The organism is Dactylosporangium siamense, from assembly GCF_016862795.1.
GTDB lineage: Bacteria > Actinomycetota > Actinomycetes > Mycobacteriales > Micromonosporaceae > Dactylosporangium > Dactylosporangium siamense.
The window spans coordinates 1-56687 of record NZ_BONQ01000122.1 but is presented as its reverse complement, the minus strand read 5'-3'; the positions used below and the strand labels follow the sequence as shown (position 1 = coordinate 56687).

Sequence of the window (56687 nt, the reverse complement as noted above, 5' to 3'; positions counted from 1 at the left end):
GGGCTCGCACGCCCAGCTGGGTCGTCGGCGTCATTGCCCTCGTCCTGGCGATGCTGTTCGGCGCGACCATCGGCGCGCCGACGTCGCATGCCGGCGTCGCCCACCAGCTGCTCGCGCCCGACCATCACGCGTGGTCCGGCGGTGACGGTGGCGAGCGGGCTCCCCTCATGCTGCACGCCGAAGGCGAGCAGGTGGAAACCCCGGATGCCGCGGGCCACGCGCTCGCGCAGCTCCCCGCCGGCGCCGTCGTCCAGCTGATGCCGGCGGCTTCGGCCGAACCGCCCGCGGGTGCCCCCGTGGACCATGCACCCGACCGTTGCGTGCTGCAGGTCTGGCGCACGTAGTTCGATCGCTCACCCCCGTCGTTGTTGTCGGTCAGCTCGACACGGTTGGAGTGATGTCATGTCCGCGATCGCGGACGGTTCCCCCATGCGCTCGGTCTTCGTCACCGGCGCCTCCCGTGGGCTCGGCGCGGCCCTGTTCCACGCGCTGCAATCCGACGGTGCCAGGGTCTTCGGCCTGGCCCGCACCTTCCCCTCCGCCCAGCAGGCGCTCGCCGCGCGGTATCCGGCGTCGGTGCGGCTGCGCTCCACCGACCTCGCCGAACCCGTCAGCCTCCCCACGGAGGCCGAGCTGGCCGCGTTCGTCGGGGACGCCCACCCCGGCGACGAGGTGGTGCTGCTGCACAACGCCGCGACCATCGAGCCGATCGGGCTCGTCGGCGAGCTGGCACCCGAGGAGGTGTTCGGCGCGGTCCAGGTCAACCTGGTCGCACCGATCCTGCTGACGAACGTCTTCCTGGCCGCCTTCGCCAGCGACCCCGCCCCGCGGCTGCGGATCATCTACGTCGCCTCCGCGGCGGCGCACCGCAGCTACCCGGGCTGGGCCACGTACTGCGCGACGAAGGCGGGCGCGGAGGCGTTCATGCGTTGCGTCAGCGAGGCGTCCAGCCGCGCCTGCACGGTGGAGATCGTCGACCCCGGCGCCATCGAGACCTCGATGCAGCGGACCCTCCGCGAGCGAGGCACCGGCCTGCCCGGGCACGCCCGGCTGGTCGAGCGGCACCGTTCCGGCGACATCGGCGACCCCGATACGGTCGCGAAGCAGCTCGTCGCCCGGCACTTCCCGCCGCTGGTGGCCATGGCGGCGTCCTGAGCGGTGGCACCCGTGTGGGTCGGCCGGTGATCGCGGCGGCCGGCCCACCGTGCGTGGTGAACCGGGCGGATGGGTACGGTGTCGCCATGCCGGAGACACCACCAGTGATCGTCGTGATGGGCGTTGCCGGCACCGGCAAGACCACGGTCGGGGAGTTGCTCGCCGGCCGGCTCGGCTGGCACTACGCGGAGGCCGACACCTTTCACTCCGCCGAGAACGTGGCGAAGATGGCGGCCGGTGAGCCGCTCACCGACGAGGACCGCGGCCCCTGGCTCGCCGCCATCGGCCGGTGGATCGACGAGCGCGCCGCCGACGGCACTCCAGGCGTCGTGTCGTGCTCGGGGCTGCGCCGGGTGTACCGCGACCGGCTGCGCGACGGCCGCCCGCAGGTGCGCGTGGTGTTCCTCGAGGGCTCCCGCGACCTGATCATGCGCCGGCTCGCGGCCCGGCACGGTCACTTCATGCGCGCGGAGATGCTCGACAGCCAGTTCGCCGCCCTGGAGCCGCCCCAGCCCGACGAGGACGTCACGGAGGTGTCGATCGACGCCACCCCCGAGCAGATCGTCGAGGAGATCGTGCAGAGGTCGCACCTACCCGCCCGCTGAGCGGGCCCCGGCTCAGGCCCGGATGACCTTGACGCCGGCGTCGGTGAAGACGGCCATCTGCTCGTCCGTCGCCGTGCTGTCGGTGACCAGCGTGTCGACGGCTGAGATCGTGCAGATGCGGGCGAACGCGCGCTGGCCGAGCTTCGAGCTGTCGGCCACGATGATGACGCGGTTGGCCCGGTCGGCCATGATCTGGTTGATCGCCGCCTCGCCGTCGTTGTGCGCGCTGGCACCGTGCTGGTGGTCGATCGCGTCGACGCCGAGCACGGCCACGTCGACCGCGACGGTCTGCAGCATGGCGGCGGCGATCGGGCCGATCAGCTCATACGACTGCGGGCGCGCGGCACCACCGGTCGCGACGACCCGCACGTGCGGGCGCACGACGAGCTCGTTGGCGATGTTGAGGGCGTTGGTCACCACCGTGACGGCCGGGCCGCGCTGGTCGTTGTTGAGGTCGGCGCGCATGGCCAGCGCGCGGGCGACCTCCGTGGTGGTGGTGCCGCCGTTGAGGCAGACGGTCGAGCCGGCCGAGATCATGCCGGCCGCCGCGGTCGCGATGCGCTGCTTCTCCGGTGCGTGGCGGGCCACCTTGAACCGCAACGGCAGGTCGTAGGAGACGCTGTGCGCGGCGGCGCCGCCGCGGGTCCGTTGCACCAGTTGCTGCGCGGCCAGCTCGTCGAAGTCGCGGCGGACGGTGGCGGGGGAGACGCCGAGCTCGGCCGCGGTCTCCTCGATGGTGAGCTGACCGGAGCCGGCCACCATCTCCAGCAGCCGGGTCCACCGCTCGTACCGGTTCAACGGGCGCTCCTGAGTTGCTCAATCCTGTCGTTTTACCCGCCCATCATTGCATCCTGGTGCGAAGTTGAGCGCGGGGTGGGCCGCCGGCCCACCCCGCGCGTGCCGTGCCTTCGGGTCAGGAAAGGGTCAGGACAGCGTGACGTTGTCGACCCACACCGGGGCCGTCTGCTGCCGCCACGCGTGGGTGTAGACGGTGATCGCGCCGCTGGCGGGAGCGACGAACGACGGGACCGTCACCGTCGTGTACGTGCTCGACGTCGTGCCGCGCTCGGTCGCCACGCCGGACACGACGGTGCCCAGGTAGCCGTACGAACCGTCGCTGCGCAGCTGGGCGCTGAGCGTGTACGTCGCGCCGGGGGTCAGGCCGCTGATCGCCTGCTCGCACCGGGCGGTGGTGCTGCCGGTCGGGGTGAGCTTGACGGCCCTGCTGCCGCCGACCCCGGCCCCGGCGGCCGCCGCGGCCGTGCCGGTGCAGCTCCACGGGCTGAGCGAGGCGCCCTCGAAGTCGCCGTTGACGACCTTGTTCGGCCCGCCGCCGGCACCCGGGTCGGTGGTGACGGTGATCTGGTTGCTCGCCGCGGACAGGTTCCCGGCGGCGTCGCGGGCCTTGACCGTCAGCGCGTAGGCGGTCGCGGGGGTGAGACCCGTGAGCTGGGTGCTCGTGCCCGTCCCGGTGGTCGAGGCGAGCAGCGTGGCGCCGTTGCGATAGACGTTGTAGCCGGCGACGCCCACGTTGTCGGTCGAGGCGCCCCACGACAGGTTGACGGTCGTCGCGGTCTTACCGGTCGTGGCGAGGCCGGCCGGCGTGGTCGGCGGCTGGGTGTCCGGACCGCCTCCGCCGCCGAGCGTCGAGATCCGCACCCAGTCGATGTACTGGTACTGCGTCGCGTAGTTGAACGAGCCGGACCAGGCGGCCGGCCAGTTGCCGACCCACAGCTGGGCGGGCGAGACCGGGACCGTGCCGGTGTGGGTGGCCCGCAGGACGTTGTCGACGTAGAACTCGATGCGCTTGGCGCCGTTGGTCCCGTCGTACCAGTCCCACCGGTACACGTGGAAGTTGCCGTCGTTGTTGTTGAGGCCGAGATCCACGTTCTGGTAGGTGGCACCGGCGTCGTTCGGCGCGATGTAGCTGTTGAGGCCGGCCCAGCGCGACCAGTCGGCCCGGTTCGCGGTGCCGTTGGCCGGCATCTCGATGTCGATCTCGGTGTAGTCGCTGGTGCCCGGCTCGTAGTAGTTCCAGATGCAGGAGCAACCGCCGGGCATCGGCAGGTTCTTCATCCGGACCTCGTAGCGTCCCGCGCCGAAGCGCTGCTGGGTCCAGACCAGGCCGCCGGTGAGCTGGCCGGTGCTCTGCCGCGTGTACCGCTGCGGATCACCGATCGGCAGCGCGCCGTTGGTGCTCTTCACGCCCCGGACCGGGCCGGTGTACTGGGTGCCGTTGGCCTGCGCCACGAGCACACCGATGCTCTGGCCGTTGTCGCTGACCGTCTGCACCGAGAGGTTCTCCGGGACGACGCCGTTGTTGGCCCCGCCCCACTGGTGCAGGCCGGGCACCCACTTGGCGGTGTCGATGGTCGTGCCGTTGAAGTCGTCGAAGAGCAGGACCTGGTCGGCCGCCGCGGCCGGCTGGGCGGTGCCGGTGACGAGAGCGGCGACGGTCGTGACCAGGGCGAGCGAGAGGCCGCCGGCCAGCCGTCGGCTGAGCGAGGGGGATCGCACTTGCTGTACCTCCTGTACGGGGTGGGAACGCGCCTGACAGGGGATTGCATGAGCGTGGCCAGTCTGCGCAAAACTGCACTGTTTGGCAAGAGATGTTGCAGAAGATGGCACCGCTCTGCACGCCGAGCTGCTCTGCCCCGAGCTTCGTCGATGCCGAAGTCCGCGATCATGCGTTGGACCACGGTCGGCGATCAATGTTGCAACTTTTGCAAGATGGTGTTGACAGCTGCATTGTGTGGGTCAACTATGAGCGCCATGACGCAGATGGGAATCTCTCGCCGGGGCGTGCTCTCGGCGGCCCTGGCCGTAGCCGTTGCCGGACCGCTCGCCGCTTGCGGCGGTGGCGGGGACGGCGGTGGCGGTGGCGGCACGGCCAGCACGCAACTCGTCTACTGGTCGATGTGGAAGCAGGGCGAGGACCAGCAGAAGGTCCTGCAGGCCGCACTGGACGAGTTCCAGGCCAAGACCGGCATCAAGGTCGAGGTCCAGTGGTCCGGACGCGACGTGATCAAACAGGTCGCGGCCCGGCTCAACGCCGGCAACCCGCCCGACCTGACCGATCAGGACGCCGGCACCATCAAGGGCATCCTCGGCAAGGTCGACGGCGTCAAGAACCTCGACGCGCTGTATGCCACCACCGTCGACGGCGAGACGAAGAAGGTCTCCGAGGTGATCCCGGCCGGCCTCGTCAAGCCCTACCGATCGTCATCCGGCGCGCCGATCGTCGTGCCCTACGAGATCATCGGCTCGACCATGTGGTTCGACGGCGCCGCGCATCCCGACTGGGTCTCCGCGCCGCCCAAGACGTGGTCCGACTTCATGACGCTGCTCGACGCGCGCAAGGCGGCCGGGCGCACGCCGATCGCCCTCGACGGCGACATCAAGTTCTACGACGCGTACTTCACCACCTGGTCGATCGTGCGCCACGGCGGCGTGGGCCTGCTGTCGCGGGCGGCGACCGACAAGACCGGCGCCACGTTCGACGATCCGGCGTTCCTGGCCGCAGCCCGTGACGTCGAGAAGCTCGTCAAGGGCGGCTACGTCGTGAAGGACTTCAACGCCACGAAGTTCCCGGCCCAGCAGAACGCGTGGGCCGCCGGCAAGAGCCCGACCGACCTGCTCCTGATGGGCACCTGGGCGCCGAGCGAGACCGGCCCCCAGGCCGCGTCCGGCTTCACGCACCGCTCGTTCGCGTATCCGACCGTCCCCGGCGGCAAGGGCAACGCCGCGGCGGAGGCGGGCGTGATCGGGTTCGCGATCCCGGCGAAGGCGCGGCACGCCGACGCGGCCGAGAAGTTCATCGCCTTCTTCCTCAACAAGGACCGGCTGGCGAAGATCAGCACCGAGACCAAGAACCTCACCCCGCGCAGCGACATCCCGGCACCGGCCGTGCTCGCCGACTACCAGCAGGAGCTGATCGCGGCCGGGGACAACCTGTTCCTGCCCTACGACGACGCCGGTGCGGTCGCGCCCGAGTGGGTGTCCAACGTGTGGGAGCCGATCAACGGCGACTTCTTCAACGGCAAGCTCGACGCCGCCGGGTTCGTCGCCAAGCTCAAGTCCGAGACCGTCAAGCTGCACAAGAACGCATGACCGCGACAATGACGGCCGCGACGGTGGCGCCGGCGCCGGCGGAGGCCCGGAGCCGGCGGCGCCCCCGGGCCTCCGACGGACCGCTCGGCCGGGGGCGCCGCCGGTGGTACTGGCTGTTCGTCGGGCCGGCGCTCACGGTGTACCTCGCCTTCGTGGCCGGCCCGGCGATCGCCGGGATCTGGATCAGCCTGCACTCGTGGCGGGGCGCCGGGGACCCGATGCGCTGGGTCGGCCTCGCCAACTACCGGCGGCTGTGGGCCGACGACATCTTCCGGACGGCGTTTCTCAACTCGCTGACGATCCTGGCCGTGTGCGGGGTTGCCGTCTTCGCCCTCGCCTTCGTGCTCACGATGGCGCTGCGGGAGATGCGTGCCCGCAGCCTGCTGCGGTCGCTGCTGTTCTTCCCCTACATCGTGTCGCCCATCGCGATCGGCGTCGCGCTCGGCCTGCTGCTCGACCCGCGTGGCCTGGCCAACGCCACCCTGCGCAGCGTCGGGCTGGACAGCCTGGCACAGCCGTGGCTGGCCCCCGACCGGCTGTTCTCCACCATCCTCGTCGGCATCGTCTGGGTGTCCAGCGGCTTCTACGTCGTCATCCTCATGGCCGGCATGGACCGGATCCCGGCCTACTTCTACGAGGACGCCGACCTGGCCGGCGCGACGCCGCTGCAGAAGTTCCGCCACGTCACCCTCCCGCTGTCGTGGGACGTCGTGTCGGTCGCCGCGGTCCTGTGGGTCATCAACTCGCTCAAGATCTTCGAGTTCATCTACGCGTTCACCGGCACCGGCGACTCGCCCGCGCCGGACACGCGCACGGTGCCGATCCATCAGTTCGTCATCACGACGGGTGGGCGGTCCCCGGCCTATCTGCTGGGCTACGGCGCGGCGATGGGCGTGGTCCTGGTCGCGGCGATCGCGATCCTGGTGGTGCTCCTGCGGAGGGTGATGCGTCGTGACGCGGTCCAGTTCTAGGCCGTTGCGGCGCCGGCGCCAGCCGCTGTTCATCCACGCCGCGCGCACGCTGGTGATCGGCTGGGTCGGGTTCAACCTCTTCCTGCTGGTGTGGATCGTCACGACGTCGCTCAAGCGCAGCAAGGACGTGTTCGACGACCCGCTCGCGGTCCCGGCCGATCCACAGTGGACCAACTACGCGCAGGCGTGGAGCGTCTCGGGCTTCTCGGTGGCGTTCCTCAACTCGCTGCTGATCGTCGCGACCGCTTCGCTGCTCACGGTCGCGTTGGCGGCGCCGGCCGCCTACATGCTCGCCCGGGCGAGCACCCGGACCGCCGGCCCGCTGACGACGTTCTTCGCCGTCGGCACGGGTATCCCGCTGCAGGCCATCGTCATCCCGATCTTCGTGCTGATGCAGTCCATCTCCAGCTTCGGCTACGAGAACCTGGGTTGGTGGGACGACCGCATCAGCCTCACCATCATCTACGTGGCCACCTCCCTGCCGTTCGCGATCTTCCTGCTCACCGGCTTCTTCCGGTCGCTGCCACACGAGCTGGAGGAGGCGGCCGCGCTGGACGGCGCGGGCTGGGGGAGACTGTTCGTGCAGGTCATGCTCCCGCTCGCCCAGCCGGGCCTGATCACCGCGCTGGTGCTGACCGTGGTGTCGCTGTGGAACGAGACCCTGCTGGCGCTGGTCCTCGTCGTCGACACCGACCAGCAGACGCTGCCGCAGGCGCTGCTCGGCCTGTACGGCACGATGCAGTACACGTCGAACTGGGGCGGGCTGTTCGCCGGCCTGGCGATCGTGGTCATCCCGATCGTGCTGGTCTACTGGTGGCTGGGCCGGCGCATCATCGAAGGTCTCACCGTGGGGGCGGGCAAGTGAGCACCCTCGAGCTGTCCACGGTCACGGTCCCGGCCGCCTCGATGGGGCCGGCCAACCCGCTGCCGCCGTTGCGCCGGCTGCGCGACTTCCACGCCGGTCTGGAGGCGGGCGTCGCCGACGCGGAGATGGCCGCCAACCTCGAGTACGGGCACGTCACCTCGCTCCTGCCGTACACGCTGCAGGACGGCTACGACCGCGAACGCCTCGACACGCCGTTGCGGGTCGCGGTGCTCGACAACGGGATCCTGCGCGCCGAGGTGCTGCTGGACCTCGGTGGCCGGCTGTACTCCCTGCGTCACCTCCCCAGCGGCCGTGAGCTGCTGCACCGCAACCCGATCCTGCAGCCGGCGAACCTCGGCCTGCGCAACGCCTGGTTCGCCGGTGGCATCGAGTGGAACATCGGCACGATCGGGCACACCCCGCTGGGCTGCACGCCGGTGCACGCCGCCCGGATCGACCGTCCCGACGGCACACCGGTGCTGCGGATGTGGGAGTTCGAGCGGCTGCGCGAGCTGGTGTACAGCGTCGAGCTCTGGCTGCCCGACGGCTCGCCGGTCCTCTACGCCCACGTCCGCGTGGTCAACCCCAACCAGGAGGACGCCCCGCTGTACTGGTGGACCAACATCGCCGTCCCCGAGACCGCGAACACGCGCATCGTCACGCCGGCCGACAGCGCGTATCACTTCACCTACGACAACGTCCTGCACCGCATCCGGGTGCCGGTCGCCGGCGGGATCGACGAGACCTACCCGGGTCGCCGCGGACCGGCCGCCGACTTCTTCTACGACCTCGGCGACCACGGCCGCCCGTACATCGCCGCACTGGACGCGGACGGCGCCGGCTTCGTGCAGACCTCGACGGCCGGGCTGCGCGGGCGCAAGCTGTTCCGCTGGGGCACCTCGATCGGCGGGCGGAACTGGCAGGAGTGGCTGTCCGGGCCGGGCGCCGGCTACCTGGAGGTCCAGGCCAGTCCGGCCCGGACCCAGCTGGAGCACCTGCGCATGCCGGCCGGCGCGACGTGGTCCTGGGTCGAGGCGTTCGGCCTGCTCGCCTGCGATCCGGCGGACGTGCACGGGCGGTGGGCCGGGACCCGCGCCGCCGTCGGCGAAGCGCTCGACGCGCTGGCCCCGGCGGAGGCGCTCGACGCCGCCCTGGCACTGGCCACCGCACAGGCCGACGAGGCACCCGGCCGGCTCCTGCACCGCGGCACCGGCTGGGGCGCGCTCCAGCGGCGCCTGCGCGAGCACCACGGCGATCGCTCGTTGCGGTTCACCGGCACGCCGTTCGGCGACGACACCATCGGCCGCGACCAGCAGTCGTGGGTGCGGCTCATCGACAGCGGGTACCTGCCGACCCCGGCGCCCGAGCTCCCGCCGGCCTCGTACACCGTCGGACCGGCCTGGCGGGAGCTGCTGGAGAAGGCGGCCGCGGGAGCGTCGGGCAACTGGTTCAGCTGGCTGCACGTCGGCGTCAGCCGCTATCACGCGGGCGACACACCGGCGGCCCGCGCGGCCTGGACCCGGTCGCTCGGCGCGCAGGTCAACGCCTGGGCGCTGCGGAACCTCGCGGTCCTGGACCTGCTCGGCGGCGACCTGATGGCCGCCGCCGAGCGGCTGCTGTCCGCCCACCGGATGGCGCCCCGGCTGCGGGCGCTCACGGTGGAGACCCTGGAGGTGCTCATCATCGCCGGCCGGCCCGGCGACGCGTTGTCCACGGTGGACCGGCTCGACCAGGAGCAGCGGTGGCACGGCCGGATCCGGCTGCTGGAGTGCCACGCCGCGCTGGACTTCGGCGACCTGGCCCGGGCCAAGCGCCTGCTCGACGACGGGATCGTCGTCGACGACCTGCGCGAGGGCGAGGACGCGCTGGACACGCTCTGGTGGACCTACCACGAGAAGCGCGCGGCCGCCGGGATCGGCCCGCTCGACCCGGCCGCGCGCGTGCGGATCCGCCGGGAGCATCCGCTGCCCTGCCTCTACGACTACCGGATGCACGAGACCGGCTGACGTTTCTTTCGCTTTTCTGGAGGGATCGATGACCCGGACGGACCGCACGCTCATCCACGACGTGCGCGCCGGCGCACTCGCCGAGCGGCTGACCGTGCACCGGCCCCCACCGCTGCGCCGGGCCGTGCTCGGCGACCTGGCCGGCTGCCACGGCGCGGGGCTGGCAGCCCGGCGAACCCTGCGCCGTCAATGACGGCGGAGGGGTCAGGACAGGACCCCGGCCGCCGTGGCCGCCGCGACCCAGGTGTCCCACTCGTCGGCCATGGCCTCGGCGAACTGCAGGTCCGTGCAGGTCAGCAGGTCGAGTTCCGGGGTTGAGGACTTGGTGTCGACGTTGTCGAGCAGGCGCTTGGTGCCGTCGAGGTCGTCAAGCGTCTGGAAGTAGTCGACCGGCCTGATCGCGAGCAGCTTCAGGAACACCGGGAACCGGGACAGCTCGCACACGACCTTGGTGGTGGCGCGCTTGCTGTCGGGGCCGCCGTCGGCGACGACGATGCAGAAGATCGGCGCGGTGGTCTTCTCCGCCTCGGCGAGGACGAGGGAGAGCGCGTCGGCGAGGTTGGTCGTGCCCATCCAGCCACGGTGGATCTCGCGGTCCACGACGCCGCTGTAGTTGTCGACGGTCACGTCGACGGTCGGCAGAATGGACGTGTCGAACGGGATGACCGGGACGGTGCCGTCGATGTCGATCTGCAGCGCGAAGCCGAGGGCGCGTTCGACGAGGGTCTGCACCGCGCCGGACTTGTAGTCGGCACGCATCGAGCCGGAGTGGTCCAGCACGAGCATCGCCTGGGCCCGGATGCCGCCGAGGCCGCGCCTGCTGAGCGCCAGGCCCGCCTTGTCGGCCCGCTTGGCGAGGTCGACGTGCCCGGACTCGCGGACCTTGGCGAGGTCGACGGCGGGCGCGCCGGAGGGGTCCTTGACGAGGGTCACGGCCCGCGCCGCGGTCAGCTGTGTCCTGCCTGCCATGATGCTGCCTTCCTGGAGACCCGTCGTCCATGACCGTAACCCAGCCGGGCGCCGTCGGATCTGCGGGCTTTCGCCATGGGTACCGCGCTGAACTGCTCAAATGGTAAATATGAGAACCTGGCTCGCGAACCGCTCGGTCCGCACCAAGGTGCTCCTGGTCGTCGCGGTGCTCGGCGCGGTGGCGCTGGGCACGGGCGTGCAGTCGACGGCGCGCATGTCGCAGATGAACCATGAGGCCGAGCTGCTGTACAACGACGGCCTGGTGCCGATCCAGGAGATCAACGACGTGCTGTCGGCGCTGACCGACGTGCGTGTCAACGTGCTCAACCACGGGATCTCCTCGGGCGGCCCCGGCACTGCCCGCTACGAGGAGCTGCTCGACCAGGGCTACGACACGTTCGACCGGCGGCTCGCCGTCTACGAGGAAACCTCGTCGATGCCGCAGCTCGTCGAGCAGCTGCGGAGCCTGTTCGCGCAGTTCCGGACCGTGATAGACGATCAGTTCCTGCCGGCCAGCCGGGCCGGCGACGACGCGGAGGTGACCCGGATCCGCGACGAGGTCGCCGGGCCGCTGGCGACGCGGGCGATCGACGTGGTGACCGAGATCGGCGCCGCCGAGCGGGAGGTGTCCCTCGCCCGGCTGCAGGCCACCCGGCACGAGTACCGCCAGGCGCAGATCTGGACCTGGAGCCTGCTCGCCGTGGGGCTGGTCCTGGCCGTCGCGGTGGCCCAGGCCGTCGCGGGCCAGCTGGTCCGCGCCGTCCGCGCGGTGTCCCACGTCGTCGCGGGCCTCGCCGACGGCGACCTGACCAGGGTCGCGGAGGTGCGGGGCGGCGACGAGCTGGGCACGATGGCGGCCGGGCTCAACACCGCGACCGGGAAGCTGCGCGCCGGAGTGTCCGCCGTCGAGGAGAACAGCGGCGCCCTCGCCAGCGCCGCGCAGGAGCTGTCCGCGGTCAGCAATCAGATCGCCGAGTCGGCCGAGCGCAGCAGTACCCAGGCGGGCACCGTGTCCTCCACCGCCGAGGAGGTCTCGCAAAACGTGCAGACCGTCTCCGCGGGCACGGTGCAGATGGGCGCCGCCATCGCCGAGATCGCCCGCAGTGCCGCCGAGGCCGCCAGGGTCGCCGGGCAGGGCGTGCTCAGCGCGGAGTCGGCGAGCGGCACCATCACGCAGCTCGGGGTGTCCAGCGCGCAGATCGGCACCGTCCTCAAGTCCATCACCGCGATCGCGGAGCAGACGAACCTGCTCGCGCTCAACGCCACCATCGAGGCCGCCCGGGCCGGCGACGCCGGCAAGGGGTTCGCGGTCGTCGCCGGCGAGGTGAAGGACCTGGCGCAGGAGACGGCGAAGGCGACCGAGGACATCTCCCGGCGGGTGGAGGCGATCCAGCGGGACGCCTCGGCCGCGGCGTCCGCGGTCGCCGAGATCGCCGACGTGATCAGCGAGACCAACCAGTACGCGACGACGATCGCCGCCGCGGTCGAACAGCAGAGCGCGACGACGGCCGAGATGAGCCGCAACGTCAGCGAGGCCAGCGGCGGGGCGGAGCGCATCGCCGGCACCGTCGGCGGGCTCGCCGAGGCGGCGGAGATGACCGCGTCCGGCGTCGCCGAGGCCCGCGCCGCCGCGGAGGATCTGGCGCGCATGTCCAGCGAACTGCGCACGGTCGTGGCCCAATTCCAACTGGTGTAAACATTCATACAGCCTCGTCCACCCGTCCGGTGGACTGAATTGAATGTGAGCCCAATTCGACAATGCACTCACAGGAGTGAATTTATAGAGGCAGTTGAGCGCTGCTTACTGCACGTGGGCACGGTCGGCAAGTCCTGTTTCACACCGACACCGCCATTGTTTGCTTCTCCTCGGCAACCGCCGTCCTCAAGGAGGAGCAGTGAAACTCGCGTCATTACTCAGCCTGGTGCTGACCGCCGGGGCGGTGACCGTCTTCGCGACGGGCACCGCCGCACAGGCCGCTCCAGGTGTGACTCCGCCCAACGTCAGTCTGACGCTCGGGCCCGGCCAGTCGGCCGACGTCGCCAAGCACGTCGAGACCGCGCCGGTGCCGCCGAAGCCGGACATCGTGTTCCTCGCCGACACCACCGGCAGCATGTTCGACCCGATCACGGACGTGCGCACCAACGCCGCGTCCGTCATGGGCCAGATCGCGGCGGCACAGCCGAGCGCGCAGTTCGGTGTCGCCGAGTACAAGGACGTCGACGACTTCGCGCCGTTCACCGTCCGCCAGGACATCACCGCGAACCAGGCCGCGGTCCAGGCCGGGATCGACCTGTGGAACGCCGACGGCGGCGGTGACCTGCCCGAGGACAACCTCAACGCGCTGTTCCAGCTCGCCAACGGCGCCGTGCACTTCCGCGACGGCGGCACCCGCATCATCGTCATCTTCGGCGACGCCCCGTCGCACGACCCGAGCCTCGGGCACAGCCTCACCGAGACCATCGCCGCGCTCAACGCCGCGCACATCCGCGTCGTGGCCGTCGACGTCGGCGGCATGAACGCCGGCGGCCAGGCCCAGGCGATCACCTCCGGCACCGGCGGCGTGTACCTGCCGGACGTGCCCGCCGACCAGGTGAGCGCCGCGATCCTCGCCGGCATCCAGGCGATCCAGGTCAAGGTCACCCCGGTGCCCTTCGACTGCAGCGCCAACCTCGCGGTGAGCTTCGCGCCGGCGGAGAAGACCGTCGACAGCGGCGCGACCGCCGACTTCACCGAGCACGTCACCGTTGCGGGGGGTGCCGCGCCCGGCACGTACACGTGCAAGGTCGACTTCAAGGTCGACGGGGTCAGCCAGGGCGCCGCCTTCGTGCAGACGCTGTCGGTCAAGGTCCTGAGCCTGTCCATCAACGACGTCGTCGTCGACGAGAACGCGGGCAACGCCACCTTCACGGTCTCGCTGTCCGGCCCCGCCACGGACCCGGTCAGCGTCAACTTCGCCACCGCCAACGGCAGCGCCACCGCCGGTGCGGACTACACCGCCGGCGCCGGCACGGTGACGTTCACGCCGGGGCAGACCAGCCGGCCCGTCTCGGTGCCGATCATCAACGACGCGGTCGACGAGCTCAACGAGACGTTCACCGTCAACCTGTCCGGCGCCGTCGGCGCCGGGATCACCGACGGCAGCGGTCTCGGCACGATCGTCGACGCCGACCGCAACGGCACGTTCTCCTGCACGGCGCAGGTGCTGCGGGTCGGCCCGCTGTCCTCGCCCGCGGCGAACCCGGCGAACGTCCCCTGCGCCGACGACAGCAAGGTCCTCGCCCAGCTCACCCTCAACTCGGGTCTGATCAAGGTCGAGTCGAAGACCCTGGACGCCAACACCGCGCTGACCCCGGACAACCTCAACACCGCGCCCGCGGCCGGGGACAACGGCACGGCCAAGGCCACGGTCGAGTCGGTGAAGATCACCGTCGGCGGGATCGCCCCGGTGACGATCGAGCTCGGGCTCATCCAGGCCACCGCGTCGGCGACCTGCGCGTCCGGCCCCGGCGGCCTGGCGCCGGTGCTCACCGGTGCGTCCAGCATCGCGTACCTGAAGATCAACGGCCTCTCGGTGGCGGTCGGCAGCGCGCCGCTCACCGTGCCGCTGGTGGTCGGCGCACTCAAGCTCAACGCGACCACCACCACCCCGACCAGCGTCACCCAGCAGGCCGTCGTCCTCGACACGCTGCTGACCGACGTGGTCATCAGTGAGGCGCACGCCGACATCCACGGCACCGCCGTCAACCCGACCGGCAACCCCTGCCGCGTCTGACCTTCCCGCCCCGCGCGGCCCGTCCCGGCCAGGGGCGGGCCGTGGTCTTCGTCACCGCGCGGCCCGTCCCTGCCAGGGGGCGGGCCCGTGGTCCTCGTCACGGGAACATTCGAGGGCCCGCCGCTGTTGACCATGGTTTGTGACCGAGATTCCGCTTTCCGTCCTTGACGTCGCGCCCCGGGCCGCCTACGCGTCCACCGGTGATGCCCTGCGCAACACGACGGAGCTGGCCAGACGCGTCGAGGCACTCGGATACCGCAGGTTCTGGGTCGCCGAGCACCACAACATGCCGGCGATCGCGAGCTCCTCACCCGCGGTGCTGCTGGCGCACCTGGCCGCCGCGACGTCCACGATCCGCGTCGGCTCCGGCGGGGTCATGCTGCCCAACCACGCGCCGCTCGTCGTCGCGGAGCAGTTCGGCACCCTCGAGGCCCTGCACCCGGGCCGCGTCGACCTGGGCATCGGCCGGGCACCCGGCACCGACCAGTACACGGCGCTCGCGCTGCGCCGCACCATGGACGGCCTGTCGGCGGAGAACTTCCCGGAAGAGCTGCAGGACCTCATCGCCTACTTCACCGGCGACGACGAGCAGCAGCGCATCCTCGCCTCACCCGGGCGCGGCGACAAGCCCGACGTGTGGCTGCTCGGCTCGAGCGGCTTCAGCGCGCAGCTGGCCGGCCTGCTCGGGCTGCCGTTCTCCTTCGCGCACCACTTCTCCAGCGCCAACACGCTGCCGGCGCTGAAGCTCTACCGCGACAGCTTCCGGCCGTCGCAGTGGCTGGACGCCCCCTACGCGATGGTCGCCGTCAGCGCGGTCGCCGCCCCGACCGACGAGGAGGCCGAGTTCCTCGCCGGCCCGAGCCAGCTGTCGTTCCTGCGGTTGCGCTCCGGCCGTCCGGAGGCCATGGCCACGCCGGAGGAGGCGGCGGCGTACCCGTACAGCGACCGGGAGCGCGAGTTCATCCTCGATCGTCGCGACGGCCAGGCCCTCGGCTCCCCTTCGACCGTCCGTGAGCAGCTGACCGAGCTGCTGCGGCGCACGGAGGCCGACGAGTTCATGCTGACCTGCATGGTGTACGACGTCGATGCCCGCGCCCGCTCGTTCGAGCTGATCCGGGAGCACGTCGCCCCGCACCTCACCCGGTAGCGGCCATCCGGCGGGTCAGCTCGGCGGCCCGCTTGAGCTGCACGGCACGGGCCTGGCGCAGGACGTACCGCCGCAGCAACGACGGCGACTCGACCGTGATCGACTCGGTGACCTCGGTGCCGTCTCCGGACGGCGTCAACGTCACCGCGGCCCGTAGCCGGACCCGGCCGGGGGAGACGACCGCGCTCACCACCGAGGGCGCCTCCGGGTCGAGGGTCATCGTCACGCGGATCGGGTTGGTGTAGAAGCGGAAGCGTTCCAGCGCCACATAGGTGACCTGGTCGCCGTCGGTCCGCACGTCGCGGACGGCGACGACGAGCGGGGACAGCCCCACGTAGGAACGCGGGTCGGCCAGGTGTGCGTAGACCGTGGCGGGCCGGGCGGCCACGGCGAACGTGTGGGCGAAGGCATCGACGGGCATGGCCCCAGACGGTAGCGTGGCCGATCTACCGGCGGTCGGCCTCTCCCGGCAGATGGCCTTTCCCGGCGGTTGGACGGATGGCGATCGCCGCGATCATCGGCGAGGATGGCGGACGATCTTGCGTGTGGCGCGCAAGCGGCTGGCTGAGCGAGGTGAGGCGAGTTGAACAAGACCTGGGTGCGGCTGCGACCGGTGGTCGAGAGCGATCTGGGGATGTTCCGGAGGTTCGTGACGGAGCCCGGACTGGCCGGACCGGCCTGGTCGGGTTACCGCGAGCCGACCGGCCCGGCCAGGCGGTTCGCGGAGGACGGCTTCCTCGGCGAGCACGACGGCCGGCTCATGGTCGAGGCCGACGAGACCGCCGCCGGCTTCGTCAGCTGGGAGGCCAGCGGCAGCGGGTGGTCGCGGTACTGGAGCATCGGCATCATCCTGCTGCCCGAGTGGCGCGGCCGCGGTGTCGGCTGGCGGGCGCAGACGCTGCTGTGCGACTACCTGTTCGCCAACAGCGCCGCGCCGCGGATCGAGGCCCGGACCCAGCCGGAGAACATCCCCGAGCAGAAGGCCCTGGAGAAGGTCGGGTTCCTCAGCGAGGGCATCCTGCGCTCCGCGGAGTTCCGCGACGGCGCGTGGCGCGATGTCCTGGTCTACGGGAAGCTCCGTGGAGACCGATAAGCGTTCGTTCTTCGTGTACGAGGTGTACGTGGGCTCGGTGCTGCGCCATCTGGTGTCTCCTCTCGAGCCGGACGACGTGGCCGGGCACGGGCTGTCGGCGGAGGCCGTCGTCGGGCTCCTCGCCGTCGGGGTCGACGGCCCGGGCGCGATGCAGCCCGACCACTTCGAGGAGAACCCGACGTTCGTGCGGTTCCTGCACGAGACGATCGCCGACGACATCTTCGTCGTGCACGGCCTGCGCGAGCAGGCCGCGCTCGTCGACGGGCACGGCTGGGTCGACGTGCTCGACGCCCGCACCCCCGACCTCACCGGCGACGTCCCTTCGCACGACGTCATCGGCAGTGTCGAGGTGCGCGACGGGATGCTGGTGCCGATGTCGTACCGGCCGAACGACGCGCACCGGCTGCTCACCGAGGAAGGCTTCTTCCAACTGCCGGAGGAGCTGGAGATGGCGCTGCTGAAGCGGCTACGCTTAGCCAATCGTCACGAGCTGGACACGTAATGTGTGGGTGCTGCTCTTCGCGGGCCTCGCCGTGCTGGCGCTCGCCTGTGAGGGCGGCGGCACCGCCGGACCCGCCCCTTCCGGTGCCGCCATGTCCATGGCGGCCCTGGGCGACTCGGTGACCACCGCCTTCTCCTCCTGCCTCGCGCCGGCCCCCTGCCCACGCAACTCGTGGTCCACCGGCGACGGCACGCGGGTCGACAGTCATTACCGGCGGTTGCGGAAGGCCAACCCGGGCCTTCGCGGCCACAACGCCGCCGAGGACAGGGCCCGCGCGGACGCCCTCGCCGGGCAGGCCCGCACCGCCGTCACCGCGAAGGCCGCCTACGTCACCGTCCTCATCGGCGCCAACGACGCGTGCCGCCCCACCATCGCCGACATGACCCCGGTCGACACGTTCCGCCGCCAGGTCGACGACGCCCTCGCCGTGCTCAAGCAGGGCCTGCCGCAGGCGCGGATCCTCGTGGTGAGCGTCCCGGACATCTACCACCTCTGGGAGATCGGGCGCACCAGGGACGTCGCGGTGAAGGCCTGGTCCTTCGGGATCTGCCAGGCGCTGCTCGCCGCGCCCACCTCCACCGCGCCCGCCGACACCGCCCGCCGCAAGGCGTTCCGGGAGCGCATCGACGCGTACAACACCCAGCTCGTCGCGGCGTGCAAGGCCTACGGCGCGCGGTGCAAGGACGACGGCGGCGCGGCGCACCGGGTCGCGTTCAGCCTCGACATGGTCAGCGCGCAGGACTTCTTCCACCCCAACGCGGCGGGGCAGAACGCGCTCGCCAAAGCCACCTGGCTCGGGACGCCGGACTGGTGAACCGCTGTGTCTTTCCCCCGCGGGCGCTAGGCTCATGTTTTTGGTTTAGGTGGGTGTTGCTTCGATGAGCGCTGACCCCTCTGTCTGGCGGGTGAAGGGGATGCCCCTGGCCCCGGCCACCGGGCACGGACCCCTCGACGGCCTGCGGGTCGCGGTCAAGGACCTCTTCCAGGTCACCGGCTTCGCCGTCGGCGGCGGCAACCCCACCTGGCTCGCGTCCGCCCTGCCCGCCGCGGCCGACGCCCCCGCCGTCGCCCGGCTGCGCGCCGCGGGCGCCACCATCCAGGGCATCGTCCACACCGACGAGCTCGCCTACTCCCTGTCGGGCACGAACGTCCACTATGGTGCCCCGCCCAACCCGGCGGCACCGGACCTGGTCACCGGCGGCTCCTCCAGCGGCCCGGCCTCGGCGGTCGCGACCGGCCACGCCGACATCGGCCTCGGCACCGACACCGGCGGCTCGATCCGGGTCCCCGCCGCCTGCTGCGGCCTCTACGGCCTGCGCCCCACCCACGGCGCGGTGCCGACCGACGGCGTCCTGCCGCTCGCACCGTCGTTCGACACCGTCGGCTGGATCACCGCCTCCGCCGCGACCCTGGCCCTCGTCGGCTCCGTGCTGCTGCCCGACGGCCCAGCCTCGCCGCCGTCCCGGCTGCTGGCCGTCGACGCCGCCGCGCCGGCGGCCGCCCAGTTCGGGCTGCCGGTCGCTCCCGTCACACTGTCCACCTGGGACGACCCGGATCCGTTGCTGCTGGCGTTCCGGCAGGTGCAGGCGGCCGAGGCGTGGCGGGCCCACGGCGAGTGGATCGCCGCCCACCCGCGCGCCCTCGCCGTCGACATCGAGGACCGGTTCCGCTTCGGCGCGAGCATCACCGCCGCCGAGGAGAGCGCGGCCCGGGCCTACCTGGCGGAGCAGCGGGCCGCGCTGCTGGACCTCCTCGCCGACCGCGACGCCTGGCTGGTCCTGCCCGCCGGCGGGCCGGGCCACCCGCGCGAGCTGAGCCCCGTGGCCCGCGACACGTGGCGCCGCGACACGCTGCGGTGCGCGGTGCCCGCCAGTGCGTTCGGGCTGCCGAGCATCTCCGTGCCCTCCTCGGTGGACCCGCCGGCCGGGATCGCCGTCATCGCGCCGCCCGGGCACGATCTGGGGCTGCTCGCGCTCGCCGCCTGACGGGGCGTCCGGAGGAGATCGACTCGTGCATACTGTGCCGCCGACCCTCTGTCCGGAGCACATGATGAGCGACCCCTTCGACGGGCTGGAAGAATGGGCCAAGCAGGCCGAACGACGGGCGAAACGGGCCGATCGCCACCGGCGGCTCCGCCTGCTGTTCCGCTTCCGGCGGCCCCGCCCGGGGTTGCGCCTCCGGCGGCCGCGGGCCGTCGCGTGGGTCGCCGGCATTGTGATCGCCGTGTTCCTGCTGGCGGCCACGGTGCAGGCGTACCTTCCGGGTGCCTCTTCCGCTGGCTCCTCCTCCGCCTATCCGACGCAGGCGGTGCCGTCCGGGGTCTCGGCGACCACTTCGGCGAGCGCGGCGCCCACCGACGCCTTCGAAGGCACCCCGGCCGCGACCTACCCGAAGGGCGAGGCCGGGATCACCCTGCCGCCGGCGACCGCCGTCACCGGGTTCACCGCCGCCCAGGTCGACGCCGCCCTGCAGCAGGTCCGCAAGGCCCTCGTCGCCGGCCGGTTGGACCAGAAGATGCTCGTCGGCCACGACCCGTCGACGTTCCTGGCGTTGCTCGCCCCCAACTCGGCGAAGGACGTCAAGACCTGGTTCGACGGCGCCAGCTTCAGCTCCCTCGCGACCTGGATCGACCCCGCCGTTCACCTCGACCCCGACGAGGAGGTCCGGGTCAGCGGGCGGGTCACCTTCGCGTCCGCCGTCGTCGACGGGATCCAGACCCTGCAGGTCACCACGAACTTCGCCTGGGTCTACGCCTTCACCGGCGACACCCGGAACCCCCTGGCGGTCGCGCACGACCAGATCCGCTGGGACTTCCCGGCGACCGGCCGCCTGCGCGCCGGCGACAAGGGCATGTGGATCGGTGACACCGACGGCTACCGGGCCTGGGTCGACTGCGCCGCGGCCCGCAAGGGTCTGCTGGCCCCGACCCGGCCCGCCACCGCACCCACCCCGAACCCCAGCGACACCGAGGATCCCAACGCCTATCTGCAGGCCGACCACGCCCTGGACATCATCGACGACTGCGGCCCGCCCACACCGTCCCCGACTACCATGGCCTGACATGGACGACATCGAGCTCAGGTCCGTGCGGGACGATGACGTGGAGACGTTCTTCGTCCACCAGCAGGACCCATCGGCGGCCGAGATGGCGGCGATGACCCCACGGGACCACGCCGCGTTCGTCGCCCACTGGACCCGGATCCGCGCCGATCCGTCCAACGTCCTGCGCACCGTCCTCGCCGGCGGCGAGGTGGCCGGCAACGTCGTGAGCTGGGAGCAGTCGGGACAGCGACTGGTCGGCTACTGGATCGGCCGGGAGCACTGGGGCCGCGGCGTCGCCACCGCCGCGCTCGGGCGACTGCTGGAGGTGCTGCCGGACCGCCCGGTGCACGCATACGTGGCCGTCGCCAACGCCGGCTCGATCCGGGTCCTGCGCAAGTGCGGCTTCCACCCGGCCGGCCCACCCGTCACCGGCGACGACGGCATCGCCGAGCTGCTGTTCACCCTCTCGTGATCGCTACCATGCGATCATGGCGCTGTTGCACCGGGCGGACCTGACGCCGTCCAAACTCGAACTGCTGAACGCGTGGCTGCCCACCCGGAGCTGGTACACCGGCCCCGCCGAACCCGACCTGGCGAAGGTCGGTGCGTTCCGTCTGGACGATCCCGCCGGCGCGGTCGGCGTCGAGACGATGCTGGTCCGGGCCGGCGACGGGCCGGTGCTGCAGGTCCCGCTCACCTACCGCGACGCCCCGCTGGCCGGTGCCGAGCGCTGGCTCATCGGCACCACCGAGCACTCGGTCCTCGGCACCCGCTGGGTGTACGACGCCGCCGGCGACCCCGTCTACGCCGCCGCCCTGGCCACCATCATCCTCACCGGGGCCGGTCAGGCCGTCGAGGAGTTCGAGGTCGACGGCGTCCGGCAGGCCCGCGCCAACGAGCTGCAGGCCACCGGCAGCGGCCGCGCCGGCGCCGCGGTCCCCGCCGTCACCGGGGTCCTTCGGGTGGCGGACACCGACCCGACGCTCATCGCAACGGACTCCCTCAACCTGACCGTCATCCGGGTCCTGACGGATGACCCGGCGGTTCCGGACGGCGCGCCCACGCTCACCGCCACCTGGCCGGGCAGCGTCACCGCGCGCCTGCTCGCCTGTGCCGGGTAGGGCCGCCCTGAATGTCGGCCTGCCCGGGTGCGTGTCGCCCTTGCGGCACGCACTCAAGCGCATCGTCTGGACCCTGGCGGCGACCGCCGGCCTGATCGCCGTCACCGCCGCCCCCGGCACCAGCTTCAACCACTCCGAGCCGTTCCTCGACGCGTAGCTCTGCGGCCGGGCGGGCCTGCCTTGCGCTTGGGCGGGCCTGCCTTGCGTTTGGGCGGACCTTCGCCGCGCGGCGGCGGTTGCATCTTGGTGCGGCGGCGGTTGCAGCTGGTGCGGCGGCGGGAGCACGCCGGGTTGAGCCGGGCGCAGGGGGCGCGGAGCCGCGCGTACGCCGCCCGGGCCGGCACCGTCCTGGCCCACGCACTCGGACCTCGGCACCCGTTCACGCTGCGAGCGGGTGCCAGGTGACCCACGGCCGGGCCCGCGTGCGGGATGCTGTCGGGGTGACCGGTCTTCGAGTGCTCCGCGGCGGCTCCGGCGCGCCGACGGTCCTGCTGCTGCACGGCCTCGGCGCGACGGCGGACGTGTGGGACGGCCTGACCGCGCTGCTCGACCGGGCGTGGGTGGCACCCGACCTGCCGGGGCACGGAGGTTCGGCGTGGCTGGACGGATACACGTTCGGCACCGTGGCCGACGCCGTCGCCGGGCTGGTCGACCCGCGCGGCACCGTCGTGGTCGGGCACTCGTTCGGCGGGGTGATCGGGCTGCACCTCGCCCGCGTGCCCGGGGTCCGCGCCGTCGTCGGCCTCGGGATCAAGGTCGCCTGGACCGGCGGGGAACTCGACCGTGCCGCCGCTCTGGCCAGGAAGCCGCCGATCATCCACCCGACCCGGGAGGACGCCGCAACCCGCTTCCAGCGGGTCGCCGGCCTCGTCGGCCTGCAGGATGACGTGCCCGCCGCGGCGCTCACCCGGGACGGCGACGGCTGGCGGACCACCCACGACCCGAGGACGTTCGCGGTCGGCGACCCCGCCGTCGCCCCACTGCTGGCCGCCGCGCCCGTCCAGGTCGTCCTCGCCCGTGGCGAGCACGATCCCATGGTCAGCCGGGACCAGCTCACGGCGCTGGTCCCGGACGCCGTCGACCTCCCTGGCCTCGGCCACAACGCCCACGTCGAGGCCCCCGCCGCGTTGCTGCCCGTCCTCGCCCCTCTCCGCTGACATTCCCGAGCCACGCACCCAGGAGGCAAGGCCGGCTGGGCTGCCGCCCCTTCTCGGCCCTCTCCGCTGACAGCCTCGAGCCACGCACCCAGGAGGCAAGGCCGGCCGGGCTGCTGCCCCTTCTCGGCCCTCTCCGCTGACAGCCTCGAGCCACGCACCCAGGAGGCAAGGCCGGCCGGGCTGCTGCCACGGGCGATGGTGCCGGCGGGCCGTGCGGGTGTTTTCCGGAGCGGTGCCGCAGGCCGCCTGATCTACGATCGTGCCGGTGCGGATCATGTCCTGGAACGTGTGGTGGCGCTTCGGTGACTGGCGTGCCCGGCACGAGGCGATCCTCGCGACGCTGCGGGCCGAGCGCCCGGACGTGTGCGGCCTGCAGGAGGTCTGGGCGGTTCGCGACGGTGAGCACCAGGCTGAACTGTTGGGCCGCGAGCTCGGCATGCACTGGACGTACAGCCCGTCGCCGATGCCTGGCCGCTGGCACTCGCGGATCGGCGACACGGGCGTCGACGTCGGCAACGCGATCCTGAGCCGGTGGCCGATCGGCGCCACCGCGATCGGGGACCTGGGCGGCGAGGGCCGCACCGTGCTGCACGCCCGCGTCGACGCGCCCGACGGCCCGATCCCCGTGTTCACCACCCACCTGGACTCCAGCCCGGCCGGTTCGGCGGGCCGCTGTGCGCAGGTCGAGCGGCTGCTGCCGTTCGTCGCCGCGCACAGTGCCGGCGACCACCCGCCGGTCCTCACCGGCGACTTCAACGCCGAACCCGACTCCGACGAGGTACGCCGCGCCGGCGGGCACCTGACCGCGCCGGTCGTGCCCGGTCTCGTGCTGGTGGACGCATGGCGGTACCACGACGGCACCGAACCCGGTTGGACCTGGGACCGCCGCAATCCGCACGTCGCCGGCCACGGAGCGCCGAACGCCCGGATCGACTACATCATGGTCGAGTTGCGGGGTCCCGGGCGCGGCTGCGTCGACCGGGTCCACCTGGCCGGCACCGGCCCGCACCGGGGCGTCTGGCCGTCAGACCACTTCGCCGTGGTCGCCGACCTGCGCTGAACCCGCGTCGAAGCCCGCGTCGCCGTTCGCGCCGGCCGCGGCGAGCTACTGTCGGGCGCACGGGAGGTCGGCATGGCGACGATCGCGATCATCGGTGACGTGGGCGGCTGTGCGCTGCAACTCGCCACCGCCCTGGAAAGCCTCGACGCCGAGCGTGCCGAGGGCGGCGAGGGCGGCGGGGCCCGTGCGGCCGGCGAGGCCGGCGACACCGTCGTCATCCAGGTCGGCGACCTCGTGGACCGCGGGCCGGACAGCACCGGCGTGCTCGACCTCGTCCAACCCAGGATCGACACGGCGCCCGGCCGTTGGATTCAGCTCGCGGGCAACCACGAGGCGCAGTACATCGGCGGGATGACCTTCTGGCCCGAGCGGCTCGACGACGCCGACGCCCAGCGGCTGCGCGCCTGGTGGCTGCGGGACCGGATGCGGGTCGCGGCCGCGGTGCGCACCGCCGCGGGGGAGGAGCTGCTCGTGACGCACGCCGGGCTCACCGTCGCGGCGTGGCGGGAGCTCGGCGGACCGGTGACCGCCGCGACCGCCGCCGACCTGCTCAACACCAGGCCGGAGCCGCTGCTGTGGGCGGACCGGGGCCCATTGTGGGCGGAGCACGTCGCCGCGTCGTGGCTGGAGGAGCACGAGCCGATGCCGTTCTCGCAGGTCCACGGCCATTCGTCCATCGTGGACCATCAGCGCCGGGTGTGGCGCTGCCCGGAGCGGGTCCGGCAACGGTCCACTGTGGACTGGGTGGCACGACACACGACGACCAGGGTGAGCGGCGCCCGGGTCATCGGCGTCGATCCGAAGCACGGCCGGCTGGGCGCACCGGCCTGGGCACCGTTGCTGCTGCCCGGTGCCGAACTGCTGTGACCGCCGGCGGTCTCCCAGTGGTGGCCGGGCAGGACTCCGACCTTCCCTGCTGGGTTGTGGTCCGTCCCACCCGGCCGCTGACAGACCTTGATCGTGTGATTGCAGGGCTGGTCGGAGTCCTTACCCGACCGCCACGGCGGCCTGCCGCCCGGCGACCGCCACGGCGGCCTCGGCGAAGGCGCGGATGACGACGTGGCACCGGGTCCCGTCGCCGGCCAGCTCCGGCTGGAACAGCGTGCCCAGCAGGAACGGATGCCCGTCCAGTTCGGCGACCCGCATCTCGCCGTCGTCGTCGAAGCCGGTGAACTGCAACCCGTGCCGGGTCAGCTCCGGCAGGTAGTCGCGGTCCAGTCCGTACGCACAGTGGTACCGCTCCACGGACCGTTCGACGCCGAACACCCGCTCGGCCAGCGAGCCGGGAGTCAGGTTGACCGCTCCCTCGTGGCCGACGAGCGAACACGCGAGGGGCACGATGACCTGCCGGTCGGCGTCGGGGTCGGACTCGCCGTGGCTGGCGTCGGCGATGCCGCAGACGTTGCGGGCGAACTCCAGCAGCAGATGCTGGAACCCGCCGCACGTGCCGAGGAACGCGATGCCGCGCTCGCGGGCGATCCGCACGGCGTGCAGGGCGCCCTCCTCGCTGAGGTACGGGCTGCCGGGCAGCAGCCAGATGCCGTCGAACCCGGCCAGGTCGGTCGCCGCCGCGTCGGGCGTCGGCACCCAGTACGCGTCGATGCCGATGCCGTGCTGCGCGCGGAGCACCTCGAACAGCCCCGGGATCCGGGTGTGGGAACGGACATGAGGGGAGCGGTCGCCGACGAGGGCGACGCGGGCCGTGCGGGTCGCTGTCATGCCTTCACTGTCCCGCCGTGGGGTCCATCAGTCCAACAACACATTTGCGTACCGAGATAAGCAATACTGATGTCGTGGACCCGCACCTGCTGCGTACCTTCGTCACCGTCGCCGGCACGAGGTCGTTCTCCGCCGCCGCGCAGGAGCTGGGTTACACGCAGTCCGCGGTGTCGCAACAGATCGCCGCGCTGGAGTCCGACCTGGGTGCCACGCTGTTGCACCGCCGGCCGGTCGCGTTGACGGATGCGGGCGCGCGGCTGCTGGAGCACGCCGGCCCGATCCTGCTGCGGTTGAGCGCCGCCCGGGCCGACGTGGTCCGACTGTCGGGGGAGCCCGCCGCAACGGTCGTGCTCGGCGCCACCCCGTTCGCCGGCAGCACCCGGGTCGCCGCGGTGCTCGCCTCCGTCCAGCGGGCGATGCCCCGCGTGCGGTTCACGCTGCTGCTCACCGGTCGCGACGCGGTGGCCGCGGGCGTCGCCACCGGCACCCTCGACGTCGGGCTGGTCGACGGCGTGACCGCGCCCAGTGACCCGTTGCCACTGCCCGATGCGGGGCAGCTGGCGACGTCGGTGCTGGTGGAGAACACCGCTGTCGTCGCGTTCCCCGCCGGCCACCCGTTCGCCGGTCGCCGCTCACTCGGGCTCGCGGACCTGGCCGACGCGACCTGGATCGACGCGCCCGACGTGGCCACGCCATTGCCGCAGCTCCGGGCCCTCGCGCACAGCGGCGGCTTCCGCGACGGCTTCTGCTACCCCGGCACGGACACCGCCGGCCTGCTCGCCCTCGTCGCGGCCGGCGCCGGCCTGGCGCTGCTGCCCGGCCCGGTGACGCACCCGGGCGTCGTGGGCGTCGCGGTCACGCTGCCGCGGCTCGTCCACCGGGTGGAGCTCGTGCACGGCTCGCTCACCCCGCCGGCCCGCGTCCTCGCCGAGGCGTTCCGGCCGTGACGCGGGACCTGATGTCCCGGGCGAATCCCGACGGTGCCCAGCCGCGCAGGACGCCGCCGTGGGCGATGCCGGGTCCGTATCACTGGTGGAGTACTCGTGTGCGGGCACCGGCGTAATATGGTTCGCCGGTGGATGCCAAAACTGACGAGTTGAGGGCGGCGCACGATGTGCTGGCGGAGTTCTATGCCGACCGGCTGGCCGGAGCCCTGCAGAGCATGCCCGTCGATCGGGCGGTGCTGAGCCTGTTCTGCGAGTTGACCCTTGCCGCGTATCTGGGCAGCAGCGTGGGGGCCGTCGGTTGCGGGACAGGGTTGCTCGCGCCCTATCTGGCGGCCAAGGGTCTGTCTCCCCACGGAGTAGACCTCTCGCCCGAGATGGTCCGCGTGGCGCGGCGTGAGTATCCGGACTTCGCCTTCGACGTCGCCGACTTGCGGGATCTGCCGTTCGAGGATGCCTCGTTGGCAGGGGTGGCCTGTTGGTATTCGCTGATCTTCCTCGCACCTCAGGACAGGGCGGTCGCCTTCAGCGAGCTCGCCCGGGTGGTCAAGCCCGGGGGTTACCTGGTGACCGCGTTCAAGGCCGGTGACGGCAAGGTCCGGCGCGCCGGTCGCAGCACCGGCCTCGGAGTCGAGTTCGATGCGTACTGGCTGTCGCCGGAGGAGATGGAGCAGCGGGTCACGGAGTCCGGCTTCGCGACGGTGTTCTGGGGCGGTCGGCCTGCAGGGGGACAGGAATCCACCCCGCAGGGTTATTTGCTGGCTCGGAGAACGTGAAGCCGGCGTGGAAGCCAGGGCTGCGGAGTTGGTGGCTGCCGAGCAGTAGGTAGGTGGGTGTCGGGGCCGGACAGGTCGTGCAGGACGTCGTTGGTGTGTAGGCGGGAGATCCGGGCGGATCGGTTCGAACCCGAACCTAATCGTCGTTGCCGTCGGTCGTCAGGCGGGGCTCGCCGTCGACGCAGGTGACCTGGGCGCGGACGTCGCCACCGCCACTGCGGGCCTTGAACCGCAACGAGGCGACCGCCGCCGGCCCCCGCTGCACCCGCTCGGCCTCGAACCCGGCATTGGGCGCCCACGAACGCAAGGTCACCAGCCCCGCCTCGCACGCCGCCACGATCGTCCCTCCCGGGGTCGTCAGGGCCCGCACGACCCCGGTCGGGACCGGCGCCGCCGTGGACGCCGAGGCGGTTGGCGGCGTGGGCGGGGGCGGCGTGGGACCTGAGGACGACGCGGCCAGCCGCGCCTCGACGTCGGCCTCGCTGTACGGCGCGTCCGAGGTGCCGAAGATGCCCTGCCGCATCGAGCCGACCGCCCAGGTCGCCACCGCCGTGGCCACCGCGACGGTCAGCAGCCACGCGGCGCCCGCGAGGACCCACCGTCGTATCGTCGCCATGCTGACCACTATCCACCGCCGATGGCTAAGAGATGGTTAACCTCGGCCTATGGCGAAGGTGTTGATCGTGGAGGACGACGGGACGATCCGCACCGGCATCGTGCGGGCGCTGACCGGGCGCGGCCACGTCGTGGTGCCCGCCGCGACCGCGATGGACGGGCTCAAGCTCGCCGTCGCCGAGGCGCCCGACGTGGTCCTGCTCGACCTCGGCCTGCCGGACCTCGACGGCCGGGAGGTGCTGCGGATGCTGCGCGCGGTCAGCCGGGTGCCGATCATCGTGGTCACCGCGAGGCGCACCGAGGGGGAGATGGTCCGCGCGCTGGACGCCGGTGCCGACGACTACGTGGTCAAGCCGTACGGTGCCGAACAGATCGACGCCCGGATCCGGGCCGTGCTGCGCCGCGCCGACGGTGGATCGTCAGGACCCGAACGGGACCCGGCGCTCGACGTCGACGGTGTCCGCATCGACCCGCGGGCCCGGACCGCGACGCTGGACGGCGTGCCGCTGGACCTGACCCCGCGCGAGTTCGACCTGCTCTACCACCTGGTGTCGCGGGCCGGCGAGGTGGTGGGCAAGCGGGAACTGCTGACCGAGGTGTGGCAGCTGCCGTACACCACGGCGGACAAGACCGTCGACGTGCACCTGTCGTGGCTGCGCCGCAAGCTGGGGGAGACCGCCCAGGAACCACGCCGGCTGCACACGGTGCGCAGGGTCGGCGTCAAGTACGGGCTGCAGCCGTGAGGTGGCGCCTGGCGCTGCTCGTGGCAGCCGCGATGTCGCTGGTGCTGCTCGCGTTCCTGGTCCCGCTCGCGCTGCTGCTGCGCGGTGTCGCCGCGGACCGGGCCGTGTCGGCGGCCACGACCCAGGCGCAGTCCCTGGGCGTCCTCGTCGCCACCGCCGACCCGCAGTCGCTGCGCCTCGCCGTCGAACAGGTCAATGTGGACGCCCGGCGGCCCGTCACCGTGTACCTGCCGGACGGCACCGTCGTCGGGCCGGCGGTCGGCCGTACCCCGGCGGTGTCCCTCGCCGCTCGGACCACGACGCTGTCCGTCGAGCACGCCGACGGCCGGGAGGTCCTCGTCGTCGTGCAGGGCCTGCCGGAGGGCACCGCCGTCATCCGGGTCTTCGTGCCACTGGCGGAGCTGCGCAAGGGGGTGGCCCGCGCGTGGCTGGTCCTCGCGCTGCTCGGCGTCGGCCTGCTCGCCGTCGGGGTCGCCGTCGCGGACCGGCTCGCTGTCATGGTGGTGCGCCCGATCCGGACCCTGGCAACGGTTTCCGACGCACTCGCCGGCGGAGACCTGGACCGCCGGGCGCCGGCCGCGGTCGGACCACCGGAGGTGCGGGCGGTCGCCGCGGCCCTCAACCAGCTCGCCGCCCGGATCCGCGACCTCCTGCGGCACGAACGCGAACGCGTCGCGGACCTGTCGCACCGGATGAGGACCCCGATGACCGCACTCCGGCTGGACGCCGAAGGACTGCGCGACCAGGCCGAGGCGGCCCGCATCCTTGCCCATGTCGCCGCCCTCGACAGCGCCGTCACCACCGTCATCGAGGACACCCGCCGCGAGCGTGACCTGCCGTCCTGCGACGCGACCGCCGTCGTCGCCGAGCGGATCCGGTTCTGGACCGTGCTCGCCGAGGACCAGCAGCGGCCGGTCGAGACCGACCTCCCGGCCGGCCCGCTGCCCGTCGCGGTCTCCGCCGCCGACCTGGCCGCGTGCGTGGACGCGTTGCTGGGCAACGTCTTCGCCCACACCGAGGAGGGCGTCGCCGTCGCGGTGACCCTCGACCCGCGCCGGGTCCTCACCGTGCAGGACGCCGGCCCCGGGTTCGACCCGGCCGCCGGCGCGCGCGGGGTCAGCGGTGCCGGCTCCACCGGGCTGGGCCTGGACATCGCGCGGCGCACCGCCGAGGCCGCCGGCGGCACGCTGACCGTGGACCGGGCACCGCTCGGTGGTGCGCGGGTCACGGTCACGTTGAGCGCGTTAACCGAACCTTAGGGTTGCCACAGCACCCCGATATCGCCGGGCGCTGGAACGTGGTTCCTGCAAGAGCAGAACAACCACGGAGGTGTACGGCAATGCGCAAGCTCATCATCATCACCGCAACCGTGACGGCGGCACTGGCCATCGGCGGCACGGCGCTCGCGGCGTCAGGCCCGTCGGGCGACGACCGGCCGGCCCGCGTGTCCACGTCGGACAGCCCGTCGGCGTCGGCGTCGGCGGACGACCACGGCGTGCATCCCTCGGCATCGCCGTCGGCGTCCAGCGACGACGCGACCGCGACCCCGTCGGCATCGGCGTCTCCGTCCGCCGACGACCACGGCGGCAACCGCACCACGGGCTCCGGCAACAGCGGCTCCGGCAACAGCGGCTCCGGCAACAGCGGCTCCGGCAACAGCGGGTCCGGATCCAGTGGCCATGGCGGCGGGGATGACGGCCCGGGCCACGACGTCGGTGACGACCACGGCAGCGGCGGCCACGGCTCGGACGACGGGCCGGGCCACGACGTGGGCGACGACCACGGCGGCGACCGCTGACCAACCCGAATCGGGGGCGGTGGCGGCGGTTGAACCCGAACCGGGGCGGCGGCGGTTGAACCCGAACCGGGGCGGCGGCGGTTGAACCCGAACCGGGGCGGCGGTGACCGCTGGCGAACCCGAACCGGGGCGGCGGTGACCGCTGGCGAACCCGAACCGGGATGGTGGCGGCGACCGCGCGGCGATCGCAGACGGCCTCCGGGCGGATCGCCACCGGGACCGTCCCCGCCCGGCGCGGACGGCGGTCACGGCCCCCGCATCGATCGCCGGCCGTCACTGCGCACCGGTGCCGGCCGGTCGCCGTCCCATTTGGCGGGACTGCCATCCGGGGTGCGGGGACCGGGCGCAGCCAGGGCGGGGTCGATCTCTGCAACGGGGTTCCGGCCGGTACGCCGGACCGTCATCCCGGAGTATGAGAGTCAAGCGGGGGCGAGGGTCCCGGAAGGGCAGCCGGGTGTTGGCTTCCCGTGTCCTGGTTGCGATCATGGTCCGGTGACCCTGCTCGATGACGACACGCTCGCCGGCTCGGCAGTGGTGGCCAACTCCGCGATGAACCGCGAGCGTGCCCTCGCCGGGGTCAACAGCTACGACCGTGAGCTCGGCTTCAACCCGGTCGAGGCGCTCCTGCCGCTGGTCTCCGTGACCGGCGCCCCCGACACCGTCGCGTGGCTCGACCTGTGCTGTGGCACCGGTCGGGCCCTGGTCGAGGCGGCCGAGAGGCTGCACGCCGCCGGGGTCGGCGACCGGGTCTTCGTCCACGGGGTGGACCTCGTCGACGCGTTCGACCCGGCGCCGGACGTGCCGTGGCTGCGGTTGACCACCGCGTCGGTCGCCGACTGGGTGCCGGAGCGGCGGTATGACCTCATCACCATCGTGCACGGCCTGCACTACGTCGGCGACAAGCTCGGCCTCCTCGTCAAGGCGGCGGGCTGGCTGACCGGTGGCGGACGGCTGGTCGCCGACATCGACCTCGACAGCGTCCGGCTCGAGGACGGCAGGCCCGCCGGTCGGCGCCTCGCCGCGCACCTGCGGGACGCGGGCTTCAACTACGACGGCCGGCGCCGCCGGATCGGCCGGGACGACCGCGGTGAGGTCACGCTGCCCTACGAGTATCTGGGCGCGGACGACAAGGCGGGTGCCAACTACACCGGCCAGCCGGCGGTCGACTCCTACTACCGCCGGGTGTCCTGAGCCTGCAAGTGGCTTGCGAGGACCGACAGGTGGGTCGTCCGGGCGGCGGTGTGACGGTGCAGGCCTTCGGCGGTGAGGGTCACGAACACCCCGCGCCGGTCGGCCTCGCACAGGGCCCGTGACACCAGGCCGCTCTTCTCCAGCCGGGCGACCGCCCGCGACAGCGCGCTCTGGCTGAGGTACATGTCCGCGGCGAGATCCTGCATGCGGCGCTTCTCACACTGCTGCGTGACCAGTCGGTCGAGGATCTCGAACTCGCTCATGCTCAGGCCGTGTGCCTCGGACAGCGCGCGCTCCAGATGGCATGCCACCTCGTTGTAGCTGGTCAGCAGCGAGCGCCAGTGCTCGACCAGCGCGGCCTCCGACGTCATGCCGCGCATCCTACCCCCGCACCCCGGCCGAATGCACCTACATTATTTGCGCCCGCATTTTGTGCATGGACATTGGATGCACACGCATCTAGTGTTCCGTCCCGTGACTACGACCCTCCCGGCCTCAAGCACCATCACCACCACGCCGGAGACCCACGCGACGATGACCCCGCGACTATGGGGAGTCCTCGCGGTGCTCTGCGCCGTGCTGTTCCTCGACGGCCTCGACGTGTCGATGGTGGGCGTCGCGCTGCCGTCCATCGGCGCCGAACTCGGCCTGTCGACCACCTCGCTGCAGTGGATCGTCAACGGTTACGTCCTCGGCTACGGCGGCCTGCTCCTGCTCGGCGGGCGCACCGCCGACCTCCTCGGCCGGCGCCGCGTCTTCCTCGCCGCGCTCGGCGTCTTCGCCGTCGCGTCCCTGATCGGCGGCCTCGTCGACGACGGCACGCTGCTCATCGTCACCCGCTTCGTGAAGGGCCTCGCCGCCGCGTTCACCGCGCCGACCGCCCTGTCGATCCTCACCACCACGTTCCGCGAGGGACCCGCCCGGAACCGGGCACTGTCGGTGTTCTCCGTCTTCGGGGCCAGTGGGTACAGCTCCGGGCTGATCCTCGGCGGCCTGCTGACCAGCGTCGGCTGGCGGTGGACGTTCCTCATCCCGGTGCCGCTCGCCATCGCGGCCCTGGTCGCCGGCGTCGCCCTCATCCCCAAGGATGAGCCGGCCGCGGACGGCGGGCACGACCTTGCCGGCGCGGCCACGCTGGTCGGCGGCATGCTCCTGGCGGTCTACACCGTCGTCTCCGCGCCGGACCGCGGCTGGCTCGACCCGGTGACGCTCGCCTCGGCCCTCGTCGCCGCGGTGCTGCTCGTCGGCTTCGTCATCATCGAGCAGCGGGTCGCGCACCCGTTGATCCGCCTCGGCATCCTGCGGGTCGGCTCGATCGTGCGGGCCAACCTCAGCATGGTGGCGTTGTTCGGCTCATACCTGAGCTTCCAGTTCATGATGACGCTGTACCTGCAGGACGTGCTGCACTGGTCGCCGCTGAAGATGGCGCTCGCGCTGCTGCCGGCCGGCCTGCTCGTCGCGTTCGGCTCGCCGTTCGTCGGCCGGCTCAGCAACCGCTACGGCACGCCGCGCCTCATCGTCGCCTCGATGCTGTCGATGAGCCTCGGCTACGGCTGGTTCCTGCTCACCGCCGGCAGCGCACCGCACTACCTGGTCGCCATCCTGCCGACGATGCTGCTGCTGGGCGGCGGGTTCGCGTTCGGGTTCAGCACCATCATGGCCCAGGCCACGGACGGTGTCGCCGACTCGGAGCAGGGCCTCGCCTCCGGTCTGGTGCAGAGTTCCGGCCAGGTCGGGGCGGCGCTCATCCTCGCGGTGGTCACCGCCCTCGTCGCCACCGGCGGCTCGGGATCCGGCGACTTCACCCAGTTCCACCCCGGCGTCAACCTCGTCACCGGGATCGCGCTCGCCGGCCTGGCGCTCAGCCTCGTGCCGGTCCTGACCCGGCCTCGCGGCCGGCACGCGTGATGCGACACTGCACGACGTGGTGAAGGCATACGGCATCGGCCCGGTCGGCGGCGAGTTCGTCCGGGCCGATGCCGGCTGGCCGCCGGCCCTCGCGGCGGCCTGCGGGCACATCTCGGGGAGCGCCTCGTTCCGGCTCGACGGGCCGGCCCTCGCGCACGTCATCGAACATTCGGACCCCGACGACGCGGACGCATTGCGCTGGCTCGCCGCTGACCTCGAGCGTTCGGATCCTGACGCCGCCGCCGCATCGGGCCGGCTCGCCGCTGACCTCGAGCGTTCGGACCCTGACGCCGCCGGCGCATCGGGCCGGCTCGCCGCCGGCCTCGAGCGTTCGGACCCTGACGACGCCGCCGCGCCGCGCCGGCGCGACGACGGCAGTGTGCTGGCCGTCCTCGTCGAGGACCTCGCCGCGCCGGGCGTGGACCCCGACGCGGTCAGGCTCGCCGCCAACCTGCTGGCCGGGCGGGTCGAGCACGCCGACGGCACGACCACGCTCTGGCGCCCCGTCGGGCCGCAGGAGCTGCGACTGGTCGCGGACTCCGGGTGGCGCCGATGGCCGCCGCGCCTGCCCGACCAGCCGATCTTCTACCCGGTCCTCAACGAGGCCTACGCCACGCAGATCGCCCGCGAGTGGAACATCCCCGCGTCCGGGGTCGGTCACGTGACGCGGTTCAGGGTCGAGACGGCGTTTGCTCGGCGGTACACCACCAGGCGCGCGGGAGGCGGGCACATCTTGGAACTCTGGATTCCCGCCGAGGATGTCGCCGCCCTCAACGAGCATCTCGTGGGCACGATCGAGTTGGTCGGCAGCTACACCGGCTGATCCCGCAAACCGCTTGCACCCAGATCCGCGACAGTGTGGTCTTGACGCGTGGATGCTCAGCAGGTGCTCGCCCTGTTCGACCGGAAGATCCGTCAGGAGCCCAGCGTCGGTGCCGACTCCGGCTCCGTCGTGGAGCGTGAGCCCGGGATCGTGCGGGTCGTGTCGTCCAGCGACGGCTGGCACGGCATCTCCTGGTGCGACCTGGACGGCCTCGACGCCGACGCCGTCATCGCGGCGCAGATCCAGCGGTTCAGCCGGCTCGGCCAGCCGTGGGAGTGGAAGCATTACTCGCACGACCGTCCCGCGGACCTGCCCGAGCGGCTTCTCGCCGCCGGGTTCGAGCCCGACCCGGTCGAGGGCCTGCTCTTCGCCGAGATCGCCGACCTCGCCGGGCTGCCCGAGCTGCCGCTGGACGTGCGGCTCCCCGCCGGCACGAGGCTCGAGCCGGTCACCGACGCCGCCGGTGTCGACCTCGTGGTCGCCGTCCACGACGAGGTCTTCGGCGGCGACCACTCCCGCATCGGCAAGGATCTCACCGCCCGGCTCGCCGAGCGTCCCGGCTCGATCGCCGCCGCCGTCGTCATGGCCGGCGACCGCCCGATCTGCGCCGGCCGGATCGAGTTCCACGCCGGCACCGGCTTCGCCAGCCTGTGGGGCGGCGGCACCGTCACGGACTGGCGCGGCCGTGGCGTCTTCCGGGCTCTCGTCGCGCACCGTGCCGCCCTCGCCGCCGCGGCCGGCTACCGGTTCCTGCAGGTCGACGCGTCGGCGGACAGCCGGCCGATCCTCCGCCGGCTCGGCTTCCAGCAACTCGCCACCACGACGCCGTTCGTCCGCAACCCCTGAGCCGGCCTGCACCGACCCGGCGCCGTCAGGCCCGCACCGGCCCGATGCCGTCAGGTGCGGACGGCGCGCACCGCGGCGAGGAGGTCGGCGTGCGTGATCGGTGACGCCGCCGAGCCGTGCCGCGCCTCGTGCATCGCCTTGTCCAGCTGCGCCCGCCGCAGCGCCTCCTTGAAGTCCGCGCCGGTCATCCCCGTCGACGCCGCGGCGAGGGCGGCGACGTCCAGGTCGTCGGCGAACAGCCGGAACCCACCGACCTCGTGCCGGGCGATGAGCCGCCGCAGCAGCTTCGTGAGGATGTCGGCGCGGGCCTGCGGGCCGGGCGGCGGGACCGAGAGCTTCAGGTCGAAGCGCCCGGAGCGCACCAGGGACGCGTCGACCCGGTCGGGGAAGTTGGTGGTGGCCACGACGATGACGTTGGGGTTGTGCTCGATGAGGGTGTTCATCTCCTGCTTGAAGATGCCCGCCACCGCATTGATCATCTGGCCAGCGGCGTCGAACCCGCCGCCGGTGTAGCTGATGATCGAGTCGAACTCGTCGAAGAGCAGGACCGTCGGGTGGCGCAGGCGGCGGGCGTCGGCGAAGATCCGCTGGATGTTCTTCTCGGAGTTGCCGACCCACTTGTCGAGGATCTCCGGGGTGCGGATCTCGCGCAGCTCGCCGCCGATCTCGTTGGCGAGGGCGCGGGCCAGCATCGTCTTGCCGGTGCCGGGCGGGCCGTAGAGCAGGATGCCCTGGGGGCGGGTGGCGCCCCAACGGGCCATGACCTCCGGGTGCCGGAACGAGACGGCCACGTCGCGGAACTGGGCGACCACCTCGTCGAGGCCGCCGACGTCGTCGAGCCGGACCGTCTCCGAGCCTCCCTCGGTCAGCTCCGCGGTCTTCACGGCGGGGCTCACGGTGACCGGGCCGGTGGCGCCGGTCAGCTCCATCACGGCGAAGACCAGCGATGCCAGGTCGGCGGAGCGCAGGACCAGGTCGGCGCCCTCCTCGACGACGGAGACCGTCGGGTCGGGCACGGTCGTCGGGCGCTCCCGGGCGGTGCGGGCCAGGCCGACCGCGATCACCGCGCCGAGGACCGCGCCGGGCAGGCCGAGCAGCCGGAACAGCGCGCCGCCCGCGGCGCCACCGACGAACGCGCGGGCGATGCCGGGCAGGCTGACCGAGTTTCGCGACCAGCGGGCCGTGTACCCGTCGGGCCCGGCGGTCAGTTCGATGCCGCGGTCGGGCAGGTCGTGGCCGATCGGGCGGGGCGGGTCTCCGGCGGTGATCAGGTGCGCGTCGACGATGCGCAGGGAGCGGCCCGACACCTCGATGAGCTCGATCTCCGGCCGCAACTGCATCCTTCGAGTCTGCCACGCACCCGGTGCGGCGGCAGCGTTCGAAGGTACCGGAGAAAACGTGGATAAAAAACAAGAAAAGCGACAAGATCTAGACATGAAACATCCCCGGAGTAGGGTGCCGGGGATAGTGAGAGGGGGGCCATGCTCGACCGGTTCAACGGTCTGCCGCCCGCCGCGGCGCAGCGGGCACTGCTGGCCTGCTGTGCGTCGCCCGGCTGGGCCGCCAGGGTGGCCGACCACCGCCCATATCCGACGTCCGCCGACCTCATCGTTGCCGGCGTCGCCGCGTTCGACGAGCTGACCTGGCCTGACCTCGCCGAGGTCCTGGCCGCGCATCCGCGCATCGGCGAGCGGCCCGCCGGTGACGGCGCCGAGGCCGCCTGGTCGCGCCGCGAGCAGTCCGGCGTCCAGGGTGCGGACGCCGAGCTCGTCGCGGCCAACCGGGCCTACGAGGACCGCTTCGGCCACCTGTTCCTCGTCTTCGCCAGCGGCAAGTCGGCGGACGAGATCCTCGCCTCCGCCCGGGGCCGGCTCGGCAACGACGAGGAGACCGAGCGGCGCGTCGTGCGTGGCGAACTGCGCAAGATCGTGGAGCTGCGCCTCGAGCGGCTCGTCACATGAGCGGCCCGGAGCGCCGCGTCGCAGGAGTCGGCCCGGAGCGCCGCGACACAGGAGACAGCCCGCGCCCGCGCCGGAGCGCGGCGGAGGTGGCGGCGTGAGCTTCTCCACCCACGTCCTGGACACCTCGAAGGGGCTGCCGGTCGCCGGTGTCCCGGTGCGCCTGGAGACCCCGTCGGGCACGCACAGCGGGGTCACCGACGCGGACGGCCGGTGGCGGCTCGAAACACCGTTGCAGGCCGGCCGCCACCGCCTCGTCCTTGAGACGGAGTTCGCCTCCGACTTCTTCCCCGAGGTCACCATCGTCTTCGCCGTCGCCGATGACCGGCACCACCACGTGCCGCTGTTGCTGAGCCCGTTCGGATACTCGACCTACCGAGGGAGCTGAGACGTGCCGACCTTCGCGCTCGGGCCCAACCAGTACGGCAAGGCCGAGACCCGCATCGTGCGCGTCACCCGCGGGCCCGGCGGCGACGAGCTCACCGACCTCAACGTCAGCGTCTCGCTGCGCGGCGACCTGGCCGCCAGCCACCTCACCGGCGACAACGCCGCGGTCCTGCCGACGGACACACAGAAGAACACGGTGTATGCGTTTGCCCGCGAGCACGGGATCGACGGCATCGAGGAGTTCGCGACCCGCCTGGCCCGGCACTTCGTCGAGTCGCAGCCGGGCATCCACGGCGCGCGGGTCATCGTCGAGCAGCACCCGTGGCAGCCGGTCGACGGCAGGCACACCTTCCGCCGCGACGGCGGCGAGATCCGCACCGCCACCGTCCACCACGACGACGTCGGCACCCAGGTCGTGTCCGGCGTCAGGGATCTGGTGCTGCTCAAGACGACCGACTCGGAGTTCCACGGCTTCGTCCAGGACCGGTACACCACCCTGCCGGAGACCCGTGACCGGATCCTCGCCACCAGCGTGAACGCCACCTGGCGGCACGCCGGGCCGGCCGGCGACGCCTATGGGACCGCGCGCGCCGCCCTGATCGAGGCGTTCGCGGACACCCACAGCCTGGCCCTGCAGCAGACCCTGTACGCGATGGGCGAACGGGTCCTCGCCGCCTGCCCGGGGGTCGTCGAGGTGCGACTGTCGCTGCCCAACCGGCACCATTTCCTCGTGGACCTGGCGCCGTTCGGGCTCGACAATCCCAACGAGGTGTATTACGCCGCCGACCGGCCCTACGGGCTGATCGAGGGGTCCGTCCGGCGCGACGACGATGTCGCCGAGGAGGTCGCGTGGAGTTTCTGAGACCGTCCACCTGGGACGAGGCCCTCGCCGCGAAGGCCGAACACCCCGACGCCGTGCCGATCGCCGGTGGCACCGACGTCATGGTCGAGCTCAACTTCGACCGCCGCCGCCCACCGGCGCTGCTGGACCTGACCCGCGTCGCGTCGCTCGCCGACTGGGCCGCCGACGGCGACCGGCTGCGGATCGGGGCCGGTGTCACGTACCGGCGGATCATCGACGAGCTCGGCGGGCGCCTGCCCGGCCTGGCGATGGCGGCCAGGACCGTCGGCTCCCCGCAGATCCGCAACCGTGGCACCGTCGGCGGCAACCTCGGCTCGGCCTCACCCGCCGGCGACGCCCACCCGCCGCTGCTCGCCACCGGCGCCGAGGTCGAGATCGGGTCCGTGCGGGGCGTGCGCACCGTCGCCGTGGCCGACTTCTTCCAGGGCCCCAAACGCAGCGTCCTGGCACCCGACGAGCTCATCGCCGCGTTCCTCGTGCCGGCCGCGACCGGCCCGCAGCAGTTCGCGAAGGTCGGCACCCGCAACGCGATGGTCATCGCCGTGTGCTCGTTCGCCCTGGCGCTGGACCCGCAACGGCGCACCATCGGCACGGGGATCGGCTCCGCCGGCCCGACGCCGTTGCGTGCCACGGAAGCCGAGGCCCTGGCCGCCGAACTGCCCTGGGAAGGAAAAACGCTGCCGGACACCATCGTGCAGCGGTTCGGCGAGCTGGTCGGCGCGGCCGCCCGGCCGATCGACGACGTGCGCGGCAGCGCCGCGTACCGCCGGCACGCCCTGGCCGTGCTGGGCGGCCGGACCCTGCGCTGGGCATGGGAGGAGCACCGATGCGCGTGAACCTGACCGTCAACGGGGAGGCCCGCCAGGCCGACGACGTCTGGCCCGGGGAGAGCCTCCTGTACGTCCTGCGCGAACGTCTCGGCCTGCCCGGCGCGAAGAACGCCTGCGAACAGGGCGAGTGCGGCTCCTGCACCGTCTACCTCGACGGGACCCCGGTGTGCGCCTGCCTCGTCGCCGCCGGCCAGGCCGAGCACCGCGACGTGCGCACCGTCGAAGGGCTCCCGGGACCGGACGGTCTCGACCCGGTGCAGCAGGCGTTCCTGTCCGCCGGGGCAGTCCAGTGTGGATTCTGTACCCCCGGCCTCGTGGTCGCGGTCCACGACCTGCTGGCCCGCAACCCGACCCCCAGCGACCCCGACATCCGCGAGGCCCTCGCCGGCAACCTGTGCCGCTGCACGGGCTACGAGAACATCGTCGCCGCGGTGAAACTGGCGGCCGGCGCATGATCGTCATCGAGCACTGCGCGGTGTCCACGGTGGACGCCGCCGGCACCGAGCACGCCGACGGGCACATCGTCGTGGAGGGCAACCGGATCGTCGCGGTCGGCCCGGGCCCGTACGCCGGACCCCGGAAAGGCGGAGTGACCCGGGTCGACGGCACCGGCTGCCTCGCCACCCCAGGGCTCGTCAACACCCACCACCACCTGTACCAGTCCGCCACCCGCGGCTACGCCCAGCAGGAGATCCTGTTCGGCTGGCTGACCGAGCTGTACCCGGTCTGGGCCCGCATCGACGCGGGGATCGTGCACGCCGCAGCGGCCGCCGGCCTGGCCCAGCTCGCCCTGTCCGGCTGCACGACCAGCACCGACCACCACTACGTGTTTCCCCGCGAGGGCGGCGACCTGCTCGCCGCGGAAATCGACGCGGCCACGGCGGTCGGCCTGCGCTTCCACCCGTGCCGCGGGTCGATGGATCTGTCCGAGAAGGACGGTGGCCTGCCGCCGGACAGCGTGGTCGAGGACACCGACGCGGCCCTCGCCGCGACGAAGGACGCGATCGACCGCTTCCACGACCCGTCGCCGGGCGCGATGGTGCGCATCGCGGTGGCGCCCTGCAGCCCGTTCTCCGTCACGCCGCGACTGATGCGCGAGGCCGCGGACCTGGCCCGCGCCGAGGGCGTGCGGCTGCACACGCACCTCGCCGAGACCGTCGAGGAGGAGGTGTACTGCCAGAAGGTCCACAACTGCACCCCGGTGGAGTACGCGGAGTCGCTCGGCTGGCTCGGCGACGACGTATGGCTCGCCCACGCCGTGCACCTGGACTCCGACGCGGTCGCGAAACTCGGCGCGACCGGCACCGGCGTCGCGCACTGCCCGAGCTCCAACGGCCGCCTCGGGGCCGGCATCGCACGGGTCCGCGACCTGCTCGACGCCCGCGTCCCGGTCGGTCTCGGCGTCGACGGCGCCGCGTCCCAGGAGGCCGGGCAGCTCGGCGCCGAACTGCGCCAGGCCCTGTACCTGGCCCGGCTGCGCGGCGGGCCGGCGGCGCTCACCGCCCGGGAGTCCCTGGCGCTGGGCACCATGGGCGGTGCCCGCTGCCTCGGCCGCGACGACGAGCTCGGCTCCCTGGAGGCCGGCAAGCTCGCCGACATCGCCCTGTGGCGGCTCGACGGGCTCGGCCACGCCGGCATCGACGACCCCGTCGCGGCACTGGTCTTCGGCCCGCCCGCACCACTGCGGCTGCTGCTGGTCGGCGGTCGCGCGGTGGTGCAGGACGGCGCGCTGTCCACGATGGACGAATCGATGGTGGCGGCGTCGCTGGCCCGGGCCGCCCGCACCCTCAGGGAGCGCCGATGAGCACGACCACCGTGGGCGCCGGCGCCGGCATCGGCACGTCGCCGCTGCGGCCGGACGGGACGCTGAAGGTCACCGGCGAGTTCGCGTTCTCCTCCGACCTGTGGGCCGACCGGATGCTGTGGGGCGCGACCCTGCGCAGCCCGCACCCCCGGGCCAGGATCGTCGGCATCGACCTCACCGGCGCCGTCGCCACCACCGGCGTGCACGCCGTGCTCACCGCCGAGGACGTCCCCGGCAAGAAGCTGTACGGTCTCGAACACGCCGACCAGCCGGTGCTCGCCATGGGCCAGGTCCGCTACGCGGGTGAGCCGGTGGCGATCGTCGCCGCCGACCACCCCGAGACCGCCCGCCGCGCCGCCGCCGCGATCGTCGTGGAGTACGAGGTGCTGCCGCCGATCACCGACCCGGTCGCCGCGATCGACGCCGAGGAGACCGTGCACGACCGCGGCAACCTGCTGCGGCACGTGCCGATCCGCAAGGGCTCGCTGGAAGCCACCGCGCCGGTCGTCGTCACGGGCGAGTACGAGGTCGGCATGCAGGACCAGGCGTTCCTCGGCCCCGAGTCCGGCCTCGCCATCCCCGCCGAGGACGGCGGCGTCGACCTGTTCATCGCCACCCAGTGGCTGCACGGCGACCTCGGTCAGGTCGCCGACTGCCTGGGGCTGCCACCGTCGAAGGTCCGGTTGAGCCTCGCCGGGGTCGGCGGCGCGTTCGGCGGGCGCGAGGACGTCAGCATGCAGGTCCACGCGTGCATGCTCGCCCTGCACACCGGCCGGCCCGTGAAGATGGTCTACTCGCGTGAGGAGTCCTTCCACGGCCACGTGCACCGTCATCCGGCGCGGATGTGGTACGAGCACGGCGCCGACCTGGACGGCCGGCTGGTGTACGTCAAGGCCCGCATCGTGCTGGACGGCGGCGCGTACGCCTCCACGTCGATGGCCGTCGTCGCGAACGCGACCACGCTCGGCGTCGGGCCGTACAAGGTGCCCAACGTCGTCGTGGACGGCTACGCGGTCTACACCAACAACCCGCCGTGCGGTGCCATGCGAGGCTTCGGCGCGGTCCAGGCGTGCTTCGCCTACGAGTCCCAGATGGACAAGCTCGCCGCCGCGCTCGGCCTCGACCCGGTCGACGTCCGGGTCCGAAACGCCCTGGAACCGGGCGACACCATGCCCACGGGCCAGGTCGTGCACGGCCCGGCGCCGGTCGCCGACCTGCTCGACCGGGTCCGCGCCGCCGCGCCGCCCGCGCAGCGCGGCGACGACCTGCGCGAGCTGCCGGGTGGCGTCGCCAACACCACCCACGGCGAAGGGGTCCGGCGCGGTGTCGGCTACGGCATCGGCATCAAGAACGTCGGCTTCTCCGAGGGGTTCGACGACTACTCGACCGCCCGCGTCCGGCTCGAGGTGGTCGGCGGCGAACCGGCCGCCGTCGTGCACACCGCCGCCGCCGAGGTCGGCCAGGGCCTCGTGACGATCCAGGCCCAGATCGTGCGCACCGAGCTCGGCGTCGAGCAGGTCACCGTCGCCACCGCCGACACCACCGTCGGCAGCGCGGGGTCCAGTTCGGCGTCGCGGCAGACGTACGTCACCGGCGGCGCCGTCAAGGCGGCCTGCGAGGCGGTCCGGGCGGCCGTGCTGCGCCGCGCCGGGCGCGACGACGTGACGCTGCGCGGCGGCCGGCTCGTCACCGAAGGCGGCGAGGTCGTCGCGGACCTCGTCGACGTGCTCGGCGACCGGCCGATCGAGGAGACCGTCGAGTGGCGGCACAAGCCGACCCACCCGCTCGACCCGCGCACCGGGCAGGGCGACGCGCACGTGCAGTACGCGTTCGCCGCGCACCGCGCCACCGTCGACGTCGACGTGGAGCTCGGCCTGGTGCGGGTCGTCGAGATCGCCACCGCCCAGGACGTCGGCCGGGCCCTGCACCCGCAGTCGGTGCGCGGCCAGATCGCCGGCGGCACCGCGCAGGGGCTCGGCCTCGCGGTCATGGAGGAGATCCAGGTCGTCGACGGGCTCATCCGGAACCCGTCGTTCACCGACTACCTCATCCCGACCATCCTCGACGTGCCGCCGATGCGCATCGACGTGCTCGAGCTCGGTGACCCTTCGGCACCGTACGGTCTGCGCGGCGTCGGTGAGCCGCCGACCATCTCGTCCACGCCCGCGATCGTCGCCGCGATCCGCGCCGCGACCGGACTCGCGCTCAACCGGGTCCCGGTGCGACCCGAACACCTGACGGGGACCTGAGCATGGGACTCACCGACCTCGACCTCGAGGAGCTCCTGGCCCACGCCGAGCACCTGGACCGCCTCGCCCTGCCCGGCCAGGTGCCCGAATCCCTGTCGCGGCGCCCGGTGCACACCTGCTACGTGCCCGCGGACCGGTTCGGGCCGTCCACCGTCACCGACTGGGGCGCCCAGGCCCGGCAGGCCATCGATGCGCACGGCCTGCCGGACTTCGCCGAGTCCACAGTGGACATGGTACGGGCCAAGCTCGCCGTCGAGCCGGTCGAGGACCTGCGGGTCGACTTCGAGGACGGGTACGGCTTCCGCCCCGACGACGTCGAGGACGCGCACGCCCTGGCCGCCGGCGCCGCCCTGCGCTCGTCGGCGACGCCGTTCAGCGGGCTGCGGATCAAGAGCCTCGAACCGGCGACGGTGCTGCGCGGCGCCCGTACCCTCGACCTGGTCCTGACGGCGCTCGGCCCGCCGCCGCCCGGTTTCGTCGTCACCATCCCGAAACCGACGTCGGTCGCGCACGTCGACACCGCGGTCCTGCTGTGCCGGCAGCTGGAGCACGCGCACGGCCTGGAGGAGGGGCGGCTGCGCTTCGAGCTGCAGGTCGAGACCCCGCAGGCGGTCCTCGGCGCCGACGGCCGCTCGCCGCTGCCGCAGATGATCCTGGCCGCGCACGGCCGGCTCAGCGGGCTGCACTACGGCACGTACGACTACAGCACCGCCCTCGGCGTCGCCCCCGCGCACCAGGCCCTCGACCACCCGGTCGCCGACCACGCCAAGTCGGTCATGCAGGTCGCGGTCGCCGGCACCGGCGTGCACATCGCCGACGGCTCCACCAACATCCTCCCGGTCGGTGACACCGCCACCGTGCACGCCGCCTGGCGGCTGCACGCCAGGCTCGTCCGCCGGGGCCTCGAACGCGGCATCTACCAGGGCTGGGACCTGCACCCCGGGCAGCTGCCGACCCGCTACGCGGCGACCTTCTCCTTCTACCTCGACGGGCTCGTAGAGGCCCGCCGCCGCCTCGACGCCTACCTGTCCCGCCGGGACAGCGGCATCCTCGACGAGCCCGCCACCGCCCGTGCCATCGCCCGTTTCCTGCTTCGCGGTGTCCACTGCGGAGCGTTGTCGGCGTCGTCCGTGGGGCGACCGATCGAGGATCTGGAGGCTCTGTGACGTTCACGCTGCGCTCGCGGCAGGTGTATCTCCCGGACGGTCCACGCCCGGCGACCGTCACCGTCCACGACGGACGGATCGCCGCCGTCGGCGCGGTGGACGCGCCGTGTGACGGCGAGCTGCGAGACCTCGGCGACCTCGTGCTGCTGCCGGGGCTCGTCGACACCCACGTGCACGTCAACGAGCCGGGCCGCACCGAGTGGGAGGGCTTCGCCACCGCCACCCGGGCCGCGGCCGCCGGCGGCGTCACCACCATCGTCGACATGCCACTCAACTCGCTGCCGCCCACCACGAGCGTCGCGGCGCTGCGCGAGAAGCAGGCCGCCGCGACCGGCCAGTGCTTCGTCGACGTCGGTTTCTGGGGCGGCGCGATCCCCGGCAACGCCGGGGACCTGCCCGCGCTGCACGACGCCGGGGTGTTCGGCTTCAAGAGCTTCCTCGTCGACTCCGGCGTCCCCGAGTTCCCCCCGCTGGACCGGGCCGGGCTCGCGGCCGCGTTCGCCGCCGTCGACGCGCTGTTCATCGTCCACGCCGAGGACCCAGCGCAGCTGCGCGACGCGGCGGCGTCCCGCGCCTACGCCGACTTCCTCGCGTCCCGCCCACCGGCGGCCGAGGTCACCGCCGTCGGCACCGCCCTCGCGGTCGCCGAGGCCGCGAACGCCAGGGTCCACATCCTGCACCTGTCGGCCGCCGACGCGCTGCCGTTGCTGCGTGCGGCCGCCGCCGGCGGGGTGCGGGTCAGCGCCGAGACCTGCCCGCACTACCTCACCCTCGACGGTCTCGCCGTCCCCGACGGCGCCACCGAGTTCAAGTGCTGCCCGCCGATCCGCGATCCCGCCAACCAGGACGGGCTGTGGGCGGGGCTCGCCGACGGGACGATCTCGGTCATCGTGTCGGACCACTCACCCAGCACCCCACACCTCAAACGACGCGACAGCGGCGACTTCGCCGCCGCGTGGGGCGGCATCGCCTCCCTGCAGCTCGGGCTCAGCGCCGTGTGGACGGCGGCGCAGGACCGCGGATTCACCCTCGCCGACGTGGTGCGGTGGATGGCGCTGGGCCCCGCCGACCTCGTCGGCCTGCGCCGCAAGGGCCGCATCGAACCGGGCGCCGACGCCGACCTCGTCGCGTTCGCCCCCGACGAGTCCTTCGTCGTCGACGGGGCCGCCCTGCACCACAAGCATCCGGTGACGCCCTACGCCGGCACCACGCTGCGCGGCGTGGTGCACACCACCTGGCTGCGGGGGGCACGGGTCGGGGACACTCCACACGGGACGTTCCTGCGGCGGGAGGATGACCGATGACATTCACGGAGCTGCCGGACCTGGCCTCCAGACCGCTCGGCGGCGGGGTCGTCGACGCCAACGACGAGTTCTTCGCCGCCCGCGACAACCTCGTCAACCCGGAGCCGTCGACGTTCGAGACGTGGACGTTCGGGCCCAAGGGCAAGGTCTACGACGGCTGGGAGACCCGCCGCCGCCGTACCCTCGGCGACGACCTGCACGACTGGGCCGTCGTGCGCCTCGGCGCCCCCGGCGCCGTCCACGGCGTCGTCGTCGACACCGCCCACTTCACCGGCAACTACCCGCCGCACGTCTCGGTCGACGGCTGCGAGGTCGCGGGCCACCCCGCGCCCACGGCGTTGACCGGCTGGTTCCCGCTGGTGGAGCGGTCGGCCGTCAAGGGCGACACGCGCAACCTCTTCGAGGTGACCGACCACCGGCGGGTCACCCACGTGCGGCTCAACATCTTCCCCGACGGCGGCGTCGCCCGGCTGCGCGTCCACGGCGTCGTGGAACCCGACCCGGCGCTGCTGCACGGCATGACCGTCGACCTGGCCGCGCTCGAGCTCGGCGGCCTCGTCGTGGACTGCAGCAACCGCTTCTACGGCTCCGCCAACAACCTCATCCTCCCCGGTCAGGCCCGCGTCATGGGGGACGGCTGGGAGACCGCCCGCCGCCGCGACGACGGCAACGACTGGGTCCTCGTCCGGCTCGCCGCGCCCGGCACGATCCGCCTCGCCGAGCTCGACACCACCCACTTCAAGGGCAACGCCCCAGGCGCGGCCCGGCTGCGGGGCACCCTCGACCCGTCCTCGGAATCGGCCTGGTTCGACCTGTTGCCCCGCGTCGACCTGCAACCCGACACCCGGCACCGCTTCCGCCTGGACAGCACCACCCCGGCCAGCCACGTCCGCCTCGACGTCTACCCCGACGGCGGCATGGCCCGGCTCCGCCTGTTCGGCGAGGCAGTCTGACGCCGGTGGTTGCATCCGGTACCCGCGGGTAAGGTTCTCCTTACCAGGGCGCCGGGCCCGGGACGGGAGGACGGGGTGACGGCTACCGCGATCGACTCCGGCCTGTTCCGGCGCGTCCTGAGGCGTCACGCCGCCGCTGTGGTGGTGGTCACCGCGCCGGGCGAGCCGCCGACGGGGTTCACCGCCACGTCCTTCACGTCCGTCTCACTGGACCCGCCGCTGGTGTCCTTCTGCGTCGCCAAGGCCGCCTCCGCGTGGCCGACGGTCCGCGGTGCCGGCCTGGTCGCCGTGCACGTCCTCACCGCCGGCCAGGAGCCGGTGGCCCGCACCTTCGCCGCCCGCGGCACGGACCGGTTCGCCGCGCATGCCGCGGCCGGCGGTACCTGGACCCCCGGTCCGGATGGCGTGCCCCTCCTCGACGACGTCCTCGCCGTGCTCATCTGCGAGGTCGTCAACCACGTCGAGGCCGGCGACCACGTCATCGTGGTCGCCTCACCGGTGCACGCCACCCATCACGCCGACAGCACGGCGACGCCGCTGGTGTACCACGACGGCGCGTACCTGGCCCTGGACCGCTGATTCCCTCCTGTGGGTCGCGATCTGCCGGGTTGCGCGGTCAGTGGTGGCCGGCGTCCAGGGTGGTCGTCCACAGGACCGCGCCGTCGAGGTCGCGCAGCCGCACCGTGAGGTCGCGGCTCCACGGGTCGATCTCGACCTCGCCGAAGTGCTGGAAGCCGCCCATCGGTGAGGTGTTGGCGACCGGCGGCGCGTGCACGAACGCCGCCTGGGGCCCGAAGGTGCCGTCGAGGGCGTTGGGGCCGAACGCGCCCGCGTTCGCCGGCCCGGAGACGAACTCCCAGAACGGCGTGAAGTCCTGCACTGCGGCGCGCGCCGGGTCGTAGTGGTGCGCGGCCGTGTAGTGCACGTCCGCGGTGAGGAACACGATGCCCCGTACACCCGCCCGGTGCGCCGACCGCAGCACTTCGGCGAACTCGAGCTCGCGGCCGAGCGGGGCGCCGCCGTCGCCCTGCGCCACGCCCTCCTGCGCGGCTGCTCCGTCGGGCACGACCAGGCCGAGCGGCAGATCCGCGGCGATGACCTTCCAGGTTGCCCGCGACTCGCGCAGCGACCGGATCAGCCAGGCCCGCTGCTCGGCGCCGAGCAGGCCGCGGCGGGGATCGGCGTACGTGTTGGCGTCGTTGGGATCCTTGTACGTGCGCATGTCGAGCTTGAACACGTCCAGCAGCGGGCCGTAGGCGTACCTGCGGTACACCGGGCCGGGTGCGAGCGGCGCCCACTCGAAGAACGCCTGCCTGGCGCGGGCGGCGAGCACGTCGACGCGGCGCTCGGTGTACCGGGCGTCGTCCAGGATCTCACCCGGATACCAGTTGTTGAGGACCTCGTGGTCGTCCCACTGGTTCAGCTGCGGCACCTCGGCCAGGAACGCCTTGTAGTTGGCGTCGAGCAGGTTGTACGCGAACTGGCCCCGGTACTCCTCGAGCGTCTCCGCGACCTTGGACTTGGCCGGCGTGACCACGTTGCGCCAGACCCGCCCGTCCGGCAGGGTGACGGTCTCGGCGAGCGGGCCGTCGGAGTAGACGGTGTCGCCGCTGCACAGGTAGAAGTCCGGCTTGACGGCTTGCATCGCTCGGAAGATCCGCATCCCGCCGAAGTCGGGGTTGATGCCCCAGCCCTGCCCGTTGATGTCGCCGGTCCAGACGAACCGGATCCCGGCGGTGGCGCTCCGGGAAGCCGAACGAACCGGTGAGCGGTGCACCGGCGTGCTCCGCCTCGACCCGCACCCGGTAGTACGTGCGCCCGCCGGACCGTGAGCCGGGAACCTTGAGCTTGCCGGTGAAGTCGCCGGACGCGTCGAGGACCGGGCCGCGCAGCGTGCGGGCATGCTTGAAGTCGGGACGGTCGCTGAGCTCGACGAACATGCGGCCGGCCCGGTCGGCGCGGGTCCACACGTAGGCCGAGCCGCCGGTGACCTCGCCGCTCTGCACGCCGTGGGTGAGCACCGGACGGCCCGACGGGACGAAGGCCGCGGCGGGTTTCGCGGTCAGGATGCCAGGAGCGGCGACGCCGGTGGCGGCCGCGGCGGTCGCGCCGAGGACCAGGCGCCGGCTTACGGAATTCGTCATGCACCGAGATCTATCGAACCGAGTCGACGTCCAGGTGAACGCGTCCGTGCCACCCGACGAAACCGGCGGTGCGCGGTGGACCCCGCCGGCGGCGCGCCCCAGACCTGCGCGGCGACGCGGCGGAAGTTGCCGCCCAGGATCGCGGTGACGGCGTCCGGCGGGTAGCCCTCGGCCTCCAGCGCCGCCTCGACCCGCAGCAGCCCCTCCGGCGGCATGAACTCGATCGGGCCCCAGCGGGTGTAGCTCTCCGGGAACAGCTCCGGGTTGTTCGTCATCTCCAGGTTGAAGTCTTCGTGGTTGAACGGGAAGTCGCTGGCGACCCCGACGTGCTCGGGTCCGACCAGGTCGACGGCGTAGTCGATGTGCCGGACCAGCGCGTCGACGGAGGCGTCGTTCGGGCCGAGGAAGATCCCGACGGGGCGTAGCCCACGTTGACCGACGCGAACGTCCCGCCGGCCCGCCGGTAGCGGCGCAGCTCACCGAGCCGGGCCTCCGTGGACAGTGGCAGGCAGGTGTGCTGCTCCCAGAGCAGCCGGTCGCTCGTCACGCCGCGAACGGTACCGTGCGTGCCGCCCGTCGCGGTGTTGCTCGCCTTCTCGGGAGCTGCGTGCGGCCGGTACGCTCGTCGGGTGCGACGCGCCCTGGTGGTCGGCAACAGCGACGGCATCGGCCTGGCCCTCACCCGCCGGCTGGTCGTCGAGGGCTGGAGCGTCGTCGGTGTCTCCCGCAGCCCGAGGGAGGACCTCGTCCAGCACGTCGTGGACGTCACCGCCGAGGAGTATCCCGAGGTCCTCGCCGCGGTCGGGCCGGTCGACCTGTGCGTCTACGCGGCCGGCGTCGGTGAGCTGTTCGACCCGGCCGACCTGGCGGCGCAGACCAGGGCCATCGAGGTGAACCTGATCGGTGCGGCCCGGACCGTCGAGGCCGTCGTGCCGGGCATGCTCGCGGCCGGTGGCGGGCACGTCATCGGGCTGTCGAGCCTCGCCGACGTCGTCATCTCCGCCGACGCGCCCGGGTACGCCGCGTCGAAGGCGGGTCTCACCTCCTACCTCCTCGGGCTGTCGGCGGCGCTGCGCCCGCGCGGTGTCGCGGTCACCGCGGTCCGGTTCGGCTTCGTCGACACGAAGATGGCCAAGGGCACCGCGAAGCCCATGATGGTCGACGTCGACCGCGCGGTGGACGTGCTCATGCACGCGGTTCGCAGCCGCCGGCCGGTGGTGTCCTACCCGCGGCGGATGTCGGTCGCGGTCCGCGTGCTGCGGCTGGTGACCAGGAGCACGCTCAGACGGTGACCTCCGCCTCGTGTTCGACGGCCGTCCACGGTGCTACGCGGAGCTGTTCGAATTGCGGGCGACGGGGCACCCGGCCGCTTGATACGTTTCGCGCCGTGATCGAGGGACAGGCCCGCAGGGCCACCGCGGCGGACGCCGACGAACTGGTCCGGCTGCGGATGGTGATGTTCGAGTCGATGGACGGCGCCGCGGTCGAGCCGGGGGAGTGGTCGCGGGAGGCCGCGCGGTCGCTGCGGGAGCGGCTGCCGGAGCCGGACGCCCGCACGGCGGCGTTCGTCGTCGACCGGCCCGGCGAGCCGGGACGCCTCGCGGCGTGCGCGGTCGGCGCGATCGAGGTGCGCCTGGGCTCGCCGTCGAACCCGGCCGGCCGGATCGGCTACCTGTACAACGTGTCGACCGACGACGCGCACCGGCGGCGCGGCTACTCGCAGGCGTGCGTGACCGCGGTGCTGGACTGGTTCCGGCACCACGGGGTCGCGCGGGTGCAGCTGCACGCCACCGACCACGGCTACGAGCTCTACCGCCGGCTCGGGTTCCGCGACGTGGATCACGCGTCGATGGTCCTCGCCCTCTGAAACCAGCGGGGCGTCACGTGCCCGGCCGGCCGGTCCGGGCGGCGTCCAGGGCCGACTGCAGCGACCGCCGGTAGCCCTCGCTCGTGTACGTGGCACCCGACACCGTGTCCAGGTCGGCGCTCTGCCGCTGCAGGGCCTGCTCCCGCAGCACCGGCGCGGCCCGCATGCCGATCTCGATCCCGCGCGCCGCGGCCGTCGGCAGCTGCACCGCGACCACGTCGACGAGCCGCCCGCCCCGCACGTCGACGCGGACCTGGACGGGACCGTACGGATTGGTGACGACCGCGCCGAGGTGCGAGCCGTCCATCATGCGGCTGGGATCCACGACACCGACGCCCGGAGGCCGGGACGCGGCCGCCGAGCCCGGAGCGCGGGCCGAGCCCGGAGCGCGGGCCGTGGACGGCCCGGCCGGCCGGCTGGTCGTCGGGCCGGCCACGGCGGCGGCCGGAGCCGGCCCGGTGGCCGGTGGCAACTGGGCCTTCACCGCGACCAGGACCGCGGTGAGCACCCCGGTGCCGAGGACGGCGAACCCGATGCGGCGCATCAGAACTCGAACGGGTCGAGGTGGATCTGCCGCGGCGGCACCCCGGCCCGGCGCAACGCCACCACCGACGCGTCGACGAGCCCGGCGGAGCCACACAGGTACACGTCCCGGCGGGTCAGGTCCGGCACCAGCTCCACGAGTCCCCTCGGGCTGAACGCGCGTCGCGGGCCAGGGTCGTCCCGGCCGCCGGTGACATACCAGACCTGTGCGTCGCGGGCCTCGGCGAGCAGCTCCAGCTCCGAACGGAACACCAGCTCGTCGGCGTTGCGGGCGCGGTACAGCACGACCGTCCGCGGCGGGAGCTCCTCCAGCAGTGCCCGGATCGGGCCGATCCCGCTGCCGCCCGCGATCAGCAGCGCCCTGGCCTGCCGGCGGCGGTCCGCGGTGAAGTCGCCGCTCGGGCCCTCCACGAAGACCCGCGTGCCGGGGCGCAACCGGCGCAGGCCGGCGGTGTGATCGCCGACCACCTTCACGGTCAGCCGCAGCCACTCGTCGTTCGGGGCCGCCGACATCGAGAACGGGTGCGCCTGCCACCAGTTGTGCTGGTCCAGGAACCGCCAGCGGCAGAACTGGCCGGCCCGCACCCGCAGCTCCGGCAGCCGCTCGCCACCGATGTAGATCGAGACCATGCCGGGTCCCTCGGCGACGACGGCCCGGACCCGGAACCGGTGCCGCAGGTTCATCCGCACCGGCGCGACGACCCGCCCCCAGGCGACCGCGGCGACGACCGCGCACCACAGCAGCAGCGAGAACCCGCGGGAGAACCCGGGCACCGACATCTCCTGCCCGACCGCGAACTGATGCCCCACCGACAGCACCAGCACCAGGTAGGACGTCAGGTGCAGCAGGTGCCAGACCTCGTAGGACATTCGCCGGCGCAGCCACGGCAGCGCCAGGACCGCGAGCGCGACGAGGATCCCGGTGGCCACGAACGCGCCGAGCATCCCGGTGTACTTGTCGATCGTGAGCAGCCTGGCGACCTCGCGCGCGGGGCCGACACGTTCGAGCTTCGCGTATCCGAGGACGATGAACGCGGCGTGCGCGACCACCGCGGCGACGACGAACACGCCGAGGTCCCGGTGCCAGTGCAGCAGGTCCCGGGCCCCCAGCCAGCGGTCCAGCCAGGCGACCCGGGACATCAGCAGCACCTGCACCAGCAGGACGTAGCCGGCGACGAGGCCGGTGATCCGCCCGACGGCGGTCAGTGACGTCGCCGGGTCGCGCAGGAACCCGGCGGGCGTGTTCCACCACCAGGGCAGCAGGGTCGCGGCCAACCCCAGCCAGAACGCGGCGATCGTCAACGCCCGCCATGCGTCGACGGACCTCCGGCGCCGGTACGGCCGGCGAAACTCGTGCGGGATGTGCGCAACGTCTGAGACTGCCCCTTGAATGTCCACCGGGGACGGTCATACCAACAGCACGTGTCAGATGACGACAACTTTAGGCGCTTTTCAAGCAACCCTAATCCAACGGCCGTCCACACTGGACTCAGTCCAGAACGGACAGCCGGTAGAAGCGCCAGAAGTCGTGTTCGATCGGCAGCACCGTGCTGGCGAATCCGGCCTGTGCCGCCCACCGGGCCACGGTCGGCGCCCGCAGCGCGGTCCCGGCCGCCTCCACCGGATGCTCGGCCATCGTCGCCGGCAGGCAGTGCAGCACGCTGAAGGCGTACTGCAGGCGCTCGATCTCATCGGCCGGTGCGGTGAACTCGTCGGCGACCTTCTCGTCCGCGACGAACAGCACACCACCGGGCGCGAGCAGCCCCCGCACGGTGCGCAGCACCCCGACGGGGTCGCCCATGTCGTGCAGCGCCTCGAAGATGGTGACGAGCGCGTAGTCGCCCTCCGTGGCCGCCGCGTCCTGCCGCAGGAACGTGACCCGGTCCGCGAGCCCGGCCGCCGCCGCGGCCCGACGGGCGTCGGCGATCGACTCCTCGTCCAGGTCGACGCCGGTGACCGCGGCCCGAGGGAACGCCGCGGCGATCGCGAGGGTCGACGCCCCGGCCCCGCACCCCAGGTCCATCACCCGCGCGGGCGCCTTCGTGAGCCGCTCCACCACGTCGGGCAGCGCGGGCAGCCACTCCTGGGCGAGGCAGTGCCGGAAGCCCGGCAGGTTCATCGCCGCGATGCCGTCCCGGGTGAACGACCCGTACGCGGCGTACGGCACCCCGCCGCCGGTCCGGTACGCCTCGGCCAGCGCCGGCACGGCCTGCGCCACCCCGGCGAACACGGTCACCATGCCCACCCCGGATGCCGGGTGCGCCGGGTCGAGCAGCACGTCGGCGGCGCCGTCGGGCAGCCGGAAGGTCCGGTCCGCAAGCGACGTGCACAGCACGTATCCGGCCGCGGCCTGCTGTTCCAGCCACTCGCGGGCGTACCGCCGGTCGATTCCGGCCCGCTCGGCGAGGACCGCGTCGGTGGCGTCGGGATGCTCGTGCAGCACCTGGTACAACCCAAGTTGGATGCCTAGGTGCACGCTGAACAGTTCGGTGCCGGCGAGCAGCTGCCCCAGCAGCCGCTCGGTCAGGTTTGCGGTCTCAGTCATGCCCTCAAGGTTGACCCAGTGCGCTGTCGAACCGGGTACAACCGCAGTACGTGAACTGTACGAGGATGGTGGAAGCGTCCGCGGAAGGTGATCGTGAACCTGCGCATCGGGGTCCTCGGCCCCCTGGAGGTCAGCCTCGACGGCCGCCCGCTGCACATCCCGGGCGGCCGGCAGCGTGCCGTGCTCACCGCGCTGGTGCTGGCCCGCCCAGGTGTCCTCGGCGTCGACCGGCTCGCGGCGCTCATCGTGCCCGGCGCCGCCGGTGCGGACGCCCGCAACGCCGCGCAGACCTACGTGGCCAGACTCCGCCGTTCGCTCGGTGCCGCGGCGGGGTGCGTGCGGACCGCCCCGCCCGGCTACGTCCTGGACGCTCCAGCCGTCGACGCGGAACGCTTCACGGCGCTCGCCGCGCCGCGCCCGGGCGAGACGGCGCTCGACGCGCTGCTGCGGCTCGACGCGGCGCTCGACCTGTGGCGCGGGCCGGCGTACGCGGAGTTCCCCGACCTCGCCCGCGCCGAGTCCGCCCGCCTCGCCGAGCTGCGCCGCGACGTCGAGGAGACCCGGGTGGAGGTCCTCGCCGGACTGGGCCGGACCGCGGAGGCGGTCGCCGCGGCGTCGGCCCTCGTCGCCGCCGACCCCGGCCGGGACCGGGCGGTGCGGGCCCTCGTGACGGCACTCGCCGCCGCCGGCCGGACCGCGGACGCCCTCGACGCCGTCCGTGCCCACCGGGTGTGGCTGCGCGACGAGGCCGGCCTCGACCCGTCGCGCGCATTGCTCGCCCTGCAGGCGGAGCTCCTGCGCGACCCGACCGCGACGGAAGGACCCGAACGAACGACAAGACCCGGGAAGCGGATGGGGCACGAGGTTTCGCCGCGGTCCGAGCCGGCGGCGGCACCGGACGGGCCGATGGTGGGCCGGACAGGGACGGCCCCGCCGCGGGCACCGGAGCTCATCGGGCGGGACCGGGAGCTTGCCGAGGTCACCGCGCTGCTCACGGCCGGACGCATCGTCACGCTGATCGGACCGGGCGGGGTCGGCAAGACCAGCCTCGCCCTCGCCTGCGCGAGACCGCCGAGCGACGACCTCCGTGGCGACGACCTCCGTGGCGGCGACCTTCACGGTGGCGACCTTCACGGTGGCGACCTTCACGGTGGCGACCTCCGCAGTGGCGACCTTCACGATGGCGAGCTTCGCAGTGGCTACCAGCGCGGTGGTGACCAGCGCGTTGGCGGCCCGGCAGGCGGAGGTGACCCGCGCGGGAGCGGTGCGGCGGCGTGGTGGGTCGACCTGGCGGCGCTCGGCGACCAGGCCGCCGTGGCGCCGGCGGTCGCGGCCGCCGTCGGGCTCGTCGTCGAGGGCCGGGTCGTCGAATCCCTCACGGCGTGGGCGCGTGGCGCCGACGGGCTGCTCGTCATCGACAACTGTGAGCATCTCCTCGACGCGGTGCACGAGCTGCTCGGTGGGATGCTCGTCGAGGACTGCCCGGGGTTGCGGGTCCTGGCCACCAGCCGGGAACGCATCGGGCTGGCCGGGGAGCGCTGCTACGTCGTCGACCCGCTGTCCGCCGACGCCGCGGTCCGGTTGTTCACCGCGCGGGCGGCCGCGACGGGGACGGTGACCGGCCCGGACGGTGGGTCGGACCGGGTCGCGGCGCTGTGCTCGGCCCTCGATCGGCTGCCGCTGGCCATCGAGCTGGCCGCGGCCAGGGTCGGCGCGCTCACCGTCGACGACCTCGCGCGCCGGCTCGACGCCCGGCTCGTGCTGCTCGACGCCGGTCCCCGCGGCCGGCCCGCCCGGCACCAGACGCTGCGGGCCGTCGTGGACTGGTCGTGGCGGCTGCTGGGGGAGCGGGAGCGGATCGCCTTCGCGAGGCTGCACGTGTTCGCGGCCGGGATCGACCTCGACGCGGCCGAGGCCGTCATCGGATACGGCGAGCTCACGGCCGCCGAGGTCGCGCACGTGGTCGCGCTGCTCGCCGAGCGGTCGCTGCTGACGAGGCCGGGGACCGTGGGCGTCGGCCGGTACCGGATGCTGGTGAGCCTGCGGGTGTACGCCGCCGAGCTGCTCGACGAGGCCGGCGACCGGGAGCTGCGGCTGCGGCACGCGACGTACTTCGCCGGGGTCCTGGAGGAGGCGTCAGCGGGACTTTCGGGACCGGACGAGGCGGCGTGGGTGCCGGTCATCGAGGGTGCCCTCGACGACGCGCGGCAGGCGTGGCAGTGGTCCCGCGCGCACGCGCCGCCGGTGGCGGTCCGGATCGCCGGGGCGGCCGCGGAATTCGGGTTCTGGCGCCTGCGCGCCGACCTGCTCACCTGGTCGACGCTCATCCTTCCGGATGCGGGCAGTCAGGCGGCGGTGCTGGTCGGCGCGGCGTACGGCGCCTGGCTCGACGGTGACTTCGGCACCGCGGCCCGGATCGCTCAGGGAGCCGTCGACGCGGGTCACGCCGGCGCCGCGGACCAGCTCGGCGACATCGCGCTCATCCAAGGGGATCTCGACGGGGCCGAGGCGCACTACCGGCAGGCGATCGCGGTGCTCCCGGTCGGAACCCCGGCGCGGGCCGTCGCGATGGCCAACCTCGCGCTGCCCCTGGCGTACCGGCAGGACCCCGCCGCCCTGCCCGCCGCCGAGGCCGGGCTGGTCGAGGCCCGCGCCACCGGCAACCCGTCGGCCCTGGCGTTCGCCATGTTCGCCCTGGCGGAGGCGCACGGCGACGGTGACCCCACCGCCGCGATCGGCGCCCTCGACCAGGCGCTGCGGCTCGCGGACTCGGTCGGCAACCGGTTCGTCGCCGGGGTCACCCGCACCGCCATGGTCGCGTTGCGGGGCCGGCACGGCCCGCCCGGGCCCGCCCTTGCCCTGTTCGCCGGCGCGATCCGGCACTGGCGGACCACCGGCGGCCGGCCGCTGCTCATCATCGCGCTGCGGAACCTGGTGGTGCTGTTCGCCCGGACCGGCCGGGACGTGGCCGCGATCGAGCTGGCCGCCGCGTTGGACGCGCCGTCCGGGGTGTACGGCGCCGAAGCGGAACGGCTCGCCCAGGCGCTCGGCGCCGTCCGGGTCCGCCTGCCGGTCACCACGGCCGAGGAGGCCTGGCGGCGGGGCAGCACCCGCAGCGCCGACGAGGCCGCCGCGG

At 72.9% G+C, this 56687-nt stretch carries 56 protein-coding genes and 1 pseudogene (1 of these 57 running past the window's edge); 44 read left to right on the top strand and 13 right to left on the bottom strand.

Features of this window, described 5'->3' with window-relative positions; translation table 11 throughout:
• From Dsi01nite_RS38420 to Dsi01nite_RS38410, 3 genes are all read left to right on the top strand, one after another.
• Window positions 1-344, top strand: partial view of a hypothetical protein gene (locus Dsi01nite_RS38420; RefSeq protein WP_203851300.1) — the 3' portion only. The gene continues 16 nt to the left of window position 1, outside the view; the window shows 344 of its 360 coding nt (coding positions 17-360); its start codon lies beyond the left edge, outside the window; the stop codon is at window positions 342-344.
• Window positions 345-402: 58 nt separating this feature from the next.
• Complete coding sequence (locus Dsi01nite_RS38415; protein ID WP_203851299.1) at window positions 403-1155, top strand: SDR family NAD(P)-dependent oxidoreductase; 753 nt, start codon at window positions 403-405, stop codon at window positions 1153-1155.
• A gap of 86 nt (window positions 1156-1241) precedes the next feature.
• Window positions 1242-1760, top strand: a complete 519-nt coding sequence (locus tag Dsi01nite_RS38410) for a gluconokinase (protein ID WP_203851298.1) — start codon at window positions 1242-1244, stop codon at window positions 1758-1760.
• 12 nt (window positions 1761-1772) lie between these two features.
• Here the strand turns inward: Dsi01nite_RS38410 and Dsi01nite_RS38405 are convergent, their stop codons facing one another.
• Together Dsi01nite_RS38405 and Dsi01nite_RS38400 are read right to left on the bottom strand one after the other, a co-directional pair.
• Window positions 1773-2558 (bottom strand): DeoR/GlpR family DNA-binding transcription regulator, encoded by a 786-nt coding sequence (locus Dsi01nite_RS38405; protein WP_203851297.1) that lies wholly within the window; start codon window positions 2556-2558, stop codon window positions 1773-1775.
• Window positions 2559-2684: 126 nt separating this feature from the next.
• Complete coding sequence (locus Dsi01nite_RS38400; RefSeq protein ID WP_203851296.1) at window positions 2685-4277, bottom strand: fibronectin type III domain-containing protein; 1593 nt, start codon at window positions 4275-4277, stop codon at window positions 2685-2687.
• Window positions 4278-4532: 255 nt separating this feature from the next.
• Between Dsi01nite_RS38400 and Dsi01nite_RS38395 the strand changes: the two genes are divergently transcribed.
• From Dsi01nite_RS38395 to Dsi01nite_RS38375, 5 genes are read left to right on the top strand one after another with little or no spacing between them, the layout of a single operon-like run.
• The gene (locus tag Dsi01nite_RS38395; RefSeq protein WP_203851295.1) at window positions 4533-5870 is read left to right on the top strand and encodes an ABC transporter substrate-binding protein; all 1338 of its coding nucleotides are present in this window, start codon (window positions 4533-4535) and stop codon (window positions 5868-5870) included.
• A complete protein-coding gene (locus Dsi01nite_RS38390) occupies window positions 5867-6841 on the top strand; it encodes a carbohydrate ABC transporter permease (RefSeq protein WP_203851294.1) in 975 nt (324 codons plus the stop codon). The genes Dsi01nite_RS38395 and Dsi01nite_RS38390 overlap by 4 nt, the downstream gene beginning before the upstream one ends.
• A 4-nt stretch (window positions 6842-6845) precedes the next feature.
• Window positions 6846-7706, top strand: coding sequence for a carbohydrate ABC transporter permease (locus Dsi01nite_RS38385; RefSeq protein WP_239136476.1), 861 nt, complete (start codon window positions 6846-6848; stop codon window positions 7704-7706).
• Complete coding sequence (locus Dsi01nite_RS38380; RefSeq protein ID WP_239136475.1) at window positions 7703-9712, top strand: DUF5107 domain-containing protein; 2010 nt, start codon at window positions 7703-7705, stop codon at window positions 9710-9712. The genes Dsi01nite_RS38385 and Dsi01nite_RS38380 overlap by 4 nt, the downstream gene beginning before the upstream one ends.
• A gap of 28 nt (window positions 9713-9740) precedes the next feature.
• Window positions 9741-9905, top strand: a complete 165-nt coding sequence (locus Dsi01nite_RS38375) for a hypothetical protein (RefSeq protein WP_203851293.1) — start codon at window positions 9741-9743, stop codon at window positions 9903-9905.
• Between the two features lie 11 nt (window positions 9906-9916).
• Here the strand turns inward: Dsi01nite_RS38375 and Dsi01nite_RS38370 are convergent, their stop codons facing one another.
• Entirely contained in the window at window positions 9917-10681 is a 765-nt protein-coding gene (locus Dsi01nite_RS38370) for a VWA domain-containing protein (RefSeq protein WP_203851292.1), read from the bottom strand.
• Between the two features lie 109 nt (window positions 10682-10790).
• Here Dsi01nite_RS38370 and Dsi01nite_RS38365 point away from each other — a divergent pair, with 109 nt between their 5' ends.
• From Dsi01nite_RS38365 to Dsi01nite_RS38355, 3 genes are all read left to right on the top strand, one after another.
• Complete coding sequence (locus tag Dsi01nite_RS38365; RefSeq protein WP_203851291.1) at window positions 10791-12377, top strand: methyl-accepting chemotaxis protein; 1587 nt, start codon at window positions 10791-10793, stop codon at window positions 12375-12377.
• 199 nt (window positions 12378-12576) lie between these two features.
• Window positions 12577-14454: a Calx-beta domain-containing protein gene (locus Dsi01nite_RS38360; protein WP_203851290.1), complete on the top strand. Its 1878-nt coding sequence runs from the start codon at window positions 12577-12579 to the stop codon at window positions 14452-14454.
• A gap of 139 nt (window positions 14455-14593) precedes the next feature.
• The gene (locus tag Dsi01nite_RS38355) at window positions 14594-15601 is read left to right on the top strand and encodes an LLM class flavin-dependent oxidoreductase (protein ID WP_203851289.1); all 1008 of its coding nucleotides are present in this window, start codon (window positions 14594-14596) and stop codon (window positions 15599-15601) included.
• On the opposite strand, the gene Dsi01nite_RS38350 is transcribed toward Dsi01nite_RS38355, so the two are convergent.
• Complete coding sequence (locus Dsi01nite_RS38350; RefSeq protein ID WP_203851288.1) at window positions 15591-16022, bottom strand: SRPBCC family protein; 432 nt, start codon at window positions 16020-16022, stop codon at window positions 15591-15593. The genes Dsi01nite_RS38355 and Dsi01nite_RS38350 overlap by 11 nt on opposite strands.
• Before the next feature lie 162 nt (window positions 16023-16184).
• Between Dsi01nite_RS38350 and Dsi01nite_RS38345 the strand changes: the two genes are divergently transcribed.
• From Dsi01nite_RS38345 to Dsi01nite_RS38300, 10 genes are all read left to right on the top strand, one after another.
• Window positions 16185-16694, top strand: a complete 510-nt coding sequence (locus Dsi01nite_RS38345) for a GNAT family N-acetyltransferase (protein WP_239136474.1) — start codon at window positions 16185-16187, stop codon at window positions 16692-16694.
• Window positions 16681-17196: a hypothetical protein gene (locus Dsi01nite_RS38340; protein WP_203851287.1), complete on the top strand. Its 516-nt coding sequence runs from the start codon at window positions 16681-16683 to the stop codon at window positions 17194-17196. The genes Dsi01nite_RS38345 and Dsi01nite_RS38340 overlap by 14 nt, the downstream gene beginning before the upstream one ends.
• Before the next feature lie 7 nt (window positions 17197-17203).
• Complete coding sequence (locus Dsi01nite_RS38335) at window positions 17204-18010, top strand: GDSL-type esterase/lipase family protein (protein WP_239136473.1); 807 nt, start codon at window positions 17204-17206, stop codon at window positions 18008-18010.
• 64 nt (window positions 18011-18074) lie between these two features.
• Complete coding sequence (locus tag Dsi01nite_RS38330; protein ID WP_203851286.1) at window positions 18075-19181, top strand: amidase family protein; 1107 nt, start codon at window positions 18075-18077, stop codon at window positions 19179-19181.
• Between the two features lie 64 nt (window positions 19182-19245).
• A complete protein-coding gene (locus Dsi01nite_RS38325) occupies window positions 19246-20256 on the top strand; it encodes a hypothetical protein (RefSeq protein WP_203851285.1) in 1011 nt (336 codons plus the stop codon).
• Window position 20257: 1 nt separating this feature from the next.
• Window positions 20258-20710, top strand: coding sequence for a GNAT family N-acetyltransferase (locus Dsi01nite_RS38320; protein ID WP_203851284.1), 453 nt, complete (start codon window positions 20258-20260; stop codon window positions 20708-20710).
• Window positions 20711-20726: 16 nt separating this feature from the next.
• Window positions 20727-21359 (top strand): CG0192-related protein, encoded by a 633-nt coding sequence (locus tag Dsi01nite_RS38315; protein WP_203851283.1) that lies wholly within the window; start codon window positions 20727-20729, stop codon window positions 21357-21359.
• Window positions 21360-21799: 440 nt separating this feature from the next.
• Window positions 21800-22516: an alpha/beta fold hydrolase gene (locus tag Dsi01nite_RS38310; protein ID WP_203851282.1), complete on the top strand. Its 717-nt coding sequence runs from the start codon at window positions 21800-21802 to the stop codon at window positions 22514-22516.
• Between the two features lie 274 nt (window positions 22517-22790).
• A complete protein-coding gene (locus Dsi01nite_RS38305; RefSeq protein ID WP_239136482.1) occupies window positions 22791-23576 on the top strand; it encodes an endonuclease/exonuclease/phosphatase family protein in 786 nt (261 codons plus the stop codon).
• 72 nt (window positions 23577-23648) lie between these two features.
• Window positions 23649-24443 (top strand): metallophosphoesterase, encoded by a 795-nt coding sequence (locus Dsi01nite_RS38300; protein WP_203851280.1) that lies wholly within the window; start codon window positions 23649-23651, stop codon window positions 24441-24443.
• Between the two features lie 120 nt (window positions 24444-24563).
• On the opposite strand, the gene Dsi01nite_RS38295 is transcribed toward Dsi01nite_RS38300, so the two are convergent.
• Window positions 24564-25295 (bottom strand): CTP synthase C-terminal region-related (seleno)protein, encoded by a 732-nt coding sequence (locus Dsi01nite_RS38295; protein ID WP_203851279.1) that lies wholly within the window; start codon window positions 25293-25295, stop codon window positions 24564-24566.
• Between the two features lie 74 nt (window positions 25296-25369).
• On the opposite strand from Dsi01nite_RS38295, the gene Dsi01nite_RS38290 reads away from it, so the two are divergent.
• Both Dsi01nite_RS38290 and Dsi01nite_RS38285 read left to right on the top strand, forming a co-directional pair.
• Complete coding sequence (locus Dsi01nite_RS38290) at window positions 25370-26242, top strand: LysR family transcriptional regulator (RefSeq protein ID WP_203851278.1); 873 nt, start codon at window positions 25370-25372, stop codon at window positions 26240-26242.
• 128 nt (window positions 26243-26370) lie between these two features.
• Window positions 26371-27015, top strand: coding sequence for a class I SAM-dependent methyltransferase (locus Dsi01nite_RS38285; protein WP_203851277.1), 645 nt, complete (start codon window positions 26371-26373; stop codon window positions 27013-27015).
• 136 nt (window positions 27016-27151) lie between these two features.
• Here Dsi01nite_RS38285 and Dsi01nite_RS38280 read toward each other — a convergent pair whose 3' ends face one another.
• Window positions 27152-27631 (bottom strand): hypothetical protein, encoded by a 480-nt coding sequence (locus Dsi01nite_RS38280; RefSeq protein ID WP_203851276.1) that lies wholly within the window; start codon window positions 27629-27631, stop codon window positions 27152-27154.
• A gap of 49 nt (window positions 27632-27680) precedes the next feature.
• On the opposite strand from Dsi01nite_RS38280, the gene Dsi01nite_RS38275 reads away from it, so the two are divergent.
• The 4 genes from Dsi01nite_RS38275 (at window position 27681) to Dsi01nite_RS38260 (ending at window position 31362) form a co-directional block, all read left to right on the top strand.
• Window positions 27681-28373 carry a response regulator transcription factor gene (locus tag Dsi01nite_RS38275; protein ID WP_203851275.1) on the top strand — a complete coding sequence of 231 codons (693 nt, stop codon included), beginning with the start codon at window positions 27681-27683 and terminating at the stop codon, window positions 28371-28373.
• Window positions 28370-29632: a sensor histidine kinase gene (locus Dsi01nite_RS38270; RefSeq protein WP_203851274.1), complete on the top strand. Its 1263-nt coding sequence runs from the start codon at window positions 28370-28372 to the stop codon at window positions 29630-29632. Before Dsi01nite_RS38275 ends, Dsi01nite_RS38270 begins: the two co-directional genes overlap by 4 nt.
• A gap of 80 nt (window positions 29633-29712) precedes the next feature.
• Window positions 29713-30171: a hypothetical protein gene (locus Dsi01nite_RS38265; protein WP_203851273.1), complete on the top strand. Its 459-nt coding sequence runs from the start codon at window positions 29713-29715 to the stop codon at window positions 30169-30171.
• Between the two features lie 492 nt (window positions 30172-30663).
• Complete coding sequence (locus tag Dsi01nite_RS38260; RefSeq protein ID WP_239136472.1) at window positions 30664-31362, top strand: class I SAM-dependent methyltransferase; 699 nt, start codon at window positions 30664-30666, stop codon at window positions 31360-31362.
• On the opposite strand, the gene Dsi01nite_RS38255 is transcribed toward Dsi01nite_RS38260, so the two are convergent.
• Window positions 31344-31733, bottom strand: coding sequence for a MarR family winged helix-turn-helix transcriptional regulator (locus Dsi01nite_RS38255; RefSeq protein WP_203851272.1), 390 nt, complete (start codon window positions 31731-31733; stop codon window positions 31344-31346). The genes Dsi01nite_RS38260 and Dsi01nite_RS38255 overlap by 19 nt on opposite strands.
• Before the next feature lie 103 nt (window positions 31734-31836).
• Between Dsi01nite_RS38255 and Dsi01nite_RS38250 the strand changes: the two genes are divergently transcribed.
• The 3 genes from Dsi01nite_RS38250 (at window position 31837) to Dsi01nite_RS38240 (ending at window position 34939) form a co-directional block, all read left to right on the top strand.
• Window positions 31837-33270, top strand: a complete 1434-nt coding sequence (locus Dsi01nite_RS38250; RefSeq protein WP_239136471.1) for an MFS transporter — start codon at window positions 31837-31839, stop codon at window positions 33268-33270.
• Window positions 33271-33724: 454 nt separating this feature from the next.
• Window positions 33725-34093, top strand: coding sequence for a hypothetical protein (locus Dsi01nite_RS38245; protein WP_203851331.1), 369 nt, complete (start codon window positions 33725-33727; stop codon window positions 34091-34093).
• Window positions 34094-34141: 48 nt separating this feature from the next.
• Complete coding sequence (locus Dsi01nite_RS38240; protein ID WP_203851271.1) at window positions 34142-34939, top strand: GNAT family N-acetyltransferase; 798 nt, start codon at window positions 34142-34144, stop codon at window positions 34937-34939.
• Window positions 34940-34989: 50 nt separating this feature from the next.
• On the opposite strand, the gene Dsi01nite_RS38235 is transcribed toward Dsi01nite_RS38240, so the two are convergent.
• Window positions 34990-36279, bottom strand: a complete 1290-nt coding sequence (locus tag Dsi01nite_RS38235) for an ATP-binding protein (protein ID WP_239136470.1) — start codon at window positions 36277-36279, stop codon at window positions 34990-34992.
• A gap of 141 nt (window positions 36280-36420) precedes the next feature.
• Here Dsi01nite_RS38235 and uraD point away from each other — a divergent pair, with 141 nt between their 5' ends.
• From uraD to Dsi01nite_RS38180, 11 genes are all read left to right on the top strand, one after another.
• Window positions 36421-36900 (top strand): 2-oxo-4-hydroxy-4-carboxy-5-ureidoimidazoline decarboxylase, encoded by a 480-nt coding sequence (gene uraD / locus Dsi01nite_RS38230; protein ID WP_203851269.1) that lies wholly within the window; start codon window positions 36421-36423, stop codon window positions 36898-36900.
• 94 nt (window positions 36901-36994) lie between these two features.
• Window positions 36995-37285, top strand: a complete 291-nt coding sequence (locus Dsi01nite_RS38225; RefSeq protein WP_203851268.1) for a hydroxyisourate hydrolase — start codon at window positions 36995-36997, stop codon at window positions 37283-37285.
• Window positions 37286-37288: 3 nt separating this feature from the next.
• Window positions 37289-38146 (top strand): factor-independent urate hydroxylase, encoded by an 858-nt coding sequence (gene pucL, locus Dsi01nite_RS38220; protein ID WP_203851267.1) that lies wholly within the window; start codon window positions 37289-37291, stop codon window positions 38144-38146.
• On the top strand, window positions 38134-38982 hold the full coding sequence (locus tag Dsi01nite_RS38215) for an FAD binding domain-containing protein (protein ID WP_203851266.1): 849 nt from the start codon (window positions 38134-38136) through the stop codon (window positions 38980-38982). The genes pucL and Dsi01nite_RS38215 overlap by 13 nt, the downstream gene beginning before the upstream one ends.
• On the top strand, window positions 38973-39431 hold the full coding sequence (locus Dsi01nite_RS38210; RefSeq protein WP_203851265.1) for a (2Fe-2S)-binding protein: 459 nt from the start codon (window positions 38973-38975) through the stop codon (window positions 39429-39431). The genes Dsi01nite_RS38215 and Dsi01nite_RS38210 overlap by 10 nt, the downstream gene beginning before the upstream one ends.
• Complete coding sequence (locus Dsi01nite_RS38205; RefSeq protein WP_203851264.1) at window positions 39428-40780, top strand: 8-oxoguanine deaminase; 1353 nt, start codon at window positions 39428-39430, stop codon at window positions 40778-40780. Before Dsi01nite_RS38210 ends, Dsi01nite_RS38205 begins: the two co-directional genes overlap by 4 nt.
• A complete protein-coding gene (gene pucD / locus Dsi01nite_RS38200) occupies window positions 40777-43029 on the top strand; it encodes a xanthine dehydrogenase subunit D (RefSeq protein WP_203851263.1) in 2253 nt (750 codons plus the stop codon). The genes Dsi01nite_RS38205 and pucD overlap by 4 nt, the downstream gene beginning before the upstream one ends.
• Window positions 43030-43031: 2 nt before the next feature.
• Window positions 43032-44195, top strand: a complete 1164-nt coding sequence (locus tag Dsi01nite_RS38195; RefSeq protein ID WP_203851262.1) for a DUF6986 family protein — start codon at window positions 43032-43034, stop codon at window positions 44193-44195.
• Window positions 44192-45499: an allantoinase AllB gene (gene allB, locus Dsi01nite_RS38190; protein ID WP_203851261.1), complete on the top strand. Its 1308-nt coding sequence runs from the start codon at window positions 44192-44194 to the stop codon at window positions 45497-45499. The genes Dsi01nite_RS38195 and allB overlap by 4 nt, the downstream gene beginning before the upstream one ends.
• Complete coding sequence (alc, locus tag Dsi01nite_RS38185) at window positions 45496-46452, top strand: allantoicase (RefSeq protein WP_203851260.1); 957 nt, start codon at window positions 45496-45498, stop codon at window positions 46450-46452. Before allB ends, alc begins: the two co-directional genes overlap by 4 nt.
• A 75-nt stretch (window positions 46453-46527) precedes the next feature.
• Window positions 46528-47031, top strand: coding sequence for a flavin reductase family protein (locus tag Dsi01nite_RS38180; protein ID WP_203851259.1), 504 nt, complete (start codon window positions 46528-46530; stop codon window positions 47029-47031).
• Between the two features lie 37 nt (window positions 47032-47068).
• Here Dsi01nite_RS38180 and Dsi01nite_RS38175 read toward each other — a convergent pair.
• Both Dsi01nite_RS38175 and Dsi01nite_RS38170 read right to left on the bottom strand, forming a co-directional pair.
• A pseudogene (locus tag Dsi01nite_RS38175) lies at window positions 47069-48596 on the bottom strand (alkaline phosphatase D family protein).
• A complete protein-coding gene (locus Dsi01nite_RS38170; RefSeq protein WP_505661197.1) occupies window positions 48593-48871 on the bottom strand; it encodes a hypothetical protein in 279 nt (92 codons plus the stop codon). The pseudogene Dsi01nite_RS38175 and the gene Dsi01nite_RS38170 overlap by 4 nt, the downstream one beginning before the upstream one ends.
• A 354-nt stretch (window positions 48872-49225) precedes the next feature.
• Between Dsi01nite_RS38170 and Dsi01nite_RS38165 the strand changes: the two genes are divergently transcribed.
• Entirely contained in the window at window positions 49226-49888 is a 663-nt protein-coding gene (locus Dsi01nite_RS38165) for an SDR family NAD(P)-dependent oxidoreductase (RefSeq protein WP_239136469.1), read from the top strand.
• A gap of 95 nt (window positions 49889-49983) precedes the next feature.
• Window positions 49984-50463, top strand: a complete 480-nt coding sequence (locus Dsi01nite_RS38160; protein WP_203851258.1) for a GNAT family N-acetyltransferase — start codon at window positions 49984-49986, stop codon at window positions 50461-50463.
• A gap of 13 nt (window positions 50464-50476) precedes the next feature.
• On the opposite strand, the gene Dsi01nite_RS38155 is transcribed toward Dsi01nite_RS38160, so the two are convergent.
• The 3 genes from Dsi01nite_RS38155 to Dsi01nite_RS38145 all read right to left on the bottom strand — a co-directional run bounded on the left by Dsi01nite_RS38155 (window position 50477) and on the right by Dsi01nite_RS38145 (window position 53551).
• Window positions 50477-51007, bottom strand: a complete 531-nt coding sequence (locus tag Dsi01nite_RS38155; RefSeq protein ID WP_203851257.1) for an FMN-binding protein — start codon at window positions 51005-51007, stop codon at window positions 50477-50479.
• On the bottom strand, window positions 51007-52308 hold the full coding sequence (locus Dsi01nite_RS38150; RefSeq protein ID WP_203851256.1) for a ferredoxin reductase family protein: 1302 nt from the start codon (window positions 52306-52308) through the stop codon (window positions 51007-51009). The genes Dsi01nite_RS38155 and Dsi01nite_RS38150 overlap by 1 nt, the downstream gene beginning before the upstream one ends.
• 187 nt (window positions 52309-52495) lie before the next feature.
• A complete protein-coding gene (locus Dsi01nite_RS38145; protein ID WP_203851255.1) occupies window positions 52496-53551 on the bottom strand; it encodes a class I SAM-dependent methyltransferase in 1056 nt (351 codons plus the stop codon).
• Window positions 53552-53644: 93 nt separating this feature from the next.
• Here Dsi01nite_RS38145 and Dsi01nite_RS38140 point away from each other — a divergent pair.
• Window positions 53645-56687 (top strand): AfsR/SARP family transcriptional regulator (locus Dsi01nite_RS38140; RefSeq protein WP_203851254.1); only part of this gene is annotated, 3043 nt, incomplete at its 3' end.

Coding starts and splice junctions, on each gene's coding strand:
- Dsi01nite_RS38415 (WP_203851299.1), top strand. CDS start 403: ATGTCCGCGATCGCGGACGGTTCCCCCATGCGCTCGGTCTTCGTCACC.
- Dsi01nite_RS38410 (WP_203851298.1), top strand. CDS start 1,242: ATGCCGGAGACACCACCAGTGATCGTCGTGATGGGCGTTGCCGGCACC.
- Dsi01nite_RS38395 (WP_203851295.1), top strand. CDS start 4,533: ATGACGCAGATGGGAATCTCTCGCCGGGGCGTGCTCTCGGCGGCCCTG.
- Dsi01nite_RS38390 (WP_203851294.1), top strand. CDS start 5,867: ATGACCGCGACAATGACGGCCGCGACGGTGGCGCCGGCGCCGGCGGAG.
- Dsi01nite_RS38375 (WP_203851293.1), top strand. CDS start 9,741: ATGACCCGGACGGACCGCACGCTCATCCACGACGTGCGCGCCGGCGCA.
- Dsi01nite_RS38370 (WP_203851292.1), bottom strand. CDS start 10,681: ATGGCAGGCAGGACACAGCTGACCGCGGCGCGGGCCGTGACCCTCGTC.
- Dsi01nite_RS38365 (WP_203851291.1), top strand. CDS start 10,791: ATGAGAACCTGGCTCGCGAACCGCTCGGTCCGCACCAAGGTGCTCCTG.
- Dsi01nite_RS38350 (WP_203851288.1), bottom strand. CDS start 16,022: ATGCCCGTCGATGCCTTCGCCCACACGTTCGCCGTGGCCGCCCGGCCC.
- Dsi01nite_RS38330 (WP_203851286.1), top strand. CDS start 18,075: ATGAGCGCTGACCCCTCTGTCTGGCGGGTGAAGGGGATGCCCCTGGCC.
- Dsi01nite_RS38325 (WP_203851285.1), top strand. CDS start 19,246: ATGAGCGACCCCTTCGACGGGCTGGAAGAATGGGCCAAGCAGGCCGAA.
- Dsi01nite_RS38320 (WP_203851284.1), top strand. CDS start 20,258: ATGGACGACATCGAGCTCAGGTCCGTGCGGGACGATGACGTGGAGACG.
- Dsi01nite_RS38315 (WP_203851283.1), top strand. CDS start 20,727: ATGGCGCTGTTGCACCGGGCGGACCTGACGCCGTCCAAACTCGAACTG.
- Dsi01nite_RS38305 (WP_239136482.1), top strand. CDS start 22,791: ATGTCCTGGAACGTGTGGTGGCGCTTCGGTGACTGGCGTGCCCGGCAC.
- Dsi01nite_RS38300 (WP_203851280.1), top strand. CDS start 23,649: ATGGCGACGATCGCGATCATCGGTGACGTGGGCGGCTGTGCGCTGCAA.
- Dsi01nite_RS38295 (WP_203851279.1), bottom strand. CDS start 25,295: ATGACAGCGACCCGCACGGCCCGCGTCGCCCTCGTCGGCGACCGCTCC.
- Dsi01nite_RS38280 (WP_203851276.1), bottom strand. CDS start 27,631: ATGGCGACGATACGACGGTGGGTCCTCGCGGGCGCCGCGTGGCTGCTG.
- Dsi01nite_RS38275 (WP_203851275.1), top strand. CDS start 27,681: ATGGCGAAGGTGTTGATCGTGGAGGACGACGGGACGATCCGCACCGGC.
- Dsi01nite_RS38265 (WP_203851273.1), top strand. CDS start 29,713: ATGCGCAAGCTCATCATCATCACCGCAACCGTGACGGCGGCACTGGCC.
- Dsi01nite_RS38255 (WP_203851272.1), bottom strand. CDS start 31,733: ATGACGTCGGAGGCCGCGCTGGTCGAGCACTGGCGCTCGCTGCTGACC.
- Dsi01nite_RS38235 (WP_239136470.1), bottom strand. CDS start 36,279: ATGCAGTTGCGGCCGGAGATCGAGCTCATCGAGGTGTCGGGCCGCTCC.
- uraD (WP_203851269.1), top strand. CDS start 36,421: ATGCTCGACCGGTTCAACGGTCTGCCGCCCGCCGCGGCGCAGCGGGCA.
- Dsi01nite_RS38210 (WP_203851265.1), top strand. CDS start 38,973: ATGCGCGTGAACCTGACCGTCAACGGGGAGGCCCGCCAGGCCGACGAC.
- Dsi01nite_RS38205 (WP_203851264.1), top strand. CDS start 39,428: ATGATCGTCATCGAGCACTGCGCGGTGTCCACGGTGGACGCCGCCGGC.
- pucD (WP_203851263.1), top strand. CDS start 40,777: ATGAGCACGACCACCGTGGGCGCCGGCGCCGGCATCGGCACGTCGCCG.
- Dsi01nite_RS38195 (WP_203851262.1), top strand. CDS start 43,032: ATGGGACTCACCGACCTCGACCTCGAGGAGCTCCTGGCCCACGCCGAG.
- alc (WP_203851260.1), top strand. CDS start 45,496: ATGACATTCACGGAGCTGCCGGACCTGGCCTCCAGACCGCTCGGCGGC.
- Dsi01nite_RS38170 (WP_505661197.1), bottom strand. CDS start 48,871: ATGACGAACAACCCGGAGCTGTTCCCGGAGAGCTACACCCGCTGGGGC.
- Dsi01nite_RS38155 (WP_203851257.1), bottom strand. CDS start 51,007: ATGCGCCGCATCGGGTTCGCCGTCCTCGGCACCGGGGTGCTCACCGCG.
- Dsi01nite_RS38145 (WP_203851255.1), bottom strand. CDS start 53,551: ATGACTGAGACCGCAAACCTGACCGAGCGGCTGCTGGGGCAGCTGCTC.